At 30.2% G+C, this 57,671-nt stretch carries 64 protein-coding genes, 1 pseudogene and 1 other annotated feature (2 of these 66 cut by a window edge); of the genes and pseudogenes, 57 read left to right on the forward strand and 8 right to left on the reverse strand.

Features of this window, described 5'->3' with window-relative positions; all coding sequences use genetic code 11:
• The 16 genes from FAY47_RS03210 to FAY47_RS03285 all read left to right on the forward strand — a co-directional run.
• A protein-coding gene (locus tag FAY47_RS03210; RefSeq protein WP_143314975.1) for a phage head-tail connector protein crosses the window boundary here: on the forward strand, positions 1 to 322 show its 3' portion. It extends 2 nt beyond the left edge of the window; only the last 322 of its 324 coding nucleotides appear in the window; the start codon is cut by the window's left edge — 1 of its three bases falls inside, at position 1; its stop codon occupies positions 320 to 322.
• Positions 306 to 626 (forward strand): hypothetical protein, encoded by a 321-nt coding sequence (locus tag FAY47_RS03215; protein ID WP_207706211.1) that lies wholly within the window; start codon positions 306 to 308, stop codon positions 624 to 626. Before FAY47_RS03210 ends, FAY47_RS03215 begins: the two co-directional genes overlap by 17 nt.
• A complete protein-coding gene (locus FAY47_RS03220) occupies positions 623 to 1,108 on the forward strand; it encodes an HK97-gp10 family putative phage morphogenesis protein (RefSeq protein ID WP_143314976.1) in 486 nt (161 codons plus the stop codon). Before FAY47_RS03215 ends, FAY47_RS03220 begins: the two co-directional genes overlap by 4 nt.
• The gene (locus FAY47_RS03225) at positions 1,108 to 1,464 is read left to right on the forward strand and encodes a hypothetical protein (RefSeq protein WP_143314977.1); all 357 of its coding nucleotides are present in this window, start codon (positions 1,108 to 1,110) and stop codon (positions 1,462 to 1,464) included. Before FAY47_RS03220 ends, FAY47_RS03225 begins: the two co-directional genes overlap by 1 nt.
• A 17-nt stretch (positions 1,465 to 1,481) precedes the next feature.
• Positions 1,482 to 1,907 (forward strand): phage tail tube protein, encoded by a 426-nt coding sequence (locus tag FAY47_RS03230; RefSeq protein WP_143314978.1) that lies wholly within the window; start codon positions 1,482 to 1,484, stop codon positions 1,905 to 1,907.
• A 37-nt stretch (positions 1,908 to 1,944) separates the two neighbouring features.
• Positions 1,945 to 2,313, forward strand: a complete 369-nt coding sequence (locus FAY47_RS03235) for a DUF6096 family protein (RefSeq protein ID WP_143314979.1) — start codon at positions 1,945 to 1,947, stop codon at positions 2,311 to 2,313.
• A 50-nt stretch (positions 2,314 to 2,363) separates the two neighbouring features.
• Positions 2,364 to 2,678, forward strand: coding sequence for a hypothetical protein (locus FAY47_RS03240; RefSeq protein ID WP_143314980.1), 315 nt, complete (start codon positions 2,364 to 2,366; stop codon positions 2,676 to 2,678).
• The gene (locus tag FAY47_RS03245; RefSeq protein ID WP_143314981.1) at positions 2,679 to 5,387 is read left to right on the forward strand and encodes a hypothetical protein; all 2,709 of its coding nucleotides are present in this window, start codon (positions 2,679 to 2,681) and stop codon (positions 5,385 to 5,387) included.
• Between the two features lie 17 nt (positions 5,388 to 5,404).
• Complete coding sequence (locus tag FAY47_RS03250; RefSeq protein ID WP_143314982.1) at positions 5,405 to 5,752, forward strand: DUF6711 family protein; 348 nt, start codon at positions 5,405 to 5,407, stop codon at positions 5,750 to 5,752.
• 11 nt (positions 5,753 to 5,763) lie between these two features.
• The gene (locus FAY47_RS03255; RefSeq protein ID WP_143314983.1) at positions 5,764 to 6,138 is read left to right on the forward strand and encodes a hypothetical protein; all 375 of its coding nucleotides are present in this window, start codon (positions 5,764 to 5,766) and stop codon (positions 6,136 to 6,138) included.
• A gap of 23 nt (positions 6,139 to 6,161) precedes the next feature.
• Entirely contained in the window at positions 6,162 to 10,721 is a 4,560-nt protein-coding gene (locus FAY47_RS03260) for a hypothetical protein (RefSeq protein WP_143314984.1), read from the forward strand.
• On the forward strand, positions 10,718 to 10,927 hold the full coding sequence (locus tag FAY47_RS03265; protein WP_143314985.1) for a peptide chain release factor 2: 210 nt from the start codon (positions 10,718 to 10,720) through the stop codon (positions 10,925 to 10,927). Before FAY47_RS03260 ends, FAY47_RS03265 begins: the two co-directional genes overlap by 4 nt.
• Before the next feature lie 82 nt (positions 10,928 to 11,009).
• The gene (locus tag FAY47_RS03270) at positions 11,010 to 11,426 is read left to right on the forward strand and encodes a phage holin family protein (RefSeq protein WP_143314986.1); all 417 of its coding nucleotides are present in this window, start codon (positions 11,010 to 11,012) and stop codon (positions 11,424 to 11,426) included.
• 48 nt (positions 11,427 to 11,474) lie between these two features.
• Positions 11,475 to 11,897 (forward strand): hypothetical protein, encoded by a 423-nt coding sequence (locus tag FAY47_RS03275; RefSeq protein WP_143314987.1) that lies wholly within the window; start codon positions 11,475 to 11,477, stop codon positions 11,895 to 11,897.
• Between the two features lie 43 nt (positions 11,898 to 11,940).
• Positions 11,941 to 12,795: a GH25 family lysozyme gene (locus FAY47_RS03280; protein ID WP_185966702.1), complete on the forward strand. Its 855-nt coding sequence runs from the start codon at positions 11,941 to 11,943 to the stop codon at positions 12,793 to 12,795.
• Between the two features lie 154 nt (positions 12,796 to 12,949).
• Positions 12,950 to 13,273, forward strand: a complete 324-nt coding sequence (locus tag FAY47_RS03285) for a hypothetical protein (RefSeq protein WP_143314988.1) — start codon at positions 12,950 to 12,952, stop codon at positions 13,271 to 13,273.
• A 412-nt stretch (positions 13,274 to 13,685) separates the two neighbouring features.
• Here FAY47_RS03285 and FAY47_RS03290 read toward each other — a convergent pair.
• The 3 genes and pseudogenes from FAY47_RS03290 to FAY47_RS21285 form a co-directional block, all read right to left on the reverse strand.
• Positions 13,686 to 13,877: pseudogene (locus FAY47_RS03290) on the reverse strand (manganese catalase family protein); the annotation flags it as partial.
• A gap of 2 nt (positions 13,878 to 13,879) precedes the next feature.
• Positions 13,880 to 14,140 carry a spore coat protein CotJB gene (locus FAY47_RS03295; protein WP_143314990.1) on the reverse strand — a complete coding sequence of 87 codons (261 nt, stop codon included), beginning with the start codon at positions 14,138 to 14,140 and terminating at the stop codon, positions 13,880 to 13,882.
• Between the two features lie 2 nt (positions 14,141 to 14,142).
• Entirely contained in the window at positions 14,143 to 14,421 is a 279-nt protein-coding gene (locus tag FAY47_RS21285; RefSeq protein ID WP_347562781.1) for a spore coat associated protein CotJA, read from the reverse strand.
• A 319-nt stretch (positions 14,422 to 14,740) separates the two neighbouring features.
• On the opposite strand from FAY47_RS21285, the gene FAY47_RS03305 reads away from it, so the two are divergent.
• The 15 genes from FAY47_RS03305 (at position 14,741) to FAY47_RS03375 (ending at position 30,064) form a co-directional block, all read left to right on the forward strand.
• On the forward strand, positions 14,741 to 15,406 hold the full coding sequence (locus FAY47_RS03305) for a DNA-3-methyladenine glycosylase (protein WP_143314992.1): 666 nt from the start codon (positions 14,741 to 14,743) through the stop codon (positions 15,404 to 15,406).
• Positions 15,407 to 15,580: 174 nt separating this feature from the next.
• Entirely contained in the window at positions 15,581 to 16,522 is a 942-nt protein-coding gene (locus FAY47_RS03310) for a hypothetical protein (protein ID WP_143314993.1), read from the forward strand.
• Between the two features lie 92 nt (positions 16,523 to 16,614).
• Positions 16,615 to 16,779 (forward strand) — a binding site (T-box leader).
• Between the two features lie 51 nt (positions 16,780 to 16,830).
• A complete protein-coding gene (locus FAY47_RS03315) occupies positions 16,831 to 17,100 on the forward strand; it encodes an ACT domain-containing protein (protein WP_143314994.1) in 270 nt (89 codons plus the stop codon).
• Between the two features lie 19 nt (positions 17,101 to 17,119).
• A complete protein-coding gene (locus tag FAY47_RS03320; RefSeq protein WP_143314995.1) occupies positions 17,120 to 18,487 on the forward strand; it encodes a PFL family protein in 1,368 nt (455 codons plus the stop codon).
• 577 nt (positions 18,488 to 19,064) lie between these two features.
• Positions 19,065 to 19,649: a hypothetical protein gene (locus FAY47_RS03325; RefSeq protein ID WP_143314996.1), complete on the forward strand. Its 585-nt coding sequence runs from the start codon at positions 19,065 to 19,067 to the stop codon at positions 19,647 to 19,649.
• A 16-nt stretch (positions 19,650 to 19,665) separates the two neighbouring features.
• Complete coding sequence (locus FAY47_RS03330; RefSeq protein ID WP_143314997.1) at positions 19,666 to 19,863, forward strand: hypothetical protein; 198 nt, start codon at positions 19,666 to 19,668, stop codon at positions 19,861 to 19,863.
• 300 nt (positions 19,864 to 20,163) lie between these two features.
• Complete coding sequence (locus FAY47_RS03335; protein WP_143314998.1) at positions 20,164 to 20,919, forward strand: exodeoxyribonuclease III; 756 nt, start codon at positions 20,164 to 20,166, stop codon at positions 20,917 to 20,919.
• Positions 20,920 to 20,992: 73 nt separating this feature from the next.
• Positions 20,993 to 21,253, forward strand: a complete 261-nt coding sequence (locus FAY47_RS03340) for a hypothetical protein (protein ID WP_143314999.1) — start codon at positions 20,993 to 20,995, stop codon at positions 21,251 to 21,253.
• A gap of 78 nt (positions 21,254 to 21,331) precedes the next feature.
• Complete coding sequence (locus FAY47_RS03345) at positions 21,332 to 21,739, forward strand: hypothetical protein (RefSeq protein ID WP_143315000.1); 408 nt, start codon at positions 21,332 to 21,334, stop codon at positions 21,737 to 21,739.
• A 37-nt stretch (positions 21,740 to 21,776) separates the two neighbouring features.
• Positions 21,777 to 22,508 carry a tetratricopeptide repeat protein gene (locus tag FAY47_RS03350; RefSeq protein ID WP_143315001.1) on the forward strand — a complete coding sequence of 244 codons (732 nt, stop codon included), beginning with the start codon at positions 21,777 to 21,779 and terminating at the stop codon, positions 22,506 to 22,508.
• Positions 22,509 to 22,558: 50 nt separating this feature from the next.
• Positions 22,559 to 24,472, forward strand: a complete 1,914-nt coding sequence (locus tag FAY47_RS03355; protein WP_143315002.1) for an ABC-F family ATP-binding cassette domain-containing protein — start codon at positions 22,559 to 22,561, stop codon at positions 24,470 to 24,472.
• Between the two features lie 14 nt (positions 24,473 to 24,486).
• Positions 24,487 to 24,675: a hypothetical protein gene (locus FAY47_RS03360; protein ID WP_143315003.1), complete on the forward strand. Its 189-nt coding sequence runs from the start codon at positions 24,487 to 24,489 to the stop codon at positions 24,673 to 24,675.
• Positions 24,676 to 24,836: 161 nt separating this feature from the next.
• Entirely contained in the window at positions 24,837 to 26,369 is a 1,533-nt protein-coding gene (locus FAY47_RS03365; protein ID WP_143315004.1) for a DUF2828 family protein, read from the forward strand.
• A 163-nt stretch (positions 26,370 to 26,532) separates the two neighbouring features.
• The gene (locus FAY47_RS03370) at positions 26,533 to 27,738 is read left to right on the forward strand and encodes an iron-containing alcohol dehydrogenase (protein ID WP_243129527.1); all 1,206 of its coding nucleotides are present in this window, start codon (positions 26,533 to 26,535) and stop codon (positions 27,736 to 27,738) included.
• Between the two features lie 142 nt (positions 27,739 to 27,880).
• Positions 27,881 to 30,064 carry a DNA topoisomerase III gene (locus tag FAY47_RS03375; protein WP_143315005.1) on the forward strand — a complete coding sequence of 728 codons (2,184 nt, stop codon included), beginning with the start codon at positions 27,881 to 27,883 and terminating at the stop codon, positions 30,062 to 30,064.
• Between the two features lie 172 nt (positions 30,065 to 30,236).
• On the opposite strand, the gene FAY47_RS03380 is transcribed toward FAY47_RS03375, so the two are convergent.
• Positions 30,237 to 30,812, reverse strand: a complete 576-nt coding sequence (locus FAY47_RS03380; protein WP_143315006.1) for a TetR/AcrR family transcriptional regulator — start codon at positions 30,810 to 30,812, stop codon at positions 30,237 to 30,239.
• Positions 30,813 to 31,042: 230 nt separating this feature from the next.
• Between FAY47_RS03380 and FAY47_RS03385 the strand changes: the two genes are divergently transcribed.
• The 3 genes from FAY47_RS03385 to FAY47_RS03395 all read left to right on the forward strand — a co-directional run bounded on the left by FAY47_RS03385 (position 31,043) and on the right by FAY47_RS03395 (position 35,094).
• Positions 31,043 to 32,365 carry a glycosyltransferase gene (locus FAY47_RS03385; RefSeq protein ID WP_143315007.1) on the forward strand — a complete coding sequence of 441 codons (1,323 nt, stop codon included), beginning with the start codon at positions 31,043 to 31,045 and terminating at the stop codon, positions 32,363 to 32,365.
• A 43-nt stretch (positions 32,366 to 32,408) separates the two neighbouring features.
• Positions 32,409 to 33,269 carry a UTP--glucose-1-phosphate uridylyltransferase GalU gene (gene galU, locus FAY47_RS03390; RefSeq protein ID WP_143315008.1) on the forward strand — a complete coding sequence of 287 codons (861 nt, stop codon included), beginning with the start codon at positions 32,409 to 32,411 and terminating at the stop codon, positions 33,267 to 33,269.
• Between the two features lie 433 nt (positions 33,270 to 33,702).
• Positions 33,703 to 35,094, forward strand: coding sequence for an amino acid permease (locus tag FAY47_RS03395; RefSeq protein WP_143315009.1), 1,392 nt, complete (start codon positions 33,703 to 33,705; stop codon positions 35,092 to 35,094).
• Between the two features lie 123 nt (positions 35,095 to 35,217).
• Here FAY47_RS03395 and FAY47_RS03400 read toward each other — a convergent pair whose 3' ends face one another.
• On the reverse strand, positions 35,218 to 36,120 hold the full coding sequence (locus tag FAY47_RS03400; protein ID WP_143315010.1) for an aldo/keto reductase: 903 nt from the start codon (positions 36,118 to 36,120) through the stop codon (positions 35,218 to 35,220).
• Between the two features lie 318 nt (positions 36,121 to 36,438).
• On the opposite strand from FAY47_RS03400, the gene FAY47_RS03405 reads away from it, so the two are divergent.
• From FAY47_RS03405 to FAY47_RS03450, 10 genes are all read left to right on the forward strand, one after another.
• The gene (locus FAY47_RS03405) at positions 36,439 to 36,939 is read left to right on the forward strand and encodes a GNAT family N-acetyltransferase (RefSeq protein WP_143315011.1); all 501 of its coding nucleotides are present in this window, start codon (positions 36,439 to 36,441) and stop codon (positions 36,937 to 36,939) included.
• A gap of 48 nt (positions 36,940 to 36,987) precedes the next feature.
• On the forward strand, positions 36,988 to 37,344 hold the full coding sequence (locus FAY47_RS03410) for a cupin domain-containing protein (RefSeq protein WP_243129528.1): 357 nt from the start codon (positions 36,988 to 36,990) through the stop codon (positions 37,342 to 37,344).
• 59 nt (positions 37,345 to 37,403) lie between these two features.
• On the forward strand, positions 37,404 to 38,555 hold the full coding sequence (locus FAY47_RS03415; RefSeq protein WP_143315012.1) for a sensor histidine kinase: 1,152 nt from the start codon (positions 37,404 to 37,406) through the stop codon (positions 38,553 to 38,555).
• A gap of 4 nt (positions 38,556 to 38,559) precedes the next feature.
• A complete protein-coding gene (locus FAY47_RS03420) occupies positions 38,560 to 39,201 on the forward strand; it encodes a response regulator transcription factor (RefSeq protein WP_143315013.1) in 642 nt (213 codons plus the stop codon).
• Between the two features lie 83 nt (positions 39,202 to 39,284).
• Positions 39,285 to 40,220 (forward strand): ABC transporter ATP-binding protein, encoded by a 936-nt coding sequence (locus FAY47_RS03425; protein WP_143315014.1) that lies wholly within the window; start codon positions 39,285 to 39,287, stop codon positions 40,218 to 40,220.
• Positions 40,221 to 40,228: 8 nt separating this feature from the next.
• Positions 40,229 to 41,317 carry an ABC transporter permease gene (locus FAY47_RS03430; RefSeq protein WP_143315015.1) on the forward strand — a complete coding sequence of 363 codons (1,089 nt, stop codon included), beginning with the start codon at positions 40,229 to 40,231 and terminating at the stop codon, positions 41,315 to 41,317.
• A 20-nt stretch (positions 41,318 to 41,337) separates the two neighbouring features.
• The gene (locus FAY47_RS03435) at positions 41,338 to 42,369 is read left to right on the forward strand and encodes an ABC transporter permease (protein WP_143315016.1); all 1,032 of its coding nucleotides are present in this window, start codon (positions 41,338 to 41,340) and stop codon (positions 42,367 to 42,369) included.
• Positions 42,370 to 42,475: 106 nt separating this feature from the next.
• Positions 42,476 to 43,078: a zinc dependent phospholipase C family protein gene (locus FAY47_RS03440; protein WP_143315017.1), complete on the forward strand. Its 603-nt coding sequence runs from the start codon at positions 42,476 to 42,478 to the stop codon at positions 43,076 to 43,078.
• Between the two features lie 57 nt (positions 43,079 to 43,135).
• On the forward strand, positions 43,136 to 44,575 hold the full coding sequence (locus FAY47_RS03445; RefSeq protein WP_143315018.1) for a DEAD/DEAH box helicase: 1,440 nt from the start codon (positions 43,136 to 43,138) through the stop codon (positions 44,573 to 44,575).
• Between the two features lie 18 nt (positions 44,576 to 44,593).
• Positions 44,594 to 45,079, forward strand: a complete 486-nt coding sequence (locus tag FAY47_RS03450; RefSeq protein WP_185966704.1) for a nucleoside deaminase — start codon at positions 44,594 to 44,596, stop codon at positions 45,077 to 45,079.
• Between the two features lie 42 nt (positions 45,080 to 45,121).
• On the opposite strand, the gene FAY47_RS03455 is transcribed toward FAY47_RS03450, so the two are convergent.
• The 3 genes from FAY47_RS03455 to FAY47_RS03465 form a co-directional block, all read right to left on the reverse strand.
• Positions 45,122 to 45,739 (reverse strand): hypothetical protein, encoded by a 618-nt coding sequence (locus tag FAY47_RS03455; RefSeq protein ID WP_143315019.1) that lies wholly within the window; start codon positions 45,737 to 45,739, stop codon positions 45,122 to 45,124.
• A gap of 73 nt (positions 45,740 to 45,812) precedes the next feature.
• Positions 45,813 to 46,793, reverse strand: a complete 981-nt coding sequence (locus tag FAY47_RS03460; RefSeq protein ID WP_143315020.1) for an alpha/beta hydrolase — start codon at positions 46,791 to 46,793, stop codon at positions 45,813 to 45,815.
• 125 nt (positions 46,794 to 46,918) lie between these two features.
• Positions 46,919 to 47,326, reverse strand: coding sequence for a thioesterase domain-containing protein (locus tag FAY47_RS03465; RefSeq protein WP_143315021.1), 408 nt, complete (start codon positions 47,324 to 47,326; stop codon positions 46,919 to 46,921).
• Between the two features lie 391 nt (positions 47,327 to 47,717).
• Between FAY47_RS03465 and FAY47_RS03470 the strand changes: the two genes are divergently transcribed.
• From FAY47_RS03470 to FAY47_RS03530, 13 genes are all read left to right on the forward strand, one after another.
• The gene (locus FAY47_RS03470; protein ID WP_143315022.1) at positions 47,718 to 48,179 is read left to right on the forward strand and encodes a MarR family transcriptional regulator; all 462 of its coding nucleotides are present in this window, start codon (positions 47,718 to 47,720) and stop codon (positions 48,177 to 48,179) included.
• Positions 48,179 to 49,159: a beta-ketoacyl-ACP synthase III gene (locus FAY47_RS03475; RefSeq protein WP_143315023.1), complete on the forward strand. Its 981-nt coding sequence runs from the start codon at positions 48,179 to 48,181 to the stop codon at positions 49,157 to 49,159. Before FAY47_RS03470 ends, FAY47_RS03475 begins: the two co-directional genes overlap by 1 nt.
• A gap of 49 nt (positions 49,160 to 49,208) precedes the next feature.
• Positions 49,209 to 49,433, forward strand: a complete 225-nt coding sequence (gene acpP / locus FAY47_RS03480; protein ID WP_143315024.1) for an acyl carrier protein — start codon at positions 49,209 to 49,211, stop codon at positions 49,431 to 49,433.
• 106 nt (positions 49,434 to 49,539) lie between these two features.
• Complete coding sequence (fabK, locus tag FAY47_RS03485) at positions 49,540 to 50,481, forward strand: enoyl-[acyl-carrier-protein] reductase FabK (protein WP_143315025.1); 942 nt, start codon at positions 49,540 to 49,542, stop codon at positions 50,479 to 50,481.
• Positions 50,474 to 51,409 (forward strand): ACP S-malonyltransferase, encoded by a 936-nt coding sequence (gene fabD, locus FAY47_RS03490; protein ID WP_143315026.1) that lies wholly within the window; start codon positions 50,474 to 50,476, stop codon positions 51,407 to 51,409. The genes fabK and fabD overlap by 8 nt, the downstream gene beginning before the upstream one ends.
• Positions 51,410 to 51,425: 16 nt before the next feature.
• Entirely contained in the window at positions 51,426 to 52,166 is a 741-nt protein-coding gene (gene fabG, locus FAY47_RS03495; protein WP_143315027.1) for a 3-oxoacyl-[acyl-carrier-protein] reductase, read from the forward strand.
• Positions 52,167 to 52,175: 9 nt separating this feature from the next.
• A complete protein-coding gene (fabF, locus tag FAY47_RS03500) occupies positions 52,176 to 53,414 on the forward strand; it encodes a beta-ketoacyl-ACP synthase II (protein ID WP_143315028.1) in 1,239 nt (412 codons plus the stop codon).
• 14 nt (positions 53,415 to 53,428) lie between these two features.
• The gene (accB, locus tag FAY47_RS03505; RefSeq protein WP_143315029.1) at positions 53,429 to 53,929 is read left to right on the forward strand and encodes an acetyl-CoA carboxylase biotin carboxyl carrier protein; all 501 of its coding nucleotides are present in this window, start codon (positions 53,429 to 53,431) and stop codon (positions 53,927 to 53,929) included.
• 2 nt (positions 53,930 to 53,931) lie between these two features.
• On the forward strand, positions 53,932 to 54,354 hold the full coding sequence (gene fabZ / locus FAY47_RS03510) for a 3-hydroxyacyl-ACP dehydratase FabZ (RefSeq protein WP_143315030.1): 423 nt from the start codon (positions 53,932 to 53,934) through the stop codon (positions 54,352 to 54,354).
• A gap of 9 nt (positions 54,355 to 54,363) precedes the next feature.
• Positions 54,364 to 55,716 carry an acetyl-CoA carboxylase biotin carboxylase subunit gene (locus tag FAY47_RS03515; protein WP_143315031.1) on the forward strand — a complete coding sequence of 451 codons (1,353 nt, stop codon included), beginning with the start codon at positions 54,364 to 54,366 and terminating at the stop codon, positions 55,714 to 55,716.
• Positions 55,709 to 56,575: an acetyl-CoA carboxylase, carboxyltransferase subunit beta gene (accD, locus tag FAY47_RS03520; protein WP_143315110.1), complete on the forward strand. Its 867-nt coding sequence runs from the start codon at positions 55,709 to 55,711 to the stop codon at positions 56,573 to 56,575. The genes FAY47_RS03515 and accD overlap by 8 nt, the downstream gene beginning before the upstream one ends.
• Positions 56,568 to 57,383 carry an acetyl-CoA carboxylase carboxyltransferase subunit alpha gene (locus FAY47_RS03525; RefSeq protein WP_143315032.1) on the forward strand — a complete coding sequence of 272 codons (816 nt, stop codon included), beginning with the start codon at positions 56,568 to 56,570 and terminating at the stop codon, positions 57,381 to 57,383. The genes accD and FAY47_RS03525 overlap by 8 nt, the downstream gene beginning before the upstream one ends.
• A 217-nt stretch (positions 57,384 to 57,600) precedes the next feature.
• A protein-coding gene (locus FAY47_RS03530; RefSeq protein ID WP_143315033.1) for a DUF4003 family protein crosses the window boundary here: on the forward strand, positions 57,601 to 57,671 show its 5' end (the start). Its footprint extends 862 nt past the window's final position; only the first 71 of its 933 coding nucleotides appear in the window; the start codon lies at positions 57,601 to 57,603; the stop codon falls past the right edge of the window.

Consider the following 57,671-nt stretch of genomic DNA (forward strand, 5'->3'; position numbering starts at 1 on the left):
GAGTCAGTTAGAAAAGTTAAAGATAAGATTAGGCATTAAAGATAATAGTCAAGATGATCTGTTAAATACACTTTTAGGAGATGCTGAGAATGAAATATTAGATCATACAAATAGGGATTCACTTATAACTAAGCTAGAAGGCTTACAAAGAGAATTAGTCGTTGCTTACTATAATCGTATAGGAAGTGAGGGCGAAAGTTCTAGAAGTGAAGGAGGAATATCTGTTTCTTATTCTACTGAAATTCCAGAAGCCATAAAAGCAAGATTAACCGCTTACAGACTTTTAAAGGTGGTGAGAATAGCTAATGCGAGTAAAGAATAAAAAAATATATTGTCTTAAAAGAAAAGTAACAACTCAAGATGGTGAAGGTGGAAAGTATGAAGATTTTGAAGATTCTTCAATAATTATTGAAGCTAATATATGGCCAGCTTCAGGAAAAGTTCAAGCTGAAATATATGGAGAGAAACTAAAGTATATAAATAATATGCTTTATGATGGACCAGTTAAGCTTAATGAAGGTGATGGAATTTGTGTTTATGTCCCTAAGGAAAGTAAGCCAGATTATAAAATAATATCAATTAAAACTTTTTCACATCTTAAAATTGAATTGGAGAAGATATTATGAATTTAAATAGTTCAAGTATTCAGGGATTTGATAAGTTGATAAAGAAACTGGAATCTTTAGGAGTTGATGCTGAAAATACGCTTTATGAATCTACGAAAAAGAATACTAAGATGGTTAAGAATGAAGCTATAACCTTATGTTCAGTGGATACAGAAGATTTAAGAAAAAGCATTGTTGATGAAGTAAAAAGAACAGAAGAAGGAATTAGTGGAATCATAAGTACAAACTCAGATCATGGCCCATATGTAGAGTTTGGGACTGGAAAAGTTGGTGAAGATACACCAGCTTCAGATAAGTATCCAGGACCAATAAGTTATAAACAGGATAAGTGGCTTGGAGTTATTCCAGATGTAGGACCAAGATATATAGAAGGACAACCAGCCAAACCATTTTTATATCCGGCATTAAAAAATAATGAGGATAAAGTTATAGCTGGAATTAAGAAAGATTTAGAAGAAACAATAAGGAAGGTAGTAAAGTAATGATAAATATTAAACCTATTATTTACAAGGCTCTTGAGCCATTAAGTAATAATGTAAATGACACCTATCCTTCTGATTGGGCTATATTTCCTATAATACAGTATATTGAAGAAGATAATAAGACAAAGACTAAAACAGATGATAAAGAACAGGAAACTTATATCAGGTATAAAATTGATATATGGAATAATAAGAGTACTTCTGATATTGCAATTGCAGTTGATGGAGTACTTTCATCTTTAGGACTAAAAAGAACACAATGTATTGATGTTCCTGATACAAGTAAGTTAAAACATAAAGTTATGAGATTTGAAGGAATTATTGATGTAAATAATATGAGAGTTTATAACTCTTAAAGGAAAGGATGATGTAAATGTTAGCTAATGGAATTATGCTAGGATATAAAGCAAGTGGTGCTACAGATTATACTGACTTAAAAGGGCTTAAAAAAGTTCCTGACATGGGAAATGAGCCTGAAAAAGTTGAAAATACAACTCTTGCGGATAAAACAAAGCAATATGAATTTGGAATAGGGGATTATGGAGATTTAGAGTATACATTTAAATATGCAAATTCTAGTTCAGATAGCTCATATAGAGTTTTAAGAAAATTGTCAGATGACAAAACCGTGGTAGAGTTTCAACAAAGTTATCCTGATGGAACTAAATTTATATTTAAAGCTCAATGTAGTGTCAAACTTGGGGGTGGAGAAGTTAATGGGGTAATAGATTTTACTTTAAAACTTGCCTTGCAATCAGATATTGCTGTTACTGATCCAACAGAAAAAACTGCAGGATAATAAATATATATATATATAGAAGGGATGATATAAAAATATGTTATATAAAGAATTAAGAATTGGAGATAAGGAACTAAAATTAAGATTAAGAGCTAGAGATTGCGTAGCTTTAGAAAGTAATATAGGAGAATCACCTTTAAATAAGTTAATGGAATGTCAAGAGGGGAAAGTTCCAGAGGTGGGATTTTTAATATCAGTTTTACACAGTTCATTGCAAGCATTTGAACATGGATATACATTGGATAAGACATATGATTTATACGATGAATATGTAGAGGGTGGAGGTACAGTTGTAGACTTGCTAACTGAGCTAATAAATGTTTTTGAGGTTAGTGGTTTTTTCAAACAGGAGGAAATAAAGGAGGAGACAAAGAAGAAATCCAATTCGGAAAAGATACAAGTTTAATTAAATTATTCGATGAATTATTACCAATAGCACTGGAATGTGAAATTTCGGTGCTTTCTTTTTGGGAATTAACATTAAAAGAAATAAATCTTAGTATTGAAGTCTATCAAAAAAGAAAAACAAGAGATATAAAAGATAGAGCATACATGGATTATAAACTGGCGGAGTGTATAGGTGTTAATATATCAACTTTAATATCTAAAGAAAACGAGCCAATTCCATTTGTTGAAATTTATAAAGAGTTATTTGAAGAGGAACAGGAAGATCTAGAGGAGCAGAAAAAGCAACAACAAATGGTAATAAATAAGCAGAGAATGATTGATTTTGCTAACTTTCACAATTCAAAGAGAAAGGAGGTTAGGTAAATGGATCTTGAGGAATTAAGAGTAATTATTTCCGTAAAAACGAAAGATGTAGCAGCCAAATTAAATAACATAAAAGATAAGTTTAAAGGCCTAGGACAAGAGGCTGTTAAGGCTACGGACAAAATTAATAAGTCTACTAGTAATATTAATCCTAAAATGAATACAGAGGTTTTAAAAGCTCAAATAAGTAATGTGGCTAGAACTTTAGATAATGTAAATGCAAGGATAGAGCAGCAACAAGCTAAACTTGCGAAATTAAAAGAATCTTACAATACAGCTTTTGGAGATAGAAAAAATAAACTTGGAGAACAGATTTTAAAGACAGAAGGTAATATAAATAGTTTAGTAGGAAAATCTGATAAACTTGGATTTAAGCTTGGAAATTTAGACGATAAGTTCGCGAGTGTAACAAATGCAGGTAAGAAAACATCTAATGGGATGAATGAATTAAAAAATGAATTAAAAAGGGTTGGAGACAGTACAGCAAATCTACAAGAGAAAGCTAAAAAAAGTACAGCTCATTTGAAAAGTATGGGTAATGCAAGTAAGAGTGCAAGTCGGAATTTTGGAGAAATGCAAAATAATTTTGGCTATATGATGGGGCAAATGTTTAAATGGATGATACTATTTCCTGCGATAGTACAAGGCTTAGCTGCTATTGGAAGCTATGTTATGAGTACTTTAATGGTAAATAATCAATTTGCAAATAGTTTAAATCAAATAAAGAGTAATTTAATGACAGCATTTATGCCAATATATCAAGCAGCACTTCCAGCTATAAATGCTCTTATGAGTACTTTGTCAACAGCTACAGCATATATAGCAAGTTTTATAAGTCAACTTTTTGGGAGTACCTATGATGCTAGTTTCAATTCAGCTAAAAACCTTCAATCTAGTATAGGAGCTTATAACCAACAGGAAAAGGCAGCTAAAAAAGCAGCTAACGCATTAGGTGGAGCAGGAAGCGCAGCTAAAAAGGCTGGGAAAGAAGCAAAAGGAAGTTTAGCAGCTTTTGATGAAATAAATCAATTGCAAAAAAGTAAAGAACCTGATGAAGCTGGTAGCGGAGTTGTTTCATCAATAACACCTATGGCTAATATGGCACCTATAGAAGCTGTTACTAGTAAATGGGTAAATAAGTTTAAAAAGCTTATGTCTCAAATCTTCCAACCATTCCGAGAAGCGTGGGCTAAAGAAGGACAACAAACTATTGAATCTATGAAATATGCATGGAATAGCATAGGTGAGTTAGTAACATCTATAGGAAAAAGCTTTTTAGAAGTTTGGACTAATGGAACAGGGACTACTATGTTAAGTACTATACTAGAAATATTACAAGATGTATTTAATTTAATAGGAGATATAGCCAGTACGTTTGCTAATGCATGGAATAGCGGAGATATTGGTACTCAAATAATACAGGGGATAGGAAGTTCTATAAATAATGTTCTTTCCTTAATTAAAAAGATAGGAGATGCTTTAAGAGAATCTTGGGGAAATGTAGGAACAGATGTGGCTAACACTTTTATGAGTATACTTAAGTCTACTGGTGGTGTATTAGAAAATCTAAGTCAAAAATTAGTATGGGTTTGGGATAATGGTGGAGAACATCTATTCCAAGGTTTTGTTAATTTGGGAGCTAAAATATTTGAATTGGCTGGCACAATATACAATGAATTTGTAGCACCTTTTGCAAATTGGTTCATAGATACAATTTCACCTGCAATAGCTGAGGTTACGGATGTATTAGGCAGTTTGTTTGACAAAGTTAGTGAAGTTATTGATTGGTTAACAAGTGATGGAAATCCTGTGCTTGAAGGAATTGTAATAGTATTAGGTAGTGTAGCTACGGCAATAGGAATAGTAAAGTTAGCAATTGAAGCATGGAATATAGCTTGTGCAGCAGCAAGCTTAGTAACAGGTGGATTCAGTGCAGCAATAACTTTTTTAACATCTCCAATTGGAATTGCAATAATAGCAATTAGTGCCATTATTGCAGCTGGTGTTTTATTGTATCAAAATTGGGATTGGCTTAAAGAAAAAGCAGCTGAAACATGGGCGTGGATAAAAGAAAAATTTCAATCTTTTGCTGATTGGCTTGGTAGTGTTTTTGAAACAGATTGGTCTCAAAAGTTTGGCTTTTTTGGTGATATACTAAATGGATTTCTAGCTAATGTAGGAAACATTTGGAATGCTATAAAGCAAGTGTTTGGTGGAGTGATAGATTTTGTAGCAGGAGTATTTACAGGAAACTGGGCTAGAGCTTGGCAAGGAGTCAAAGAAATATTTGGGGGCATTTTTGATGGGCTATCTAGCATGGTAAAATGGCCATTGAACAACATAATAGGTTTAGTAAATGGAGCTATAAGTGGGATAAATAGAATGATAAGAGTTATTAATAGAGTGCCAGGGGTATATATACCTAGTGTACCTAAAATACCATACCTTGCTAAAGGCGGTATTATAAACAGTCCGACTCTAGCGATGGTGGGTGAAGCAGGAAAAGAAGCAGTAGTTCCCTTGGAAAATAACACTAAAGGGATTGATTTGTTAGCTTCAAAAATATTAGAGAGAATTCCATCAAGACAAGATAATGAGGGAGATGGCGATGTAATATTTCAGATAGATGGTAGCATTATAGGGAAAGTTGCAATTAAAGAGTTAAGGAAAGCACAAAGACAAGGAGGAATATCTGTTATTCCAGTATAAGTTAAAGGAGTGTTGATATGATTAAAATTAATGGAGTAGCAATTGCTACTCCTAAGTCATTTGAAGCCACAGTTAATGATTTAGATGGTGAAAGTAATAGAAATGCTAATGGAGAACTTGTTAGAGATAGAATTGCAGTCAAAAGAAAACTTAATTGTGAATGGGGAGCATTAACTAATGAAGAGTGTTCTAAGTTATTGAAAGCAGTACAAGATGTATTTTTTAGTGTAGATTTTCCTGATCCAATGGAGGGGGAGATCATTAGTAAAGTTATGTATGTTGGTGATAGGACAGCACCAATGTATAGTGATATAGATGGAATCCCAAAATGGCAAGGATTAAAAATGAATTTTATAGAGAAATAGGAGTGATAAACTTGAAAATTAAAAATGAAGTATTAGTAAATAGCGTGCAAGTACTAAGAAAACTGAATAATGCAGAGTTACCTGTGAGAGTATCATTTAAGGTAGCAAAAAATATTAAAGAAATCGAGAAAGAATTGAAAATATACGAAGAAGAGAAGTCTAAGTTAATTGATAAATATGGAGAAAAAGATAAGGAAGGAAAAATAAAAACAAGTGAAAATGGAACTGTGAATATATTTGATGTTGAAAATTGGAATAGAGATATAAAAGAACTATTAAGTATTGAAATAGATTTAAATATAGAAAAAATAGATATAAGCGAATTATCTAGCGATTTAAAAATAACTCCAGGAGAACTTGGATTAATAGAATATCTAATTAAATAGTAACCTTACCTTTATGGAAAGAGGTGATAAAAATATATACAACAAGTGAAGAATATAAAAGAAAAATAAAAGAATCATCCAGAACTTTTCAAGCTAAGGTTACTATTGGTAATAAAATATTTACTAATGATGATATAGTAGAAATAAAGCTAGATGGAAATATACAGCCACAAGACAGTTTTATGATAGGAACTACAACATCACAGACATTAGATTTAACGCTTTTGAATAAGGGTGATACAATTTATAGTGCTAATCAAATAAAACTTGAAATAGGCTTAAATATAGGAAGTACAATAGAATATATATTAATGGGATATTACAACATAGATGATGTTGAAAAGACAGATTATACAATTAAATTTACTTCGTATGATAATATGATAAAATTTGAAACTCCTTATTTTGGAAATTTAGGAGATGCTACATTGCAACAGATTGTTGATGAACTTTCTAAAATTACAGGAGTTCAATTTACTGGAGTGTTGCCAAAGAATTATACGGTTAAAAAATTAGAGGGATTAACTTGTAGAGAAATATTAGGGTATGTAGCTAGTTTATGTGGTGGAAGTGCTAGCATTACAAGAGAGGGTAAATTTACTATAGTTTATCCAACTGAGTGCGGAATTAAATTAACTGGAGACAATTATTTTGATTATAAAAGGGAAGAAGTTAATTATAAAATAGGTAAAATAACCTGTGAAAATGGTCAAAAATCAACTGTTTCGGTAGGAGCATTAGGGACAGATTCTATGGAGTTAACATTTCAAAATCCTTGGGTAACTGAAAGTATACTTAATGATATATATACAAAACTCAATGGATTTGAATACCTTGGATATACAATGAAATGGCAAGGTGATATATCTTTAGATTTAGGAGATATAATAATTGTTACTGATGTTAAGGGAGTAGTTAGAAAGTTACCTATTTTAAGTCAAAAGTTTACTTATGTTGGAGGATTGACCTGTGAATTAGCAGCTAAAGGAGAAAATAAAAATAAGAATAGTTTTTCTAGTAATGGAAACATAAATAAAAAAATAAATAGAGTTGTATATGAACAGGCTTTAATTAATGAAGCTTTAATTAATAAGGCAAATATTTCTGATTTAGTAGCGAAGAATATTAAAGTTGATCTTGTAGAAGGTAAAACTGCAATATTACAAAATATACTTACAAATTTCATTACTGGTGATTCAGGACAATTTTTACATTTAACTGGACAAAATGTAGTTATAGAAGAGGCAACAATTAAATCTGCAATGATAAAGAGTGTGACAGTAGATCAAATTGAAGCAGGGGAGATATCAACTAATAGGTTTAGGATAGTATCTGATAGTGGGAAAATGCTTATTGCAGATAATACTATACAAATTAAAGATGCCAACAGGGTTAGAGTGCAGATAGGTAAAGATGCATCAAGCGATTATAACATGTATGTTTGGGATGCAACTGGTAAATTAATGTTTGATGCTACAGGGTTAAAAGCAGATGGTATAAAAGCTAAAATTATTAGGGATGATATGGTTTCTGATACTGCTAATATTGATGGAAAGAAAATTAATATTAGTAGCTTAATAACTGAAATGAATAAAGATACTAATACTCAACTTATTAAGGCTAGTAAAGTGGCACTGGATACAGAAGGACAAAGCCTAGAAATATCATTTAAAAACCTTAAGTCAAATGTTGAAAATATACAAGTTGGTGGAAGAAATTTAATAATGAATTCTGCTCCGAATAATTTGGCGAACTGGGGAAGTGCTGGAGCTACTCACACTAAAGAAATTATTGTTGAGACAACAGCTCCTAACCAGAATGTTATAAAAGTTACTTATTCTGTAGCTGGAATTGGAGGTATATATAAAACAAGTATTCAAAAGCCAACAGTAGGAAATCAGTATTCATGGAGCGTATGGGTAAAAGCTAGTAGGGATTTAAATGTTAATATAGGTTCAGAAATGGGAGGAGTTAAAGAATGTAGTGTAACAACTATATGGCAAAGATTCACTTATACATTTACAGCTAGAGAAGTTAATCAATATTATGCATTTGTTATATATGTTCAAAACGCAGCTGTAGGAGATATATTGTACTTACATTCTCTAAAATTAGAAGAAGGAAATAAAGCTACCTCATGGTCACCAGCTCCTGAAGATATAGATTACAAAATAGAGGCTAATACAACATCTATTAATACAATAAATGGGAAAATAGACACACTAATTAAAAACACCACTATAGTAAAAGATGGAGCAACTATACAATTAAAAGATGCATATAGTACGCTTATACAGGATGTAAATGGAATAAGTACAAAAGTATCTAAAATAAAAACAGATATAGTAGATCCTGCACTATTAAGTCAAAATTTAATCTTGCAGTTTAATGATATAGTTAATGGAACGTTTAATGGCAATACATTTACTAAAAACACTGGCGGTATTGCCTGGAATGGTGGGTTTGCAAGTGTTAACACATTAAGCAATGGTGAATATGTAGAATTTACAGTTAGTAAATTAAACACACATATAATGTTTGGGCTTAGTGCGAAAAACACAGATGCAGATTATAAAACTATTGATTTTGCGATATATCAAACTTATAATACTACCAATAATGTAACTACCCAGGTTTTGCAAGTTTATGAAAAAGGTTTAAATAAGGGAAGTTTCGGAAATATTACGATAGGAGATAAATTAAGAGTTTCTATTGAAAGTAATAAAGTTCTCTATTATAAAAATGGAGAGTTAGTTTATACAAGTTTAGTAGAACCAACATTACCAATGGTTATCGATGCTTCATTCTATGAACAAAGTTCAGAAGCGAGGGACATAAAAATCGGAACGACTCTAAGTGGAATATCAACAAGATTAAGTTCGGCAGAAACAAAACTTACAGATAGTGCATTTACTATTCAAATAAATAGAAATTTTAATAGAGTTTATAAAGTTAGATATATTAGAGATTGGTGCGGAGAGGGATGGGATTCTTCAAATACACGCATATATCCACGTTGGCGTGAAATTGAGGTGATTAATAATAAAGGTATTAATATAGTAAGAGGTAAAGTTGTTACTGGTGGGGGGGCAACAGTACCAGGGCTAACTTATACAGTGCAGAATGGTGTAGCTGTTACTGATGGGATATATGAATATAATAAGGATGGATACGCTGAAATTTATGAGAATTATAATGGTAATTCAGGGCCAGGATACGGAACCTATTATATACAAATTGATTTAAATCAGGTTCATGAAGATATAGATTTAATTAAGGTATGGCATGAGCAAAACATGAAATTTGGGGGAACCAAAACGGAAATAAGTGAAGATGGCGTGAATTGGACTGCTATATTTGATAGTAGTGTCAGTGGAAATTATGTAGAAACCCAATATGGACATACTATAAAACTTAATATTAATAACATAAATACAATGATGGGGAGTTTCAATGAGAATGGTTTAACACTTAAAAATGGAGCTATAAGAATTTTAAATAATGTAGGTGCGGAGGTTTTAAAAGGGGATGAGCAAGGAAATTTAGCAATATCAGGGGAGTTTTCAAGTGTAAGTAAGAATGTAAAAACTTCGTTGAAAGATGGTAAATTAGTAGTAGAGAAAGATGGAGTTAGAACACTTTATATTAGTTCTACAGGCTTGTACACTGAAAATTTTGGATCGCAAATTATATTTAGTAAGGAGTTTTTAAATATATATGGGGATAATCCAGAACTTAGGAGAGTAGCAGTTGAAAAGGAAGTACCTGCAGGTAAGTCTTCAGCTGGATTACAAATGTATGATTCAGCAGGAATTGAAATAAAAGATGAGAGATTAACTATTAGACATCCGTCAGCTATAACTATAAAAACAGATACAGTAAACTCAATTGCAATGAATAGTGATTTCGGAATGAAATTATACAATTATAATGAGATGAGTTTATATGGAAATGACATTAATATATCTTTGGGTAGGTTAACTATTTCACAAAGCAATGATTTTTGGATGCTAAGCAAACAGAGCATTAACTCAACAACTATTGGAGAAGATAGAGGTTCTTCTTGGTCAGGTTTCGCAAGATTTAGGTCTGATGGATTATATGTATGGGGGAATATAGCTTGTAGTGGAAGTAAAACAAGAGCAGTAGACACAAAAAAATATGGAGTTGCAACATTAAATGCATATGAAACTGCAGAGTGTATATTTGGAGATCTAGGAGAAGGAGTTTTAGATGAGACAGGAGTTTGTTATGTTTTTATAGATCCAGTGCTATTAGAAACTATAAATACTAAATGCAACTATCAAGTTTGGATTACAGACTATGGGGAAAAAGAGGATTGGGTGAAGTGTGTACAAAAGGAAGAAAACTATTTTATAGTAAAAGGTACACCAGGATTAACTTTTGGGTGGGAGTTTAAAGCAAAGCAAAGAGATTATGAAACTAGTAGATTAGAAATAATTGAAACAAATTATGATAAAGATGATTATTTAACTGGTTTAGATGTTCCTAAAGATGATGGACTAGGTAAGATAGGGCAAGATTATTATGAAAAATATGAAAAGGAGTTAATTGCAGAATGAGTAATAAAAAAGTAATAACAAGTTATACAAGCCATACTACAGCAGAGGGAGAAAGACTAAGTTATACCTATAGTGAGATAGATGAGCAGGGTAATTTAGTTAAATCTAATGTAAGAGCAACATGTATAGTTGTTGATAATGAAGTGTTAGGAAAAATAAAAGAAATAAATGATTTCCTATTAAGAAGAGAGAGTACTACAGTGTAGTGCTTTTTTATTTCCAAGCGATTGGATATTAGAGAAATATAGTTTCTTTTTATATTAAAAATTCAAGAAAGAAGGTTAAAAGGTGGAAGATGTATCTAAACATTTAAAAACAGTAATAACGGTTATAGGTACTATGTTAACATGGCTGTTTGGTGCGTGGGATAAGCCACTAATAGTCTTAGTAACATTTATAGCTGTAGATTATGTGACAGGAGTATTAAGGGGATTTATAAATGGTAAACTTAGTTCCAATGTAGGACTAAAAGGTATAGCAAGAAAAGCAATAATATTTTCGGTTTTAATAGTTGCGGTATCGTTAGATAGACTTTTAAATACTGGTACTTGGTTATTCAGGACAATGGTCTGTTATTTTTATATAGCAAATGAGGGATTAAGTATATTAGAAAATGCAATAAGTTTAGGTATACCAGTACCTAAAAAAATAAAAGAAGCTTTAGAACAATTAAAGGATGGAGAGAAAAAAGAAATTAAAGGGTAACTAAAGAAGTTACTCTTTTTTATATTAACAAAGAAAGAAGGATGTAAAGTGTTAAAAACAATTTTAGGATTATTGGCAAAGGTATTAGAAAGTAAATTAGTTAGATCAGGACTAGAGGAAAAGATACTTAAAAATAAAAATTACATTACAGCAGCTAAAGAAATATGGAACATAGTGGAGGAAAACTTTAGAATTGCAGAAAAAGTTGAAGAAAAATTAAAAAATAAAGCAGATGAATTTGACGAGTTATTACTTGCTAAGTTTCCAGAACTTACACAAGAAGATGTTAAAAATTTAAGACAAAGCATTGCTGGAGAAGTAAATCAATCAAAAGATGCAGTTTTAGATAATTCAACTTTATTGAAGAAATTGCAAGAAGATAATGAAAAACTAAAAGGAGAAAATGCAGAGCTTAATAATAAAATAGCTCAAATGCAAAATATAGTTACTGTAAATACTGTACAAGCTTAAGAGTAGTCGAAAGACTACTCTATTTTATTTAGGAGGTTTTAAAATGAAAGGGATAGATGTATCAAATCATAATGGAACAATTGATTTTGAATCAGTAAAAAATAGTGGGGTTGAGGTTGTCATAATAAAGGCAACAGAGGGCGTAGACTTTGTAGATGATTTATTGGAACAACATTACAATGGAGCTAATGGAGTTATACCACATATAGGATTCTATCACTTCATGAGTGAAAAAACAGATCCTAGTCAGCAGGCAGAAGATTTTTATAATGCAATTAAAGGCAAAGCTTATGATGTTAAGCCATGTTTAGATATTGAGGTTAATAATTATGGTCGTTCAGCAGCTGAAATAACAGACAGGTGCTTAGAATTTATTAAAAGATTTAAAGAATTAAGTGGGCAAGACATTATTATATACACAGGGGGATATTTTGGTAGAGATAATTTAGACAGTAGAATAAAATGTTATGGTGGATGGATAGCACATTATGGAGTTGATTCTCCAATGGAAACTGGATTCCCTTTAATTGGCCACCAATATTCAGAAAGTGAGAGTGTTTCCGGTATTGACGGTAACGTGGATATGAATAATTTTTATGAAGGAATTTTTATGAATGGAAATATGGCAACACCGCGACCAGTAGTACAAGACAATTACGAATATGACGAGAGTGGAACTGCAAGTGTATGTGTAGATAAATTAAACGTTAGAACTTCTCCAAGCTTAAATGGGGAGATAGTAGCAACATATAACTATGGAGAAGAGTTTACTTATAACCATGTTGTTATAGCGGAAAATTACACTTGGGTCAGATATGTGGGATCAGCGAGTGGGCAATACAGATATGTTGCAGTTAAAAATCTCGCTGAAGATAAGAGGTATGCTAATTGCTATTAAATTAAATGATTAATATTTAGAGTAGGGAGTAAAAATATTTACTTTCTACTCCTATTTTATTTTAAGTTTTGCTTCAAGGAGTATTTTGAAGAAAATAAAGTATAATACTTTATTGGATGTTTATGTTATTATGTAGAAGAAGGGAGTGGTTAGAGTGAAAAGGAAAAATAAGATTATATTCTTTGGAATAATATCGGTGGGTATACTTTCCTTTATTATATATGGGTATGTAGATAATTATAGAATAGTAAAGTATTTTAATAGCAGATTTAATGAGTTTACTGTAGAGTCTGTAAGTGGTCTTGGAGAAAATAAGAAAATTAAAGTGAAAATAAATGGTGATAGAGGTTATCAAGAAGCTATGCTATTTACAAGTTTAGAAAATTATAATTTGAAGGAAAAAGGTATAAAAGAAATAATGTTTATAAAGGACACAGAAATATATGAAGTTGATGTAGATAATTTTAATAATGAATAGAAAATAATTAGTTAAGTATATTCAAATGATGTAAAAAATTAGTACAAGCATATAGCTCTTCAAATATAATTTTGGTGTGAACAAGATTAATTTTTACAGTTTCTTGAAGTGTGAACAACGTGAACATAATTTTTGACTTTGTTCACATACTTTGTTCACAGTCTAAATTAAGTCATATCAATGTTTTTCATAATGATGTGAACAATGTGAACAAAATAATACTATAAAGTAGTATTAGTATAAATAGGCATATACATATATACGCCCGTATGCCTAATACACGTATTATATTATATAAAGAAAATTCGTTCACATTGTACACACTATAGAATTGAAAATGATAAGGACTATGTTCTTTTCTTTCTTTTTGCTATATTTATAGAAATTGTTTTTACCTTTATGTGAATGTCGCTTCAGTACCAATGTCTGTCAATAATCCTTTTGATCTGTTTGTTGGCATTGTATATCTTTGATTCAAATATCTAAGCGCAGCACTTAATTCACCATCAGGTCCACCATACTGTGTAACTAAAAGTTTAGCCATGTTAAGGTCTGAACTTTTAAGATTTACTGGATGTTGTAGAGTTTTAACGTAATACCACATTATTATTTTCCTCCTTTACGACTTTCCCAAGGCCATGGGGTATTGATCCAAGCTTCGGGATTTTCAATATATGCTGAGCCAAAGTTTGATAATGGTCCATATTGTTGCTCATATTCACAAATAAGTTTCTCTAACTTGGAGGAAACAAACTTATAGTCTTCGGTAGCTTTTCTGTTTTCTGGAAAGTTGTCTAGATATAAATTTAAATCTACTGCAAAAAATAGTAATTTTCTAATTTTGCTTAAATATTCGTGAGGATTCATTATTATTTACACCCCCCAATATATTTAACTTCGCAATAAGGGCTGTAAAGGCTCTTAAATATTGTTCCGGCAGTAAACGCATCATTTATATTAAATAAGTCTTCATAAGGCTGGATACAGATGTTTGCTTTAGCATACATTTCAGGTTCAAATACTTTATAAGGTTCACAACAATTTTTTTTCATGCTAGGGCAAGCTATATTGCAAGAAATGTTGGAAGGATCGTCAATACAATCCTGACAGTTAATAGATTTGTCGTCTCTTTGATAGTACATAATCATATTTCCTTTCGTTTCATTCTTATACCTATAGAATCATATTATGTATAAATAAAAAGAAATGTGAAAAAAATTTGCTAATTATGGGAGAAAAGCAGGATTAATATTATAGAAGGAGGGTTTGTTACATAGATAGAAGGATACTCAGGGTTAACGGATAAGTATGATAAAATATAATATAAGATAATATTAATTAAATATAATATTAAAGATTTCATAATTTATGAGTTTTGAAATTTTTATTTTTTATTAGTAAAAGTAATTGATAATGTTAAAAATAATATTTAAGATGAAGTAACTCTTTTAAAATAAGGAGGATTTTATGAATATACTTACAAAAGAATTTTACGAAAGAGATACACTGACAGTAGCTAAAGAATTATTGGGGAAAATTTTAATCCATGAAGTTGATGGGAAAATAATTGCAGGAAAGATTGTTGAAACAGAAGGATATGTTGGAGCGTTAGATAAAGCAGCACATGTTTATGGAAATAAGCGTACAGCTAGAGTAATGCCGATGTATGGTCCAGGCGGAACTGTATATATATTCAATATTTATGGTATGTATTTATGTCTTAATGCAATTACAAAAGAAGAAGGAGAACCACAGGGAGTTCTTATCCGTGCTCTTGAACCCTTAATAGGGCTTGACTTTATAGCAAATCAAAGATGTAAAAAAAATTATAGTGAATTAACTAAAAAGGAAAAGCTTAATTTAACATCAGGCCCATCTAAGCTATGTATTGCTTTGGATATTACAAAAGAATTAAATAATACAACTTTCACTTCGGGAGAAATGTATATAGCTGAATTAGATGGGGAAGTTAAGAAGTTACTTGAAGCTCAGGAAGAGGAGTGCAAAGAAATAATAAAGAGCAAACGAATTGGAGTTGATTATGCGGAAGAAGCAAAGGATTTTTTATATAGATATTACTTTAAAGACAATCCATATGTTTCAAAGAAAGACAAAATAGAGATAAAAGTATAAGATGAAAAATTAAGGATTCCTAAGAGGGAATCTTTTTTAATTCTCTTTATATGATTTTAGATTTATCCTTCCAATGAAATCTTTTTCAACTTTATTTTAATTCTTAGGTAATAGGAATAAAACTTTAAAAATATAGTAGATTATTATGAAACTACAAATTTAGGACGTGGATTTATGGATGAAGATCTTTTAGGCCTTTTTATGTATTTAGATGAAGGTCTGGTTAAAAATTTATCATCTCTATTTTTAAGTGGATATATTGAGGTAAGAACAACAAGGCTAATTCAAGATAAGACTATAACTGGAAGAGCTGGCACAGATAGTCGTGAGCGAATTTTTGGTGAAGATAGATTTACTAAGGATGAGAAAGAGGGATATAAAACTAATAATTGTGTAAATGTTGAACAGACTGATAATGGGAATAGTACTTCGGCTGGAGTAGAGAATAGAAATTTTGTAAGAATGGAGGAAGAACTAAAAAAAATTTACACAACATTCTCATTTCACAGACAAATAATTAGTAGTTTAAATGATTCTAATGCTATAAAAAATTTTGATAATAAAACAATAAATGAAGGAGATTTATCAGAAGGAGATTACGTTCAGATAAGAGGAAAGTTAACTACAGAATCAGTTAACTCTTATTTAGATTCACTTCTTACAGTATTTAATTGCTTTGGTTGCGATTCATTAAATAAAATTATTAGCAATAAAAATAGTCAGATTATGAATTTTACTGCGATCAATTCGATTATTGGACATTTAAATGATATTTTAAATAAAAATTCTACAAAAGATATGATTTTAAATTGTGGAGATACGCCTGTAGTCATTAATGTTAATGAAAATTTTTTTATGAATAATAATGCATATATTTATGACAGAGTGGATTGTCCATGCACTGTATTTGGTAAAGTTATAAGTATAGCACCTAATGGGAAATGTATAAGCCTCCTTAGAAAGACAGCACAACATGAGTATTATGAAAACATTTTGAAGGGGTGTAGTCCATATTGTGACATGCTTGATTCAAATGGAATTATAATGCCTAAAATGCCAAGGCTTAAATGTGAGGGAGTTTCAGTTGTTGTGGTACCAATAAGTATTCGTATGTGAGTTTTAGTGACAGATTTATTTAAGAAACTGTCACTAAAACTAAAAAATTATTTGACAAATCTTAATTATTTATATAAAATTGATTTAAATTAATAAATGTAATGAAGAGGAAGAGTAATAATAGGAACTTTTTAGAGAGACTGCGTGTAGCTGAGAGTAGTTAGGTGATTATTATGAATGGAGCCTTGGAGCATAGTGTGAGTAAAGTAGGGCTAGTGCCAAGAAGGGTGGAACCGCGGAATTTTTTCGTCCCTTTGTTTGGTATGGCTTTTTTATTTTATAAAAATTTATTTATAGGAGTTGTTGTTATGAAATCTATTTTAACAGTAATTGGTAAAGATCAAGTTGGTATTATTGCAGGTATAAGTTGTGAGTTGCAAAAGTTTAATATTAATATATTAAATGTTACACAAACTATAATGGATGAATATTTTACAATGATTATGCTTTTAGATCAAACAAATGCAAATGCTAATATTGATCAAGTGAAAAACGCCTTAATAGAAAAGGGAAAAGAATTAAAAGTTGATGTAAAGATACAAAGAGAAGAAATATTTAATTCAATGCATTCACTATAAGAAGAAAAGGGGGCAAACAATGAATACAAATTTTACACCACAAAATGTATTAGAAACAATAAAGATGATTGAAGAAGAAAATTTAGATATTAGAACCATAACAATGGGAATATCTTTACTAGATTGTATAGATTCAGATGGGGATAAGGCAAGAGAGAAAATATATAATAAGATTATGACTTCAGCCAAAGATTTAGTTAAGGTTGGAAGAGAAATAGAAAATGAATTTGGAATTCCTATAGTAAATAAAAGAGTTTCTGTAACACCGATTTCTATTATTGGTGGAGCAACAAATGAAGAAAATTATGTAGAGTTTGCTAAAACTTTAGATAAGGCAGCAAATGAACTTGGAATAGATTTTATTGGTGGTTTTTCAGCACTCGTACATAAAGGATGCACAAAGGGAGACAAAATACTTATTAAGTCGATTCCTGAGGCATTGAAGGTTACTGAAAAAGTATGTTCTTCAGTAAATGTTGGATCTTCTAAATGTGGAATTAACATGAATGCTGTAAGAGATATGGGAGAAATAATAAAAGAAACAGCTGAGCTTACTAAAGATAAAAAGGGATTTGGTTGTGCAAAACTAGTGGTATTTGCTAATGCTGTTGAAGATAATCCATTTATGGCAGGCGCTTTTCATGGAGTAGGAGAAGCTGATATAGTAATAAATGTTGGAGTTAGTGGACCTGGAGTAGTTCAAAGAGCACTTGAAAAGGTTAAAGGAGAATCTTTTGATGTAGTTGCAGACACTATAAAAAATACTGCATTTAAGATAACTAGAATGGGTCAACTAGTAGCTAAGGAAGCTTCAAAAAGATTAGGGGTTCCATTTGGAATAGTGGATCTTTCTTTAGCACCAACTCCAGCTGTTGGAGATTCTGTAGCACATATATTGGAAGAAATTGGGCTTGAATGTGTAGGAACTCATGGAACAACTGCTGCATTAGCTTTATTAAATGATGCTGTTAAAAAGGGTGGAGTTATGGCATGTAGTCATGTTGGAGGATTAAGTGGTGCTTTTATTCCAGTATCTGAGGATGCAGGAATGATAGACGCTGTTATTAATGGGTCATTAAATTTAGAAAAGCTTGAAGCAATGACTGCAGTTTGTTCTGTTGGACTTGATATGATAGCTATTCCTGGAGATACAAAAGCTTCAACAATCTCAGCTATGATAGCTGATGAAGCAGCAATTGGGGTTATTAATAATAAGACAACAGCTGTTAGAATAATACCAGCACCAGGTTGTAAAGTTGGTGATATGGTGGAATTTGGAGGCCTTCTAGGAAGAGCACCAGTTATGAAAGTTAATGAAAATTCTTCTGAATTGTTTGCAGCAAGAGGTGGAAGGATTCCAGCACCAATACATTCATTTAAAAATTAAAAAAATAGGGAATGAGATTTCATTCCCTTTATTTTTTGAACTAAATGTATTATTTAAACATAAATAGTAAATAATGTTGGTAATGAGGTAGATATGGAGTATAATAATTGTGGGGTTCTAAAATGAGGGGGAGATTACAATTATAAGAAAATATTTAAGACCATTTATAGAGAAAAATAAAATAAAGTGTGTAACATATTGTTTATCATTAGTAATATCATTCATTTTAGGGTTTTGCGCATCGAAACTTAGTGAGGAAGGCTGGGTTATTAAAGGGGGAGTAAATTTAGTAACATTATTTGCATTACTATCAATTACAGTATCTATATTTTATTCTTTTACTTATGATTATATAGATAATTTAAATGTTAATCTGAAAAAATACAAATATTTATTCATTAACATAGATTTCTTCATATTTATTTATTATTATAGAATAAACTACGAAAATATTATAAATTCTATAGATAATACTCCAAAATGGATTTCTAAAACAGCGTTTGTGTTTTTACTTTATTTTTCCATATACTTAGTTATTAATTTTATAGTTATTGGAACAGTATCAAAAAGTATAAAGATGTTAAAGATAAGTGCAAACTCCTTTGAAGTGGAATTTCAAGATAAGATTAAAATTATAGAAGGACTTAATGATATTTCGTCATTAACAAGTAGCATTACCATTAGTAATGCAAAGTTAATAGATGCTATGGAAAATATCGTAAGAACTAGGTTTTATGATATTGATCTAAGTAAGGAATATGATTTAGATATATTTTTTGACTTCTATTCTGAAATTGTTACAACATTATTTTCAGAAACTATGGAAAATGTTAATGCAAGAGTGGTATCAAAAAGGGATGAAAATGAATTGAAATCTATTGTAGATGAGGTTGATTGTAGTATAATAGTAAAAGCTAATACTTTTGATAAAATTATTTCAGATCATATTGTAAGATTGAGTAATTATTTATTTGTTCCAGTTTCAATTGATTTAATTGAGACGAATGCTATAGTTATTATATCCTTTGATAAGGAGGAAAATTGTATTACTTATTTTGGGAACATAATTTATGCATTAATAAAATATACTGATACAGTAATCACAAATGTGCTAAGTGATAAAGCCTTGCAAGAACTAGATGAATACATGAGCAATTTATAGGAAAGGAGATAGTTAGATGAGTTCTAAAGTTACGTTGGGTAGAAAATATAAGAACATTTCTAAAATTCTTAGAAATGAGAATCAAAAGGAAGTAATTGATGTTCCTCAAATATCTATCACTGAAATTTTAAAGGATACTTCTAGAAAAGAAGCGATTAGCAATAATGATAGATTTGATAGAATAAAAAAAGAAATACTTACAGGTACTAAGTAACTTTTTTAGAGATTTATAATATTATAAATGAGAAATAGTTATTTAGGAGTAGGTCTTGGTTAAAATAAAGATAAAGAATAGATATAATAAAAAATTTGAACCTCTTAAGGTTAAATTGGCAGAACTAAACTTATATAAAGAGGTTTGTAGGCATATACAAATAAAGAATAAAAATAAATAACTACATATATTATAGAACCTCTAAGATTAAATTAATTTATACTTAGAGGTTTAATACTTTTTTTATACTTTTGCATATGTTATACTTTCATTAATCTTAATTAATAGGAGGAAAAGCATATGACAAAGATGATTTCTTGGAATGTAAATGGACTTAGAGCTGCTGTTACAAAGGGTTTTGTAGAGATTTTTAATTCTATAGATGCAGATATATTTTGTTTGCAAGAAACAAAATTACAAGAAGGTCAGATAGAATTGGATTTACCTGGGTATTATAAGTACTGGAACTATGCTGAAAAAAAAGGGTACTCAGGAACAGCTATTTTTACTAAAAATGAACCTATAGGTGTAACTTTAGGCATTGGAATAGAAGAGCATGATAAAGAAGGAAGAGTAATAACATTAGAGTTTAAGGATTACTATGTAGTTACAGTATATACTCCAAATTCGCAAAATGAACTAGCAAGACTTTCTTATAGAATGACTTGGGAAGATGATTTTTGTAATTATCTAAAAAAGCTAGAAAAAAATAAGCCTGTTATAGTATGTGGAGACTTGAATGTTGCACATAAAGAAATAGATTTAAAAAATCCTAAAAATAATAGAAAAAATGCGGGCTTTACTGATGAAGAACGACAGAAGTTTACGGAACTTATTAATAAAGGATTTATTGATACCTTTAGATATTTCTATCCTGATAAAGAGGGCATTTATTCTTGGTGGTCATATAGATTTAATGCTAGAAAGAATAATGCAGGGTGGAGAATTGATTATTTTCTTGCTTCGAGTGCATTAAAAGATAGATTAGTAGATGCAAAAATACATACTGATATTTTAGGTTCTGATCATTGCCCAGTCGAATTAATAATTAAATAGACTTTTAATACTAGATAATGATATAATTTAATGCGTGAATTCATTTAGATAGGAGTGGAGAACAATTAGTATATTGATTTGTTTATTCATATTTGGCTTTTTTATATTTGAAGCATCCTTATTAATTAGAGCAATAAATAAGAAAATTAAGAAGAGAGTACCTCTTCATTTAATAGGAACAATAGCCACATTGTTGTTATTTGTATTTATAATTCAAGTTACTTTGGGAGTTGAATTGAATTCAAATAAATTTATAACATTTACAACAGCAGTTTCGGTAATGTTTTATATTATTTATGGAATTGATTCATTATTTGTAGTAAAAAGTAAATAAGTTTAAATAAAGTGTACTCCTTTTAATAATGTTAAAATGGGTACATTTTATTATTTTACTGAAATTAGAGGTGACGTAATGATTAAGATTAAATTAGAGAAAAACAAAAGAGATGAATTTATAGCAAAATTAAGAGTAGAAAATGAACTTATAGATAAGTATAAAATATTAAAAAGAGTAGTGTTAGAAAGCAGAGAGATATCTGGAAAATATAATTACAAGGTACCAGTTAGGTTCTTGCCAATAATATTAAATAATATTCCAGTTGAAATTATAAATTTAGATTTAGATTCTATATGTAGCTATCTAGAATTTTCTGACGATTATGATGATAAATATTACTATGCTACAGAAGCTAATGCGAAATATATGAGAAAATGGAGAGAAGAAGGATGTCCTACAATATATAAGGTAAATATAGATAAGGATACAGTAAAAATAACAAAAGAGGTTGCTTTTAAGAGGATTACAAAAGTTATTGAATAATAAAATTTTTTGTAAATAAGTGCAATGGGGTGGGATTATGGAGAAAACTACTTACAAAATTGGTTATCAACATATTAAAGGGGGATGGGTAATTTACTTAGGCATAGTTGGAATTATAAGTTTTTTTATAAATAAATATTTTGCTATAATTTTGTTAATGCTCTCCTTACTATTTTTTTTGATTTATAAGAAAAGTTCTTATAATAAATCAGCAATTTGCTTTAATAAGGCAATAAGGCTTGTGAAAAATGGAGATATTAAAAATTCAAAACATCTATTAATTAATGCTATTAAATTTAATAAGTATAATAGAGAGGCATATTTTTTCTTAGGATGTCTATTTTTTGATGAGGAAGATTATACAAATGCTCTAGAGTACCTAAAAAGAGGAGGCGCTGATGAAGTTAATGATTCCAGTCTAGCCTTTGTTCTTGGAAGATGTTATTATCATATAGAAAACTACAATAAGTCAGTAGAGTATTTAGAGAGTGTAACTTATGATACTAATTCTAGACTTGAAAGAGAGAGAATATATACTTTAGGTAAGGCTTACTTAGAGTTAGAGAAATATTATGAAGCATATGAGCTTTTTGAGGGATTAGAAAAACCTAAAGGAGAACTTAGAGGTGAAACATTAGAATATTATTATTTCCTAGGCGTAGCATGTTATCATTTAGATAAAATTGCAGAGGCAAAAAAGTATATACTTATGGTAAGCAAGGTTAACAGAGATTACAAAAATGTTGATCTTTATGCAAAGAACTTGTAGTTTGAAATTAAATAAAAATAGAGGTTTTATATATTAGAAGGAGTATTAATATGAATTTAATTACATTAGAGAATATAAGTAAGAGTTACAGTGAAAAAATATTATTAAAAAATATTTCTCTTGGAATAAATGATGGAGACAAGATTGGAATTATAGGAATAAATGGGGCAGGAAAATCAACTTTATTAAAGATAGTTGCTGGAAAAGATGAATTTTATGAAGGTGATTTAATTAAAAATAAAAATGCTAGAATTGAATATTTATCACAAAATCCAGATTTTAAAGAAGATGCAACGGTAATAGAGCAGATTTTTAGAGGGGATACTAAAGAACTTAAGCTATTAATGGAATATGAAAAAATTATAGAAAAACTCCACAATACTAATTCTGATGCATTAAATGATAGATTGCTAAAACTTCAGGTAGAAATAGATAGTCTTAACCTTTGGGATTTAGAAAGTGAAGCTAAAAGTATATTAAATAAGTTAGGAATTACAAACTATGAGGAAAGGATGAAAAACTTATCTGGTGGACAAAAAAAGAGAGTTGCATTAGCATCGGCACTTATAACTCCATGCGATCTACTTATTTTAGACGAGCCAACTAACCATTTAGATTCAGACTCAATTGAATGGCTTGAAGAATATTTAAATTCAAGAAAAGGTGCTCTTTTAATGATTACTCATGACAGATATTTTTTAGATAGAGTAGCAAATAGAATAATTGAGCTTGATAGAGGAAATTTATATAGTTATGAGGGAAATTATACAAGTTTCTTGGAAAAGAAAATGGAAAGAGTAGAGAGAGAAGAATCAGAAGAACAAAAAAGGCAATCATTAATTAGGAAAGAATTAAAGTGGGTTAAAAGGGGAGCAAAAGCAAGATCCACAAAACAAAGAGCTAGATTGCAGAGGTTTGACGAATTAGTTAGTAGAGAGTATATTAAACAAGCAACTGATGTTGAGATGTCTTTTGTGGGAACAAGATTAGGAAAAAAGATTATTGAGATAAATGGATTAAATAAATCTTTTGACGATAGACTACTAATTAAAGATTTTAATTATATTTTTACAAAAGAAGATAGAATAGGTGTTGTTGGTCCTAATGGTGCAGGAAAATCTACACTTATCAATTTAATAAGAGGTAACATTAAGAGCGATAGCGGTGAAATAGTAATAGGTGAAACAGTAAAGATAGGATGTTTTGCTCAAGATGATAGAGAAATGGATATGAATATGAGAGTCATAGATTATGTCCGAGAAGGTGGAGAGTATATACCTGTTGCTGATGGTAGTAAGATAACAGCCTCTACCATGTGTGAGAGGTTTTTGTTTGATGGTACGATGCAATATACAAAGATAGAAAAATTATCTGGTGGAGAAAGAAGAAGACTTTATTTGCTAAGAGTATTGATGGAAGCACCAAACGTACTATTACTTGATGAACCTACTAACGATTTAGATATAAACACTCTAAATATTTTAGAAGACTTTTTAGATAAATTCATTGGAGTTGTAGTTGTAGTTTCTCATGATAGATACTTTTTAGATAGGGTATGTAATAAGATTTTTGCTTATAGAGACAAAGGAAGTATAAAGGTATATAATGGTAACTATAGTGATTATCAAATTACAATTGAAATAGAAAAAGGCAGAATTGAACCTGAAGATAAGAAAGATAAAAAAGCAGTAACTAGCAGAACTAAAGAAAGAGATAATAGACCTAAATTTTCATTTAAAGAAACAAAGGAATATGAAGAAATTCCGGAAGTTATTGAAAAACTTGAAAACAGAATTTCTAATATAGAAGAAGAAATGGTTAAAAATTCTTCATCTTATGGAAAGCTACAAGAGCTAATGGAAGAAAAGGAAAAGTTAGAGGAAGAATTAATGGGAAAATATGAGAGATATGATTATTTAGAAGATCTAGCAAAGCAAATAGAAGCTTATAAGAATAACAAGTAGAAAAAGGTGATGAAGTGGAAGTGCATATAACCATAAAAGGGAAAAAGGAACCTTTATTATTTAAAGGAGATAGAATAGACGTATTAGATTTTGAAATGCAAGGCTTAAAATATAAACAAATAAGATTTTTTAGAAAAGGATTTTCAAAATCCGAATATATACAAGAAAACTTAATAACCAAAATAAAAGAGATAAATAAGTAATTAACATAATTTATATGTACTATTACGTATAATTTTACATATACATATAATAAAAAGATACAAACAGCGTATTTATGAAATAAAGTATCTTGAAAAAGACACCTACAGCTTTGCTTATGTAAGGTGTCTTGTTTATTTTCTAGGACAAAGGAGGGAATACCTTGAGTTTTGAATTTTTTAATTCTTTAAAAAAAGATATATTTTATTCAGAAGAAGAGTTGTATGAAGATCTTGAAGAATATTCACTTGTTGAAGATGTCCAAAATGATAGCTTGCTAAATTTTTATGCAAAGGCAGGTTTTCTAAGAGGAGAAAAAGAGGAAAAAATAATTAATTTATTTATGGATGCATATGATGAAGATCCTATATCCTCCATGAAATTACTGTTTTACGTTAGAGATAAAGAGAAAGGTTTGGGAGAAAGAAGAGTCTTTAGAATTATTTTAAACCATCTTGGGAGAATTAATAGTTCATACTTAGCTGCCAATATAAATCTTATTCCGATTTATGGTAGATGGGATGATTTATATAGCTTGTTTGATACCAATCTTCAAGGGAGGGCTATTAGCTTAATCCGTAAACAAATAGGTATTGATTTAAAATCAGAAAATCCATCTACACTGAGTAAATGGTTAAAATCAGAAAATTCTTCATCTGAGGAATCAAAGGAATTAGCGAAGAAAACAAGATTAGCTTTAGATTTGACTTCAAAGGAATATAGAGTATTACTTTCTCATCTTAGAAAAAGAATTAAACCAGTAGAAACTATTATAAGTAGAGGGAACTGGAATAAAGTTAAATATGGCGAATTAAGTTCAGGTGCTATGCATAAGTATAGCAAAGCTTTTTTTAAACACGATAAAGAAAGATATATGGATTATTTAGATATATTAAAAAGTCAAAAGATAAAAAAAGATGAAGTTTTAAGTTTCGGACATATATATCCATATAATATAGTTAAAAGTATAATTGAAGATTCAAGCAATGAGGAAAATTATTATCGGGAGATGTGGGAAAAAGTATTAAGCAACTTTAATTGCAAATACGGAGATACTATAGTATGTTTAGGAATGTCAGAAAAAAGTATTAATAAACTTTACAAGCCATCAATCTTCTATGGGGGGATTGGAACTGCATTATATTTATTAGATAAAAATAGAGGTAAATATAAAGATTACATTATTACTATGAATCCAAAGCCAAATTTGGTGAAAATAAGAACAGAAGTTTTGGGAGAGAGAATTGAAGAAATTACTAAAAAGTCAGTGACTGATGAGGTGAATGTAGAATCAGTTTTAGATATAGTTTTATTTGCGGCTATAAAAAATAGTATTAATCAAAATTCAATACCAAATAGAATTCTATTTATTCTAGAAGATAAGTGCAAAATTTCTTTTAGCGAAGAAAGACATTCTAATCACAAAGATTATTTTTTTGATGATAAAGATTATAATAGAATTAAGGAAAAGTGGGATAAAAGTGGATATCGAATACCAGACCTTTGTTTTTGGAGAATTGATGGTTATAAGGAAAATAGTAAAGTAATAGTTGATAGTAATGGCTTCCAGTATGCATTTGGTTATTCTAATGAGATATTTAAGTTTATTATAAAAGGAGAGAACTTATCTTCTACTAGTCTAGTTGATGAAGTGTTATCAAATATTAGATATAGTAAGATATGTAGTGATATATAAAAAATGCTGAAATAACTTCAGCATTTTTTTATATATTATCTTTAGTTGTGAAAATATTTATCTTGATTTTATGGACATAAATGGTAATAAGATGTATTCTGTTTTAGAGAAATAAATTTTAAATGAACAGATATGATAAATAAATTAGAGAGGAGAATATGGTGTGATTTGGACAATAAAAAAAGGATATTATAGGTTAAATCAAGCTGTTTTTAGAGCTGTTCTAAAAAGAATAAAATATAAGGAACAAAAGATAGTTTCAGGAGAAGGAAGTATTAATAAGCTGCCAGAGTTAATTAAAGAAACTGGAATAAACAATGTTTTAATTGTAACTGGTAAGATAATAATGAGTCTTGGATTAGTAGATGAGTTAATTGAGGGCTTAAAGAAAAATGACATAAAATATACTGTTTTTAATAATGTTCAAGCAAATCCAACTGTAGAAAATATCGAAGAAGGATTAAAATATTATGAAGAAAATAGTTGCCAAGCTATAATTGCCTTTGGAGGAGGGTCTCCAATGGATTGTGCTAAAATTATAGGGGTAAGAGCTACAAATAAGAATTTACAAGTTAAGGAACTTAAAGGACTTTTAAAGATTAAAAATTCTATGCCACCATTTTTTGCAGTACCAACTACAGCAGGAACTGGATCTGAAAGTACAGTTGCAGCAGTAGTTACAGATTCAGTTGATCATGAAAAGTACGCTATAGGAGATCCAAAACTTATGCCAGAATGTGCAGTTCTAGATCCTAAATTAACTATTGCATTGCCAAAGCATGTTACTGCAGCAACAGGGGTAGATGCATTAACCCATGCAATAGAAGCTTTTGTAGGAAATGATGGCACACCATTTACAGATGAACATGCCTTAAAGGCTATTAAAATGATTTTTGAAAATTTAGAACTTGTATATAATGATGGCAGTAACATAGATGGACGTAATAGCATGCTTTTAGCATCAAATTATGCAGGTTTAGCATTTACAAGAGCATATGTAGGTTATGTTCATGCAATAGCACATGCCTTGGGAGGATTATATGGTGTATCTCATGGATTAGCTAATGCAATTGTACTTCCATATGTATTAGAATTTTATGATGAATCAGTTTATAGCAAGTTAGCGAAGATTGCTACATATGTAGGTATAGAAGGAAAATCAGAAAAAGATTTGGCTGTAAAGGTAGTTGAAAGAATTAAGGAAATGAATAGAAATATGGATATACCTACAAAGGTAAAGAAATTACAAAAAAAGGATTTTCATATTATTGCAAAGAGAGTTATGAAGGAAGCTAATCCAGCATATCCTGTCCCTAAAATTATGAATGAAGATGAGTGTAAAGATATATTAAGAAAACTTATGGCTTAGAATAAAAACGCAGGAAAGACTAAAAAACTTTCCTGCGTTTTTTACATTAGACTATTTATAAAATATATATGATTTATTAGGCTTATTTTAAAAGTTAGGTTATAATGATTATTAGAATAAACAGAGAAATAGGAGATAAGAAATGAGTAAAATATTAGTACTAGCTGAAAAACCTTCAGTTGGGAGAGATTTAGCAAAGGTTTTGAAATGTAATAATAATAAAGGAAGTTATATAGAAGGAAGCAAGTATATAGTAACTTGGGCATTAGGGCATTTAGTTGGTCTTATGGATCCAGAAGGTTATGGAGATAAATATAAAACTTGGAGTATTGAGACACTTCCAATGCTACCTAAGTATATGAAGCTTAGCATATTAAAAAAAACAGGAAAGCAGTTTGCTTCAGTTAAAAAACAACTTTTAAGAGATGATGTAAGTGAAATAGTTATAGCTACAGATGCAGGGCGTGAGGGAGAACTTGTAGCAAGATGGATAATTGAAAAGGCAGGAGTTAAAAAGCCCCTTAAAAGACTTTGGATATCATCACAAACAAACAAAGCTATTTTAGATGGATTTAATAATTTAAAAGACGCAAAAGCATATGAAAATCTTTATAGAGCAGCAGTATGTAGAGCAGAAGCTGACTGGCTTGTTGGATTAAATGTAACAAGAGCCTTGACTTGCAAATATAATGCTCAATTATCAGCTGGACGTGTACAGTCACCAACTTTAGCTATGATAGTTAATAGAGAAGAAGAGATTAAAAACTTTAAGCCAGTAGATTATTATACAATTAATGCAAAAGGAAATGGATTTACTTTAAATTGGATAAATGATAAGGGAAATTCATCTATATTTAAAGAAGACTTTGCAAATTCAGTTGTAGCTAAGACAAAAGGAGGAGTAGGAGAAGTAATAGATGTAAATAAAACAACTAAGAAAAAGTATTCTCCAGCTCTTTATGATTTAACAGAACTACAAAGGGATGCTAATAAAATATGGGGATATTCTGCAAAACAAACATTAAACATAATGCAAAGACTATATGAAAATCATAAGGTATTAACTTATCCAAGAACTGATTCAAGATATGTTACTACAGATATAGTAGCTACTATTCCTGATAGATTAAAAGCTGTTGGAACTGGGGAATATAGAGCTATTACAGAAGGCTTATTGAAATCAGGAGTAAAGGCTAATAAGAGTTTTGTTGATAACAGTAAGGTAAGTGATCACCACGCTATTATTCCAACAGAAGAAAAGGGAAGTTTAGCAAATTTAAGTAGCGAAGAAAAACATATTTATAATCTTGTAATTAAGAGATTTTTAAGCGTATTACTACCACCTTATGAATATGAACAAACTACTATAAAGGTATCTATTAATGGAGAAAACTTTATAGCTAAAGGAAACATTACTAAGAGTAAGGGCTGGAAGAAGCTTTATGAAAAAGATTCTTTTGATGAGGAAGAACAAAATCAAGAGCTACCTGAGATTAAAAAGGGAGATAAGATTCAAATAGCTGGAGTAAATCTAGTTAAAAAGCAAACTACACCACCAGCAAGATTTAATGAAGCTACACTTTTATCAGCTATGGAAAATCCTCATAAATATATGCAGGTTGAAAAGGAAGCGGCTAAAACTTTAGGAGAAACAGGGGGCCTTGGAACAGTTGCAACACGTGCCGATATTATAGAAAAACTGTTTAATTCCTTTGTTATAGAGAAGAGAGGTAAGGAAATAGTTCCAACTTCAAAGGGAAAACAACTTATAGATCTTGTACCAACAGATTTAAAATCGCCTCTTTTAACTGCTAAGTGGGAAAAAGAACTTGATGATATAGCTAAGGGAAAAGCAAATTCAAAAGCATTTGTTGATAATATGAAGGGATATGCTACTAAACTTGTTACTGATGTTAAAGGAGGAACTTCTAAGTTCCATCATGACAATCAAACAGGTAGAAAGTGTCCTAACTGTGGTAAGTACTTACTTGAAGTAAAGGGTAAGAATGGAACAATGTATGTATGCCAAGATAGAGAATGTGGATATAGAGAAAATGTTGCAAGACTTACTAACGCTAGATGTCCTGAGTGTAAGAAGAAATTAGAGCTTAGAGGACAAGGGGAAGGTAAAATCTACGTTTGTCCAGGAACTAACTGTAACTTTAGAGAAAAGGCTAGCCAATTCGAAAAGAGATTTGATAAGACTGGTAAGGTAGATAAGAGGCAAGTTAATAATTATATGAAGAAACTTAAGAAGGAAGCAGAACAAGCGGAAGAAAGTCCATTTGCTGCACTTCTTGGTGGATTAAAATTTGATGATAAATAGTAGTAATAAGTAAATTATGATTTAATTAAATTGTTAAACAAAAGAAAGACAAAAATATAACTGGAAATGAAATTTCCAGTTATATTTTTATCTAATATTCAATTTACAATAGTTATTCTATATTCTCAAGAAATATCATAACTGCTGATTGTTGCTGAATTCTAGTAGTAAATTAAAAAAACAAGTTTGAATTATTTGTGATAATTTTACTTAGCTCAATTGAAAGTTCATTAAGTGAACTTTCAATTTCACCACGGCACCATACTTGAAATATATTAATTATACCACCAGTAAAGAAATGCGCTTGTATAAGAAATTCAGGCGTTTTCTTTATGTGCTTTTGGATGTCACTATCATTTTCCATATAATTTACAAATATATTCTTGAGTTTTACAAGGAATTGTTCAGAACCATTTGAATTGATCAGAATTTTATAGAAATCTAAATCATCTTCTAGCCACTTTGAAATCTTTAAAAGAAGTGGCAGAGGATTTTGAAAAAAATTCTTATAGTGTGATTCGCCCAAGAATTCCAACAATTTTTCTATAATATCATTTTCAATTTGCTCAATAACTGCTCGTGTATCTTGATAGTGGGCATAAAAAGTTCCACGATTAATATAAGCACGGGTAACAATATCTGTAACTGTAATCTTTTCTAAATTTTTTTCTTGCATCAAATCAACAAATGCTTGACGAATTAATCGCCGTGATCTTATGGCACTTTTATATTCTGCTTTTCCACCCATATGTATGCTCCTCAAAAAAAGTTTCTAAAATCCAACAGATTAAATCAGATATGTCCAATTTTGAATATATCTAGAGAATCTGATGGTTGTTTCATATATTTAAGCCCATTATAATATAATTACAAACAAAGTTCAACATGTGTTTTATTTTGATAAAGTATATAATATTAAAAGAATGTTAAAATAGGAAATTATAAATATTTAAAATATGTTAAGAAAGGAAGGATACAATGTCTAAAATCATATTTTTTGCTCAACCAACTATGGGACATACAAATGCAATGTTAAGTATTGCGGTAAGATTAAAAGAACTTGGACATGATGTTTCGTTTGTGGTTCCTACTGTAGAGAGAGTTTCTAAAAAAGTAATTGATAGGTTCCCAGAGTTTGTTAAAACTGCCTTGTCAGTACCTGAAAAGGTGAAAGTAAACGAAATTAACTACATTAGTATAGATATGCCTAATAAATTATGTTTTAAATATATGCTATTGCCTTTGGCTAAAGGCTTTACAGAAACTCAATATGCTATGAATGTATTTTCAGATTGTTTATATAAATATTCTAAACTAATTGAAGATATTGTCTTAAAGGAAAAACCGGATGTGATAGTGAATGATTTTTTCTTTTTGCCTCCATATATTGTTGCAGAAAAATACACTATTCCCTGTATAACTATATATCATAGTGGATTACCCTTTAGCGGAGATGGCATACCACCATTTGGAAGTGGATTAGATATAAATGGACAATGGGGATGGAAAGGAAAACTATATCATAATCTTTCAAGAAATACTAATAAATTAGTAACAAAAAGATATGTCAAAGCTTGTAAAAGAATGGGCATTTCAGATATTAGAGAAGTTGATTGGAGTAAACCATATTCAAAATGGCTAAATTTATTACTTACAGTAAAAGAAGTTGAAGCACCAAGAGAATTAAATAATAGTACAATTTTTGTAGGGCCATGCGTTTCGTGTAAACGAGTAGATCTAATAGAAAAATTTCCTTTTGAAGTTTTGAGAGATGATGTTTCAAAAATATATGTATCTCTGGGAACGGTATTTAATAATAAACCTGAAGTTTTCAAAAAAATCTTGAATGGAATTGAAAAAGAGAATTTTCAAGTTATAGTTAGTGCTGGAGGATCTTATGACAAACTAATGAAATGTGGATTTGGTGATAATATATTGATATTTAAAAGAGTGCCTCAACTTGAAATTTTAAAAAAGGTTGATCTTGTTATTAGTCATGGTGGAAATAATACAATAAATGAAACTTTGGCAGCTGGAAAACCAATTGTTGTGATACCTATAGGTGGTGAACAGGGAGACAATGCTAGTAAAATTGAGTATTTAAAGGTTGCTAAGAAAATAAATATTTCAAATTTTAGTAGTAATGAAGTATTAGAAAAAGTGAAAAGTATCCTTGATGATCCTATATATAAGGAAAATGCTGATAGGATTAGAGAAATCATAAGTAAAACGGATGGAGTTAATACTTCTGTTGAATTAATAAATTGGGTAGCTGAAAACGGAAAGACTATACTTATTTAAAAGGTTACTTAATTAATTAATATAAGAAAGGGTTGAAATAAATATGAAAGTGAAAAAAGCAGTAATTCCTGCAGCTGGACTAGGTACAAGATTTTTATCAGCTACAAAAGCACAGCCAAAGGAAATGTTACCTATAGTAGATAAACCAACAATTCAATATATAGTAGAGGAAGCTGTTGCTTCTGGTATAGAAGAAATATTGATAATTACAGGAAGGAATAAAAGAGCCATAGAAGATCATTTTGATAAATCAGTAGAATTGGAAGATGAACTTGAAAGTAAGGATAAAGAAGAATTACTTGAATTAGTACAAAATATAAGTAATTTAGTTAACATATATTATATACGCCAAAAAGAACCTAAGGGATTAGGTCATGCAGTAAGCCTTGCAAAAACCTTTGTTGGTGATGAAACTTTTGCAGTAATGCTTGGTGATGATATAGTGGATAGTGAGGTTCCTTGTCTTAAGCAGCTAATAAATTGTTATGATGAATATAAAACTACAATATTAGGAGTACAACCAGTTTTTGAATCCGAGGTGGAAAAGTACGGTATAATAGACGGTGTTGAAGTTGAAAAGGATGTTTATAAGGTTAAAGATATGATAGAAAAGCCTAGGATTGAAGAAGCACCAACTAATATAGCTGTTTTAGGAAGATATATAATAACACCTAATATATTTGATGTACTTGAAAAAGTTGAGCCTGGAAGGGGTGGGGAAATACAATTAACTGACGCAGTAAAAGAAATTGCAAGAAAAGAAGCTGTATATGCCCACTCTTTTGAGGGGATAAGATATGATGTTGGAGACAAGTTTGGATTTTTACAAGCTAATATAGATTATGCATTAAAGAGAGCAGATTTAAGAGAAAAACTTATACCATACATTTCAAGTATTCAATAAATTGCAAGGCATTCCTAGAGCGTAATCATTAATTGAGTACGCTCTTTTAAATTGTATATCAGTATGGTACTTGCTTTTACATAGGGAAATCTAAAGGATATGTACCTAAAGATGCTATAACAAAGTCAAAAAGAAATATAAACTAAAAACGCAGATAATCTAGTATATAATACAATAAATACATATATTTGATTTTATTTTTTAATATAAAAATTTAAACAGAAAACTATTTGTTAATTTTTTGGGGAGAAAATGAGTGAAAATTATCAAAATATTAATTACTCACCTTAAATAATCTGAAAATGAAAAAAAATATGTCATTTTGTTGTATTTTTATAATTTTTAGTGCAATATATAATATGTTGTTAATTATAATAGTGTATAAAGAAATTTTCTTGGGGTATGGAAGTTATAACGTTTTTAGGAGGGCATTATGAATATTTTTAAGAAAAAATCCGTAGATCAAGTTTTGAAAGATGCCAATAAGACAGCTTTAAAGAAAAATCTTAAAGCTAAAGATATAGCTGCTTTTGGTATAGGTGCAGTGGTAGGAGTGGGAATTTTTGTTGCAACGGGAGAAGGTGCACACTTAGCAGGGCCTGCAGTAATTATTTCATTTATCATAGCTGGTATAGTTGCTTGCCTTTGTGCATTAAATTATTGTGAACTTTCAACTATGTTTCCAGTAGCAGGAAGTACATATTCTTATTCCTATATTGTGTTTGGAGAAATAATTGCAATGATAATTGGATGGTGTCTCACTGCAGAATATTTAGTTGCTTGTAGTGCTGTAGCATCTGGATGGTCAGGGACATTTGTTGGTATATTAAAATCAATGGGAATAACATTACCTGCAACTTTTATTGCATCACCAAGTAAAGGTGGAATAGTTGATTTGCCTGCTGTTTTAATTATTGCAGTAATAACTTATATTTTATTTTATGGCATGAAGGAAAGTGCAAGGGTAAATAACCTAATAGTAGGTATAAAAATAGCTATTATTATTATATTTGTAGCCCTTGGGGTAGGACATATAGATACAGCTAATTATCAACCTTTTGCTCCATTTGGATTTGGTGGAATCTTTGCAGCAACAGCTACTATTTTCTTTTCTTTTATAGGTTTTGATGCGATATCAACAGCAGCAGAAGAAGCTGAAAATCCTAAAAGAGATATTCCTTTAGGGCTTATTATTTGTCTAATAGCTGTTACGATACTTTATGTTGCTGTTGCTTTTGTACTTACAGGAATGGTACCATTCAAAGAAATAATTTCTGAAAATGCTGTACCAGGGGCTTTAGCAAGTGTAGGTATTAATTGGGGTGCAGCATTAGTTGGAACAGGAGCTATACTTGGAATGATCTCTACTATGATGGTAGTACTTTATGGTCAAGTTAGAGTGTTTATGGTTATGTCAAGAGATGGACTTTTGCCAAAAATATTTTCAAAGGTACATCCTACACATAAAACGCCATATGTTTCAACAATTATAACTGGTAGTATAGCAGCAGTAATAGCTGGATTTTTGCCATTAGATTTCATTGTGCAATTTTTAAGCATAGGAACATTAATAAGCTTTATAGTTGTATCATTAGCTGTTATAGTACTTAGAATTACTATGCCAAATTTCAAAAGAATGTTTAAAGCTCCTGGAGTTCCATTTACTCCAGCAATAGCAATAATATGTTGTTTAGTATTATTGAGTAGATTACATATAAAAACTTGGATAGGATTTCTAGTTTGGCTTTTCATAGGACTTTTAATGTATTATTTTTATGGAAGAAAGCATAGCTTGCTACAACATGAAGAAAACAGAGAAGAGTAATGGAAATTTTAGTAATAAGTAAAAGCAAATCTTAAAATGAAAAGTATATCTTGTTATGATGAGTAACAAAATATACTTTTTTATTATATAAATGGTCTTTTATATAGATTAAATTATTTAGGTCTATGGAATATCATGACCTAATGAAGCAACATAAATTTCAAACCATTGTTCTTTTGTTAATTTGATTTTTGTAGCATTAACGGCAGAATGTATACGGTTTAAATTGCTGGAGCCAACAATTGGAATCATCTTGGCAGGATGATTTAGAAGCCAGGCATATGCAATTTCATCAATTGAACTCGCAGAAGTCTCCCATTTTACCTTTTCTAATACTTTTCTAATATTTAATGTTTTAGTATCTTCATTAGTAAATAATGTGCCGCCAGCAAGTGGAGACCATACCATTGGAGAAATTCTTTTTTCTAGCATTAAGTCAATAGTGCCGTTTTTAAATTGTTCTAAGTTTAAGATTGAAGCTTCAATTTGGTTGGTGACCAAAGGAAAATCTAAATAGGAACTTAGTAAGTTGAATTGTGATGGGAGAAAGTTAGAAACACCAAAATTTAAGACTTTCCCATCTTTTTTTAACTTGGTAAATGCCTCAGAAACTTCTGAAGGATCCATTAACGGATCAGGCCTATGTATTAATAATAAATCAATATAGTCTGTATTAAAGTTTTTAAGAGAATTGTTAACAGAATTAATTATATGACTGCTGCTAGTGTTATAAATATGTGCCTTGTAATTTGGTCTTTTTTCACATGGAAAGACTATGCCACATTTGGTTACTAATTGAATTTCTTTTCTAAGTGATGGTTTTAGTGAAAGGGCTTCTCCAAACTTTTCTTCACAGGTAAAAGCGCCATATATATCAGCATGATCCATAGTAGTAATACCTAGAGAAACTACCTCTTCTATTAATTTTAAAAGTTCTTCTTTTGATAAATTCCATTGATCCAATCTCCAGTATCCATGTACGATTTTGGACATAGATAGAGATTCGTTTAATTTAACGTTCATCATAAACAATCATCTCCTACTAAAAGTCATAAATATAATTATAGTTTAAGCTATTATATCATTTACAAAACTTATTTGTAATGATTTATCTACTTGGTATTGAAATTATTTTGGTAATATTTTAAATAGCAAAGTTAAGTATATTCTTGTATGGTAGTATTCTTAAGAATATGCTGATTTAATGCTGGTTTGCATAGAATTTATTTAAAAATGGTTGTAAATTAAAACCTATTATTATATGCTAAAAAGTAGGGAAGTTTTTGATAAATTATAGAATATTGGCAGAAGTAATTATATTTACAAATGATTGGGGGAGTTAATATGAAGATTGAGATAATTAAAATGGAAAAATATCATTGGGAAAATGTAAAAGATATATATTTTCAAGGGATTAGCACTAATATAGCCACTTTTCAAAGAAGCGTTCCAACATTTCAGGAATGGGATAGTAGTCATATAAAGGAATGTAGGTTAGTTGCTAGCTTTGGAGAAAAAGTTTTAGGATGGACTGCTTTAAGTAAAGTTTCTAGCAGATGTGTTTATAATGGTGTGGCAGAAGTAAGTATTTATATAGGAGAAGAGTTCAGAGGAAAAGGGGTTGGGAAGGCTTTATTGAATGCTCTTATAAAAGAATCAGAAGAAAATGGATTTTGGACACTGCAATCAGGAATAATTAGAGAAAATGTAAAAAGTATAGAATTACATAAAATGTGTGGGTTTAGAGAACTAGGAATAAGAGAAAAGGTTGCAAGAATGAGTAACGGTGTATGGCATGATGTAGTTTTAATGGAGCGTAGAAGTGCTGTTACAGGAATAAATTAGATTTTGAGAGGAATGATTAAAATGGACCAGTTAAATATATATAATAAAATGGATTCAATTTTTGCTAAGAAAGCTAATGGTACAGAAGTAAATTATTTCATATTTGATGAATATGAAATTCATTTAAATAACATGCCTCCAAATTCAATACAAGAATGGCATAAACATTTAACAATTGAAGAATCACTTTTAGTTACAAAAGGTGAAGTAAGTGTTAAATGGAGAGATGATAAGAGGGAGTATAGTAAAAAGGTAACTAAAGATATGATAGTTAGAGTGAAAGATTCTATTCATACTATTGAAAATATAACAAATGAATGGGCGAAATTTGTTGTTTTTAGAATGGTTCCATCTGGTGAGAGTAAACGAGATATTATTAAAAATGATAAAATAAATATTTTATAGTCAATATGCTTTTAAGGAACATAGTTATAAAAATATAATGCTAGACAGGATTGTTGCTAATGTATAAAAGTAAGGAATTATTAGCTGTAAGATATATAAGTTTTTTTATATTGTTTGTACAGATATTTATAGAAAATAATAATGATAAATTTTTAAGTACCATTTTTATATTGAGTATTATAATAAATAATCAATTAAGGATTAATTTTATTGAAGATAGTAAAAAGTTATGTTTATCCGTTTTTATTGAAGTGATTATAGTATCATTTAGTGAGTGTTATTTTGGAGGATGTATTGTATTTTACCTGCTTGGAGCATTAATAGATGTATTTGTAATTAAAAATAAAGCTAGTAAGAATTTGTTGATAATTATGATTAATTTAATTTCAGTAATAATATCTATAACAAATTGGAGTGAGGAATGGTTTGTTACAATGTTTTTATTACCGATAATTACATTTTTGTTAGCTTATGTTGAAAAACTTTATAATAGTAAACTAGATGCTCAAAGTCTTTATGATAAATTAAGAATATCTGAAATAAAGCTTAAAGAAGTAAATAAAAATCTTGAAAACTATGCTGATTCTATTGAAGAATTAACAAGATTAAAAGAACGGAATAGAATCTCAAGGGAAATTCATGACAGTGTTGGACATGCATTATCTACATCAATGATTCAACTAGCTGCTATGGAAAGTATTTCACAAAAAGAAAATCCAAAGATTGGAGAAATGGCAAGAGAATTAAGGAAGTTTATAAATGATAGCCTAATAGATGTAAGAAGTGCTGTTAGGGAATTAAAGTCTGATGAATACGATAGTTATCAAGGGGTTTTTAGACTGGAGGAGATTTGCAAAAATTTCGAAAAACTTTCGGGAGTGAAGATTAAAACACAAATAGCAAAAAGTAATTGGCGTTTGACGCAAAAACAATTTCATCATTTAGAAAAGATAACAAAAGAATCTTTATCTAATTCATTAAAGCATGGTAAAGCTACTTTAATAAATGTAGTAATAAATTCTACTCTAGATGAGTTTGTAATTTCATTCAAGGACAATGGAGTAGGAACTAAAAAAATACTAGAAAGTGGAATTGGCTTAACGGGAATAAGGGAAAGAGTTCAGGAGATGGATGGGATATTGGAAATGAAGTCACAGGAAGGTAAAGGGTTTTTTATTAAAATAATAATACCAAAAGAGATGGAGGGTTAAGACATTGGACAGAATAAAACTTTTAATAGTAGATGATGAAAAACTCATAAGAGAAGGCATAAAAATAATGATGTCAACCTTTGAAGATATTGAAGTTATAGGTACAGCTGAGAATGGATATGAAGCTTTAGAAGTGTGCAAGAGAGAAAATGTGGATATAGTGTTAATGGATATTAGAATGAAAACTTGTGATGGTGTTATGGGAACAAGACTTATTAAAGAACAATTTGAAAAGATTAAAGTTTTAATACTTACTACCTTTAAGGATAAGATGTATATTGAGGAAGCCTTGAATTATGGTGCTTTTGGGTATCTTTTAAAAGACAGTTCTTATGAGGTGATTTATGAAGGAGTCAAAAGTGCACATAAAGGTAATATGGCATTAAATCCACAGGTTGCTAAGGAAATATTCAATTTAAGCAATGGAACGAAAAAGATTAATATAGAAAAGCTTAATCTTTCTGAAAAAGAGGTTAAAATAATTGAAGGAATAGCAAGTGGACTTACCAATAAAGAAATATCAGATAAATTATTTTTATCTGAAGGTACAATAAAAAATAATATAACAAATATACTAGCTAAACTTAAGCTAAGGGATAGAACACAAATTGCAATTTTTGCTTTTAAAAATAGAATAGTGACTTAAGTCATTTAAGTAGTGACTATAAGGTATGGTTAACACTCCTAGGTTATCGTATTATAAATTTAAGATAATCTAGGAGGTTTTTTATGAAGGTTATAGAGATAAATAATATATCTAAACGATTTAGTGATAAGCTTGTTCTTGATAATATAAGCTTTCAGGTAGATAAGGGAGAAATATTTGGGCTACTTGGACCAAACGGTGCTGGAAAGTCTACATTAATAAATATAATTGTTAATATATTGATACCTGATAGTGGGAAAATAGTTATATGTGGCAATGATGTTGTAAAAGACTCAATAGAATCAAAGAAGCACATAGGTTATGTTCCACAAGATATAGCTTTAATGGAGAACTTAAATGCTTATGATAATTTGGAGTTTTTTGGAGTATTATATGGATTAAAAGGAACATTGCTTAAGCATAGAATAAATGAAGTGTTAGATATTGTAGGATTAAGGGATAAGAAAAAGGAAAAGGTTAAAAAATTTTCAGGTGGGATGAAGAGAAGATTAAACATAGCAGCTGCAATTATGCATCATCCGGAGGTTCTAATTTTAGATGAACCAACAGTAGGGGTAGATCCACAATCAAGACAGCATATATTTAATTTTATTAAGAAGATAGGAAAGGAATGGGGGACAACAGTTCTTTATACATCACATTATATGGAAGAGGTTGAAGAGTTATGTGAGAGAGTTATGATTATGGATCTAGGTGTAGAAATTGCTTATGGTAATAAGGAAGATATTAAATATTCAGTATTTCCCAATAATAAAGTAGTTATTGATACAAATGGGATAAAAGGGCAAACTATTTTAAGTATTAGAGAAATTAATGGAGTAATAAAGGTTACAGAGAATGAAAAATCTATAAGCTTAACTGTAAATGATAAGTTTAAGCTTGGGGAGTGTTTGAGAATATTTGAAGAAGAAGATATAAGTGTAAATAAGATCAGCTATGAAGAAGCAAAACTTGAAGATGTTTTCTTAACTCTTACAGGGAAAAATCTTAGGGATTAGGAGAGAAAATGAAACTTTTAGTTTACTTGAAAACAACATTTAAAGGGGTAATTGCAACTTTGGTACCGACTTTAGCTATGTTTATACTATTACCTGTTGTTATAGCAGGAGTCATGGGCTTTGTAAAGAGTGATGAAGGTGAAAATTCATTAAAGTTGAAACAGCTTAAGGTTAGCATTATAGATGAGGATAACTCTAAAGCATCTAATTCATTAATAGAATTTTTAAAAACCGATGATATAAATAAGCTTATAGAAGTAACTAATTATGGTGATGCTTATATTAAGATTCCCAAAGGGTATGAAGAAAGTTTATTATTACAAAAAGATAGCAATATTATATTAGAGGAAAGTGGTAAAGGACATTCTGTATTGAGTACATTAAAGGTTGTAATTGATAAATATCATGAAAATTTAAATTTAGTTCGGCATGGAGAAAATGCTCGGGAATTATCTAAAATATTAAATGAAAGCTTTATAGAGAATGAGATAATTGATTATAAAAAAGATTTGACTTCTTATGAGTTAATGGCATCTACTTTAAGTGAATTTGTAATTAGTATGATGATTCTTAATTTGATTAGAGCTAGTTATGTTGAGGTTTCAAGAAATATAAATATGAGAATTTTAGTCACACCGATAACTAGACAAAGAGTACTAGTATATGAGTCCATTGGAATCTTTTTTTATTCATTCATAATTTTACTTTGCTACACATTATTCTTTAAAGCATTTGGGATAGCCTTTAAGGGAAGTTTATTAGTAATTTTAGAAATAATAATTCCAGCAGCATTATTGATAACAACTATGAGTAAATTTATAACTTGTTGTATTGGTAAAAAATATGGGCAAGTTGTTGGAATTATGATATTTGCTTTGCCAATTTTAGGAATGGAGATGTTTACTGGAAAAGGAAACTTATTAGCTAAATTTGCACCAACACATTATATTACAAAGGCATTTGAGTCGTTCAGTTTAAATGGAAGTATAACAGGGAGTGAGAAAGAATTATTATGGATAATTGGAATTTCAATATTGCTATTTATAATAGTTTTTATAAAAGAAGGGATAAGTAAGGGGGGAAGAAGGTGCGCTTAATAAGGATAACTCTAATCAATATGAAAAGATATTTAAAAAATCCTCTAATTATTATTATGTCATTTGTTTTCCCAGTTGCTATGGCTATTGGAATAATGGGAGATAGTAACGATAATAGTAAAGTTATTGGCATAATTGATAGTGATAAATCTGAGTATTCAGAGAACATTATCGGTAATCTTTCAGATAATTATAAAGTTATAACATATACTGGTATAGCAGAAGAAAATTTTGATGCATTGAGAAATAACCAGGTTGGAGCTTTATATGTAATAGATAATGGCTTTCAGAAAAATATTCAAAACAAAGTAGCACCTCAAATTAAAGCATACAAAAAACAAGATGAAAGTGGTGCTATTATAGCTGAGAATACAATTGATAAGTATATAAAAGAAAAATTACAGGATAATTTCAATGTAAGTAAAAATTTAATATCAACTAGCATTGAAAAAGATGAAAGTAAAGATAATACCGATTTTATCATTGCAACTTTGATGATTTGTTATTTTATGATGATAGGATCATCAATAATTACTGAAGATATTATAAAGTTAAAGGCCTGCAAAGTTTTAAAAAGAACCATAGTTACACCTAATTCTGATAGACAAATATTAGGTGGAATGTTTCTCGGAACTTTTATAATACAGGCAATATTAAGCTCAGTAGCATTTATAGTAGTTAGTGAGGTAATAACCTTAAGTAATATGAACATTTTATTAGGAATACTAGTGATAACTTTATGTAGCTTGGTTTCAACATCAATAATTGTAGCTACAAATAGGTGGATAAAGATACCATCAATGGCGAATTTAACTGTTGTCATGGTTTCTTTAATTAGTTTTATTTTAGGTATTATGAATATGAGTTTACTTGAATTTTCTAATGTGCCAAATATATTTATTAGATTATCATTAATTTCTCCGTTTTATTGGTTTATAGAAATATTAAATAATGTATCTTTAATTAAGGCAATATTCGTTTTGATACTGACTTCTCTAGTATTTTTCACATGTGGTAGCTTTAAACTTAGAGGGTTTATTGAAGAAGACTAAAACATATAAGGTAGGTTAATAAATATTTATTTTATATTAACTTACCTATAATTTGCTCTTAACTTTTTTAAGGTAGAATAAAGAAAAATGTTAGGAGTGATTATATATGGATACATTACTTCATGGAAAACTTGGAAAGATTTTAGGAGAAGATCTAAATAGAAGAGGATACAATATTAATGTAGGTTATTTTATTTATGGGAGTATGTTGCCAGATATAAGTCCATTTTATAGATTTTCAATGCATACTAAAGAAACTAATTATACTGATGTAATTAAACTTATGAAGGATTTAGTGATTGGAAATGACAAGTTAACAGTAAGAAGCATATCTATTAAGTTAGGAATGTTAAATCACTATTTATGTGACTTCTTTACTTTTCCTCATAATAGAGGATTTAAGGAGTCAATAATTCAACATGAGCTTTATGAACAGGTACAAAGAATAGTTCTATGGAGCAAACTTCAGAAAATATGGAATAAGTATTCTGAAGAGGCAAAAATTAAACTAAGAACTTTTGAAGAAATAATAATGTATATTGAAGATATGCATTTGATTTATAATAATAACTTAAGTAATAGAGAAAGAGACATATATTTCATGAGCATATTATCTAGAGCTGTATCTTCTTCGTTATTAGATTTAAGAAGAAAATGTTCTTCTGATATTGAAACAAAAGTTGAGAATATTAAAGTAAGTTGTTTATAAGAATATATGATGTATAATAATAGTTATACATTATATATTTTACATGAGGAGAAAAATATGAATAACGAATTTAATAGATTTAAATTGAGCGAGGATATCTTAAAATCCTTAAAAGCTTTAGATTATAAAAAACCAACAGAGGTTCAAGAAAGTGTTATAAATGAAGCGCTATATAATAAGGACTTAATAGTAAAAGCACAAACAGGAACGGGAAAAACAGCATCTTTTGTTATTCCACTTTGTGAAAAAGTGATATGGGAAGAAAATTTGCCACAGGTTTTAATTCTTAGTCCTACAAGGGAACTTGCAATTCAAATAGCTGAAGATGTAAGAAATATTGGAAGATTTAAAAGGATTAAGGGAATAGCAGTTTATGGAAAGTCGCCTTTTAAGGATCAAGCAAGAGAATTAAAGGGAAAAACTCATATGGTTATTGGGACTCCAGGAAGAGTTTTAGATCATATAGACAGAGGTAGTTTTAATACTAAAGGTATAAGGTATTTAGTTATTGATGAAGCAGATGAAATGCTCAACATGGGCTTTATAAAGCAAGTTGAAGGAATTCTTCGAAGGATACCAAAAAAAAGAGTAACTATGCTTTTTTCAGCTACTTTACCAGAGGAAATAAAAATTCTATGCGAAAAGTATATGAATAAGCCTAAAGATATAGAGGTTAAGAGTGATGGGGTAATTACGGATAAAATAGATCACTATATTTATAGGGCTCTAGAAGAAGAAAAGTTAGATAATTTAATTAGGCTTTTAATTAAAGAGAGACCTGAAACAGCAGTGATTTTTTGCAAGACAAAAGAGAGAGTTGATTTAGTTTATGAAAAGTTAAGAAAAAAAAGATTTTCTATAGATAAAATTCACGGTGGAATGCTTCAAAAAGAAAGAATAGAAGCAATGGAAAGATATAAGAAAGGTGCTTTTAGAATATTAGTAGCTACAGATGTTGCTTCAAGAGGAATTGATGTGGAAGGAATAACTCATGTAGTTAATTTTGATGTGCCAGTTGAAAAGGAAGCCTATGTCCATAGAATAGGAAGGACAGGGAGAGCTGGGAGGAAAGGGAAGGCAATAACTTTTGTTACTTCATATGAAGAGAAACTTTTTGAAGAAATTCAACAATACATAGATTTTAAAGTGCCAGAAAGAAACTTGAAGGAATTAGAATTAAGTAAGGATGAAGAAATAATAGGAAATGAATTTCTTAGGAAGACTGGTACCCAAAAAGCATTAAAAGCAAAAGAGGTTAATAAAGGGATAACAAAGTTATATTTAAACGGAGGAAAAAAGAAAAAGATTAGAGCATTAGATTTAGTTGGAACTATTTCAAACATTAATGGTATTACATCAGAAGATATTGGTATAATTGATATACAAGATATGGGATCTTATGTGGAAATATTAAATGGTAAAGGGAAAATAGTACTTGAAGCTTTACAAAATATGACTGTAAAAGGCAAAAAATTAAGAGTTGAAAAGGCAAGATAAAGTTTGGGGGAGTTTTTGGTGAATGATGAAGAGATAATGAGAAAATGTATAGAGGAAGCTATTAAAGGAGTAAAGAATGGTGAAGGTGGTCCATTTGGAGCGGCTATTGTTAAAGATCATGAAATAATAGCTTTAGGGCATAATACTGTGATTAAGGACAATGATCCAACAGCTCATGGCGAAGTTAATGTAATAAGAGCAGCTTGTGAAAAACTTGGAACATTCCAATTAGATGATTGTATTATTTATACTTCAGCAGAACCATGTCCAATGTGTTTATCAGCTATAATGTGGGCTGGAATAAAAAAAGTATATTTTGGGTGCAGCGCTGAAGACACTGAAAAAATAGGGTTTGCAGATAAATTTATATATGATTTTCTTAGAAATGAAAAACCTATAAATGGATTGGAAGTTATACCTCTATTAAGAGAGGAATCTTTAAAAGCCTTCAATGTTTGGTCAGGAAAAACTGATAAAATTGATTATGATCCAAGAGGAATATAAAAAATAATGGCAGTTGATTGCAATCAGCTGCCATTATTTTTATTACCTAAGTTTTATAGTATTTTCTAAAGTAGGAACATGTTGAAATTGAATTTTTTTGTTATTGTATAAGAAGTCAACTGAATTAATCCATTCACCAGCATATGATGATTGTTTAAAAGTTTCAGTTAATATCTTAGTAGTCACTGCTCCTCCTGTAGTACCTTCAAAATAAGTATTGCCCCATTTTATAGATGTATTATTAGCTAAATCTTTTAAATTTATGGTAGCTTTGTTTATTCCATTTATATTTTCTACCTTAAGAACTTCAATAGGTAGTCCTTTAAATTCTTTTATTGAAAGCTCTTTAGCAAGTTTAGAGAGTTTTTCCTTAAGTGATAAACTATCATCAATTTGAATTGTGCTATCAATTTGTGCTTTCAAGTTATTAATATCAACAGTATAAATTGATAAAGTAACTAATTTAGGAGTAGAAGTATTGGAATTTTTAGTGTCCTTTGATGTTGTATCTGTACTATTTTGTGAATCTTGTTCTTTTTTTTGATTATTAGAATTTTCAGTTAAAGTCTTTGTGTCATTGTCAGGCTTTTCGTTTGAAGAGCAAGATATAAGAGTTAGACCCAAAGTTAGACATAATATAAAGGAAAATAACTTTTTCATAATATACACCTCCTACTATTATTTAATATAATTATATAATAAATAGATAAATATAACAATATCTTATATTATTCTACAAAGGAGAGTTATTAATCATGAAGGTTAAAACTTTGAAAATTAAATTTTTCAAATCTTCATCTCCCAAGTTTGATAAATCATGGTCAGTATTATTAAGTGTAACAAGACTGACTTTATTACCAAAAGCTTTACTAGAATCATACAAATTAGAAGAATTAGTATATGGAACCATAGTGTCAGCCTTGCTATGAACAATAAGGGTCTTAGGAAGCCCTTCTTTTACATAGTTAATGGAGCTAAATTTTTTTATATATTCATCTTTATTTTTTATTGATGAAATGAACGGAATTGATTCTTTAATTGCAAGATTTTCATCTAAACTTGATAGATCAGTAGGACCAAAAAAGTCTATAAGATACTTTATTTTGTAAGGATATTCTTTAAGAGAACCATCATCTACAAATTCTTCATTATCAGAGTAAGTAGCTAAAAGAGAAAGATGTGCTCCGGCAGAGATGCCAATAACACCAATTTCATTTACATTAAAATTATAAGTGGTTTTATTTTTATATATCCATCTTATAGAATCTTTTACATCTGAGACTTGCTTAGAAAAATTCACATTCTTATTTAATAGTTCATAGGAAACGCTTATGATTGTATATCCCTGGTTAAGGAAAGATTTTAAAATTGGTGATAATACCTTGGGGAATTCGCTGTTTCCATAAGCCCAACTTCCGCCATGAACGTAAAGAATTACGGGGGATCCCTTTGATGGTATATTTTCTGGCCTGTAAATATCTAAATATACAGGAGTATTCTTTGTATTTTTGTATTGAATAGTTTCCTTCTTTAAATCATCAGTATTAGCACCAACAAGTAGTGAGGATGAGTCAAGAGAACTAAATTCATTTTTATATAAATCATATTGTCTATATATGTCATAATAAAGTGATAGTCTTTGTCTAAATATTATAGTAATAAAAATGATAGAAATGAGAGAAACTAATAAAAAGTATTTTAAAAATTTTTTCAATTACAATATAACCTCCATTTTATTATTCTTGTAACTTTATCATTTTATTATATACTATTTTTAATAAGTTTTATGAAAAGAATATTATTTTAGTATTTCTAATTTGAATATGTATTGAAAAATTGCTATTCCAATTTGGGGATAAGAGTGTTGTTGATTATATTTACAATCTCCCAAGTATTGTTATCTATAAAGAAATGCCCACCAGAAAACTTTAAAAAAGTACATTTGTTATTAGTATGCTCTTTCCACTTTTCTAGGTTATTGATCGTCAGATAGTCCTTTTCACCATATAAAATTGTGAGATCACAGTTGAGTTTATTAGCTTTAATAGTATATGTGTATTCTTCTACAACTTTAAAATCTGCTCTTAAAACTGGGAGAAAAATTTTAGCCCAATCGTCGTTTTCTAACACTTCTATAGGAGTTTCTCCTAGCCTTAAAAGTTCTTTTTTGAACTCGACGTCGTTTAAATTATGAATGGATCTATAATCACTCTTTATAAAAGAAAATTTATATAACAAAAGGAGCAAAAGAAAAGTTTTGTTTTATGGATGAGAGTGGTGAGTTTCAGTATATGGACAACTATTCTTAAACTTAGTTTTCTTTATATTACTTATAGAAAATAGCATTAATATAGTATTGCTTATTTCAAAATTAGGAGGGGTTTATAGTAATAAAAGTAAAAAAGATGAGGAATAATAACAAAGATTACTAAAAAAAATTTAGAATATGCAAAACCTTCATGTACAAAGAAATGAAATATTAATAGTTTTTACCATGTAAACTTCAAAGTTGTTGACAAAGTATTTTGATTGTAGTATATTTTGAGTATCAAAGTATTTTTGCTGCTTTGGCTATTTCCGGTTCCCATGGGAGAAATTCTTTTGTGGGGCTAGATACTATTAGAAGTGGAGGATTTTAATGGAAGTGGGAAATAGAGTGATGAACAAATTATTCGTTCAGCTTTTTAATGATATTTTGGAAATTGAAGAAAAGACTTTAAAAAATGGGCCACTTCAAGATATTTCTATAACAGAGATGCATACAATTGAAGGAATAGGCATGTATAAAGAAAGAACTATGACAGAAGTTGCTCAAGATTTAAGAATAACTGTTGGAACTTTAACTACAGCTATTAATAAGTTAATTAAAAAGGGCTATGTTGAACGAAAAAGAATAGAAGAAGATAGAAGAGTAGTGCTAATTCGTTTAACAAAGAAAGGAAAACTTGCTTATAGATTACATGAAAAATTCCATAACGATATGGTTAGTCAAACTATCGAGGGATTAAATGAAGAAGAAGAAAAAATATTGATTTCATCCTTAGATAAGATAAATGTATTCTTTAAAGGAAAAATAGTAAGTATTGGTAAGGAGAAATAATGGAAGTGATTAATATTAAAGGGTATGGAGCGTATGCGCCACCCCTTGTAGTATCAAATGAAGATCTTAGTAAAATCGTAGATACTAGCAATGAATGGATTGTAACTAGAACTGGAATTGAGGAAAGAAGAATTTCTCAGGGAGAAGATACATCTATGTTAGCTACAAAAGCGGCTCAAATAGCGTTAAGTAGAGCAGATGTGTTGGCAGAAGAGATTGATTTGATAGTAGTTGCAACAATAACTCCGGATATGGCTACGCCATCTGTTGCGTGTATGGTCCAGAAAGCTACAGGAGCTAAAAATGCTATGGCCTTTGATGTTAGTGCAGCATGCTCTGGGTTTATTTATGGATTAGAAATTGCCTTTTCCATGATGAATAATAATAGTAAGTTTAAAAAAGCTATTGTTATTGGGGCAGAAGTGCTTTCGAAAATATTAGATTGGGAAGACAGAAGTACTTGTGTATTATTTGGAGATGGTGCAGGGGCAGTAGTTTTATCAAAAGAAGAATCAGATGAAAATAAGGTTGTAAGCTTTTATTCATTATCTGAGGGGGAAAAAGGCGATGCTCTTTGTTCAGGATCTTTTGATGTGCTTAATCCGTTTGTTGAAAACCCTATAGTTAAAAATAAAAAGGTAGCAATGGATGGAAAAGAAGTATTTAAGTTTGCTTCAACTGCAATGGTTAATTCTATCAAAGAATTACTAAAGGTAAATAATCTTTCTTTAGATGAAATTGATTATTTAGTACCTCATCAAGCTAATATAAGAATAATAGAATATGCAGCTAAGAAGCTTGGAGTAGGTATAGAAAAATTTTATATAAACTTACAAAAGTATGGAAATACTTCGTCGGCAACTATTCCACTTGCATTAAATGAGATGTATGAAGCTGGAATGCTGACAAAAGGAAAGAAACTGATAATGGTTGGTTTCGGTGGTGGCTTAACATTTGGTTCAACATTGATTGAATTATAAATATAAATTTTTAGTTAGGAATTATTTGATTTTTTAGGAGGATTTTAAAATGATATTTGAAGAAATTAGAGAAGTAATATGTGAACAATTAGAGGTATCAAAGGAGGAAGTTTTATTAGATACTACTTTTGAAGATTTAGGAGCAGATTCGTTAGATTTATTCCAAGTAGTTATTGAAATAGAAGAGAAGTATGGAATACAACTTGAAGATGCAGAAAAGATTAAAAGTGTTAGAGACGCAGTTAATTACGTAGAAGCACAAGTTAAGGCATAATAAAATATTTTACTTAATAAATCGGGGGTTAAAAGTTAGTTTCCCGATTTATTATTTATTTGAAATTAGATTGTTTAATATAGTAGGGATTTAGGAGGATATTTTAATGAAGAGTAGTAGGATTTGTGAATTGTTTAATATACAATATCCAATAATTCAAGGAGGAATGGCTTGGATTGCAGATTCATCCTTGGCTGCAGCAGTTAGTGAAGCTGGAGGGCTTGGTATAATAACTGGAACAGCACCTATTGAATGGATTAGAAGTGAAATAAGAAAAACAAAAGAGCTTACTGACAAACCTTTTGGAGTAAATATAATGTTAATGATGCCAAATGCTGATGATGTGGCAAAATTAGTATGTGAAGAAAAAGTACCTGTAGTTACAACTGGTGCAGGAAGTCCAGCGAAATATATGGATATGTGGAAAGAACATGGAATTAAAGTTGTTCCAGTAGTTGCTTCTGTTGCACTAGCAAAGAGGATGGAGAAAGCTGGAGCTGATGCCATAATAGCTGAAGGAACTGAATCAGGTGGACATATAGGTCAATTAACAACAATGGCTTTAGTGCCGCAAGTGGTTGATGCTGTTGAAATACCAGTTTTAGCAGCAGGAGGAATTGGCGATGGAAGAGGAATGGCAGCAAGTTTTATGCTTGGAGCTGAAGGGGTACAGATTGGTACAAGATTCTTAGTAGCTAATGAATGTACAGTTCATGAAAATTATAAAGCTAAAGTTATTAAAGCAAAAGATATTGATACAGATGTGACTGGTAAATCTACAGGACATCCAGTTAGAGTTATAAAAAATAAAATGTCAAAGCAGTATTTAAAATTAGAGATGAAGGATGTAACGCCAGAAGAACTAGAAGCTTTAGGAGCTGGAGCATTAAGAAAAGCTGCAGTAGAGGGCGATGTAGATAATGGATCAGTTATGGCTGGTCAAATATCAGGACTTATAAAAGAAGAGCAAAGTGCAAAAGAAATTATTGAAGAAATTATAAATGAAACAAATGAAAGATTAAGATATTTTGGAGGACAAAATGAATAATAAAGTAGCTTTTTTGTTTGCAGGGCAGGGAGCACAATATGTTGGAATGGCTAAAGAGTTATATGACAATATTCCAGAGTGCAAAGAGATTTTCGATAAAGGAGAAGAAATTCTAAAGATGCCTATTAAAGATTTAATATTTAATGGGCCAGAAGAAGAACTAATGCTTACTGAAAATGCTCAACCGGCTATCGTATTAACAGAGCTGGCTATATTAAAAGCATTGAAAGATAGAGGAGTAGAATGTAATTCTTCTGCAGGACTTTCTCTTGGAGAATATGTATCATTAATAAATGATGGTGTATTGAGTTTTGAAGATGGATTATTACTTGTAAAAGAAAGAGGAAGAATTATGGGGTGTGCCCTCCCAAAAGGACTTGGGAAAATGGCAGCTATAATGAGACTAGATGATGAAAAAGTTGAAAAACTAATAAGTCAAGCTAAAACTTTTGGAGTATGCGAAGGAGCAAACTATAATTGTCCAGGGCAAGTTGTAATTGCAGGGGAGAATGAGGCGATAGAAAAAGCTGTTGAAATAGCGAAAGATTTTGGTGGAAAAGGAATAGAGCTTAAAGTAAGTGGACCATTTCATAGTTCATTATTGAAAGATGCAAGTGATAAATTCTATGAAACTATTGAAGGTGTTAATGTAAATAAACTACAAGGTAAGGTATATTCAAATATTAAGGGTGAATTATATAGAGAAGATGATGATATAAGGTTATTATTAAAAAACCATATAATGTCACCAGTTTATTTTGAGAAAATTATCAGAAATATGATTAATGATGGTGTTGATACTTTTGTAGAAATTGGACCAGGAAAAGCTTTAAGAGGTTTTGTGAAAAAAATTGACAGGAGTGCCAATGTATTGAATGTTGAAGATTTACAATCATTAAATAATACATTAGATATGTTAATAAAATAGATTAGGAGGTTTTTCTATGTTAACTGGAAAATGTGCAATTGTAACAGGTGGAGCCAAAGGAATAGGAAGAGCTATAGCTATAAAACTTGCATCATTAGGTGCAAACATAGTTCTTAATTACAGAAGTAGTGAAGAAAAAGCTATAGAAGTGGAAAATGAAATTAAGGAATTAGGTGTTGAAGTATTAAGAGTTAAGGGTGATATCAGCAATATTGAGGATGTCGAAAACCTAATTAACAAAGCAAAAGAGAAATTTGGTAAAATAGATATAATGATAAATAATGCAGGGATAACTAAAGATACTTTAATCTTAAGAATGAGTAAAGATGATTTTGATTCAGTAATTGATGTTAATCTAAAGGGAGTATTTAATTGCCTAAAAGTTATAACTCCAGTTATGGTTAAGCAAAGAAGTGGAAGAATAATAAATATGTCTTCTGTGGTTGGATTAGTTGGTAATGCAGGGCAAGTAAATTATGCAGCTTCTAAAGCAGGGGTTATAGGAATGACTAAATCACTTGCAAAAGAAATTGGAGCAAGAGGGATAACAGTAAATGCTGTTGCACCAGGATTTATAGAAACAGATATGACTGAAGTTTTAGGCGACAAATTTAAAGAAGAAGCTAAGAAAGAAATTCCACTAAAGAGATTAGGTAAACCAGAAGATGTAGCAGAGGTTGTTGCTTTCCTTACAAGTGATGGCGCTAGTTATGTAACAGGGCAAGTTATTAATGTAGACGGCGGAATGGTTATGTAGGAGGATATTATGAGTAGAAAAGTTGTAATCACAGGAATGGGAGCTGTAACACCAATAGGAAATAATGTAGAAACTTATTGGAACAGTGTAAAAGAAGGTAAACTTGGAATAGACTATATTAAAAATTTAGACAGCGAAAATCTTGATGTAAAAATAGCAGGGGAAGTAAAAGATTTTAGTCCAGAAGAACTTATAGGAAAAAAGGAAGCTAGAAGACTTGATAGATTTACTCAATTTGCATTAGTAGCAGCAGATGAAGCTATAAAGAATTCAGGATTAGATTTAGAAAAAGTAGATAAAAAGAGATTTGGAGTTTATGTAGGTTCTGGTATAGGTGGTCTTATGACTATAGACGCAGATATAAGAAAGCATGAAAATAGCACTAATAAGAGAGTTTCTCCATTTTTTATAACAATGGCTATAGTAAATTTAGTAGCAGGAAATATAGCAATAAGATATGGAGCAAAGGGACCATGTACTTCTATGGTTACAGCTTGCGCTACTGGGAATAATAATATAGGTGAAGCTTTTAGATTAATTAAAAACGGATATGCAGATGTTATGATAGCAGGAGGAAGTGAAGCTTCTATCACACCTATAGGTCTTGGTGGATTCTATAGCATGAAAGCTTTAAGTCCAACTGAAGATCCAATTAGAGCATCAATTCCATTCGATAAAGATAGAAATGGATTTGTAATGGGTGAAGGTGGAGCTGTCCTTGTACTTGAAACTGAGGAATCAGCAGTAAAGAGAGGTGCTACAATACTTGCAGAGATAGTTGGGTATGGAAGTACTTGTGACGCTTATCATATAACAAGTCCAGATCCAGAAGGTGAAGGTGCAGCTGATGCTATGTTAGATGCTATTGCTGAAGCAGGAATAGCTAAAGAAGAAGTATCATATATTAATGCACATGGAACATCTACGCCATTAAATGATAAATATGAAACAATTGCAATAAAGAAAGCATTAGGTGAACATGCTTATAAAGTACCAGTTTCTTCAACTAAATCTATGACAGGACATTTATTAGGTGGAGCTGGAGCTATTGAAGCAGTTGTTTGTGTAAAATCTCTTATGGATGGTTTTGTTCCAGCAACTATAGGATTAAAGAATGTAGATGAAGGATTAGATTTAGATTATGTACCAAATATTGGTAGAAAGCAAGAATTAAAATATGTTTTATCTAATTCGTTAGGATTTGGAGGACATAATGCTACATTACTTTTCAAAAAGTGGGAAAAGTAGTAGGAGGTAATAAAATGAATTTTAAAGAAGTTAAAGAGTTAATAGATACAATTAATTCATCAGATATAGCACTATTTGAAATAAAGACAGAAAATATTGAAATAAAAATGGATAAATCTTTTAGTAGAGGTAATAGTGTAGAAAAAAAGACAGTTACAGATGAAAATTTAGTTGTTAAATCAAAAGAAACAAATAAAGAAACAAATGTTGAAAAGGAACTTAAACCTGATACTTCGCTAAAGGTCTCAGAAGAAACAATTGAAAATGATGAGGAGTTAACTGTAATTAAATCTCCTATGGTGGGAACGTACTATAGTGCTTCATCACCAGATAGTGATGCTTTTGCAAAGGTTGGCGATAACATTAATGTAGGAGATACATTATGTATAATTGAAGCTATGAAACTAATGAACGAGATTGAAGCTGAAGTTAAAGGTACTATTAAAAAAGTCTTAGTGAAAGATGGAGAAATGGTAGAATACGGTCAACCTATCTTCATGGTTAAGGAGGATTAATTATGATGGGTATAAAAGAAATACAAGAAATATTGCCTCATAGATATCCATTTCTATTAGTTGATAGAGTTACAGAAGTTATTGAAGGAAAAAGCGTTAAGGGATATAAAAATGTTACTATGAATGAACCTTTTTTCCAAGGACATTTTCCAGGTGAGCCAATAATGCCAGGAGTACTTGTATTAGAAGCATTAGCTCAAGTTGGAGGCATAGCTATATTGCAAATGGATCAATATAAAGGAAAGATTCCTTTATTTGCTGGAGCAGATAAAGTTAGATGGAGAAAGCAAGTTGTGCCAGGAGATAAATTAGAATTAAGTTGCGAAATAATAAAGTTGAGAGGCCCTATTGGAATTGGAAAAGGTATAGCTACTGTTGAAGGCAAGATAGCCTGTGAAGCAGAGATAATGTTTGCAATAGGATAGGTGGATAAAATGTTTAAGAAAATACTTATTGCCAATAGAGGAGAAATAGCCGTTAGAATAATTAGAGCTTGTAGAGAAATGGGAATTTTAACAGTAGCTGTTTATTCTGATATTGATAAAGAAGCTCTTCATACTCAACTTGCAGATGAAGCAGTATGTATTGGACCTGCAGCAGCTAAAGATAGTTATTTAAATGAAGCAAATATAATTAGTGCTTGTGTTTTAACAGGTGCTGAGGCTATACATCCAGGTTTTGGTTTCTTATCAGAAAACTCAAAGTTTGCTAAGATGTGTCAAGAGTGTAATATCACATTTATAGGACCGGATTACACTTCAATCGAACTTATGGGAAATAAGGCTGCAGCAAGAAGACTTATGAAAGAAGCTGGAGTTCCTGTTGTTCCAGGATTTGAAGGTGTAATCGATAATGAAGACCATGGTGTTAGCATTGCAAAAGAAATTGGATATCCTGTAATGATAAAAGCATCAGCTGGCGGTGGTGGAAAGGGAATCAGAATTGCCTTTAATGAAGAAGAGTTTAGAAAAGGCTTTAATACAGCAAAAGCAGAGGCAAAAGCATGTTTTGGTGATGATACTCTTTATATTGAAAAGTTTGTTGAAAAACCAAGGCATATTGAGTTTCAAGTTTTAGCAGATGAACATGGGAATGTAATTCATTTAGGAGAAAGAGAATGTTCCCTTCAAAGAAAAAATCAAAAAGTATTAGAAGAAGCACCATCAACATTTCTATCTGAAGAATTAAGAAATGAAATGGGTGAAATAGCTAAAAGAGCTGCAAAAGCAGCTAATTATAAGAATGCAGGAACCATTGAATTTTTAGTAGATAAACATTGTAATTATTATTTTATGGAAATGAATACAAGAATTCAAGTTGAGCATCCTATTACAGAAATGATTACTCGTGTTGATATAGTAAAGGAACAGTTGAAAATAGCAGCTGGACTTCCACTTGAATTAGCACAAGAAGACATTAAGCTTAGAGGACATGCAATTGAATGTAGAATAAATGCTGAAGATCCAAGTAAAAATTTTATGCCATGTCCAGGAAAAATAGAAGAATTATATGTTCCTGGTGGTATGGGAATAAGATTGGATTCAGCTGCATATTGTGGATATAAAATACCACATTGTTATGATTCTATGATTGCTAAGCTTATAGCATTTGGCCAAGATAGGGATGAAGCTATTATAAAGATGAAAAGAGCTCTAGGTGAATTCGGTGTTGGTGGAGTAAAAACAAATATTGATTTTCAATATTCGCTTTTAGAACAAGAAGAATTTTTAAAAGGAGAATATGATACTTCTTTTATCGGAGAAAAGATGGTGATTGGAAATGCTTAAGGATTTATTTAAAAAGAGTCAGTATGCTACTGTAAAGAACATTAGTAGAGATAGCGAAGATAAACCCAATATTCCTTCTGGGCTATGGGCAAAATGTGATAAGTGCGGAAGTATTATCTATAAAGAAGATTTAATCAGTAATTATTATGTTTGCACTAGTTGTAAAAATCATCTTAGAATAAAAGCTAGCACGAGGATTGAGTTGTTCTTTGATAAAGGTTCATTTAGAGCTTATGGAGAAGAGATAAAAACATCAAATCCATTGAAGTTTAAAGGATATGAAGAAAAAGTTGTTAAAGGAAAAAAGAGTACTGATAGTAGTGAGGCGGTAGTTACAGGAATTGCTAAGGTAAATGGAATTGAAGTAGCTACAGCAGTTATGGATAGCTTTTTTATGATGGGAAGCATGGGATCTGTAGTTGGTGAAAGAATTACATCTATAGTTGAATATGCAACTGAAAACAGATTGCCATTAATTATATTTACTACTTCAGGTGGAGCAAGAATGCAAGAAGGAATTATTTCACTTATGCAAATGGCAAAGGTAAGTGCAGCTATTGCAAAACATGATGATGCAGGACTATTGTATATCACTGTTTTGACTGATCCAACAACTGGAGGTGTCACTGCTAGTTTTGCTATGGAAGGCGATATTATAATTAGTGAACCTAATGCTTTAGTCGGATTTGCAGGAAGAAGAGTAATTGAAGATACAATAAAGGAAGTTTTACCTGATGATTTCCAAAAGGCTGAATTTTTATTAAAAAAAGGATTTATAGATACTATTATAGATAGAAGAAACTTAAGAAAAGAAATTTATAATATTTTGTCTATACATGAGGTGAAGAATTATGGGTAGAGATATTATGAAAGCAACAGCTTGGGATAAGGTAAATATTGCTAGACATAAAGAAAGACCTACTGGAGCATTTTATATAGAAAATATATTTAATAATTTTTTAGAATTGCATGGAGATAGATTGTTTGGAGATGATGGAGCAGTAATAGGTGGAATAGCTACTATTGAAGGTAGACCTGTTACAGTTATATCTATATCAAAGGGAGCTAATACTAAAGAAAATATACAGAGAAATTTTGGTATGCCAAAGCCGGAAGGGTATAGAAAAGCTTTAAGACTTATGAAAAATGCAGAAAAATTTAAGAGACCAGTAATCTGTTTTATCGATACTCCAGGAGCTTTCTGTGGAGTTGATGCTGAAGAAAGAGGGCAGGGTGAAGCAATTGCAAGAAATTTGCTTGAAATGAGTAGGCTTAAAACTCCAATAATATCAGTTTTAATGGGAGAAGGAGGAAGTGGTGGTGCACTTGCATTAGGTGTTGCTGATAGAGTCTTAATGCTTGAAAACTCTATATATTCAATACTTTCACCAGAAGGGTTTGCTTCTATACTGTGGAAAGATGGAAGTAAAGCTAAGGAAGCTGCTGAAGTTATGAAAATAACTGCAGAGAACTTAAAGCAATATAACATAATTGATAAAGTTATATCTGAGCCAAGAGGCGGAGCTCATAAGAATCCTATAAAAATGGTTGAGATACTAAAAAGTGTTATAGTAGAAGAATTAAAATATTTGAGCAAATCATCAATAGATGAAATTGTATCAGAAAGATACAAGAAATTTAGACATATGGGAAATTTTAATTCCTAGAAATTAACCTTTCAAATTTAAGAGCATAACTTAAATTTGAAAGGTTTTTGCCTTCTAAATACATAAAATGAAAGATTAAAGGAAAGTTGTCCAGAGTTTAGAAAATGATTAGGAAGTTTTAAAAAATACAAGATTTTCTTTAATAAAAAATATCCAAGATAAATTATTTTTATGGTATTATATAAGAAGAGAATAACATATAAAAAAGGATGATGATATGGATATTGAGCTGAGAAGTAAGGTTGATTTACTTTCTGAGAATTATAGAGAGGTAAAAAAAGTTTTAAG

It is taken from the genome of Clostridium sp. HBUAS56017 (genome assembly GCF_007115085.1).
Taxonomy (GTDB): domain Bacteria; phylum Bacillota; class Clostridia; order Clostridiales; family Clostridiaceae; genus Clostridium; species Clostridium cibarium.

Bases quoted from the DNA above. Each gene is read 5' to 3' on its own strand.
- FAY47_RS03315 (WP_143314994.1), top strand. From the start codon at position 16,831: ATGAAATCTATTTTAACAGTAATTGGTAAAGATCAAGTTGGTATTATT.
- accB (WP_143315029.1), top strand. From the start codon at position 53,429: ATGAATTTTAAAGAAGTTAAAGAGTTAATAGATACAATTAATTCATCA.
- acpP (WP_143315024.1), top strand. From the start codon at position 49,209: ATGATATTTGAAGAAATTAGAGAAGTAATATGTGAACAATTAGAGGTA.
- galU (WP_143315008.1), top strand. From the start codon at position 32,409: ATGAAAGTGAAAAAAGCAGTAATTCCTGCAGCTGGACTAGGTACAAGA.
- FAY47_RS03265 (WP_143314985.1), top strand. From the start codon at position 10,718: ATGAGTAATAAAAAAGTAATAACAAGTTATACAAGCCATACTACAGCA.
- FAY47_RS03355 (WP_143315002.1), top strand. From the start codon at position 22,559: ATGAATTTAATTACATTAGAGAATATAAGTAAGAGTTACAGTGAAAAA.
- FAY47_RS03345 (WP_143315000.1), top strand. From the start codon at position 21,332: ATGATTAAGATTAAATTAGAGAAAAACAAAAGAGATGAATTTATAGCA.
- FAY47_RS03380 (WP_143315006.1), bottom strand. From the start codon at position 30,812: ATGGGTGGAAAAGCAGAATATAAAAGTGCCATAAGATCACGGCGATTA.
- FAY47_RS03455 (WP_143315019.1), bottom strand. From the start codon at position 45,739: ATGAAAAAGTTATTTTCCTTTATATTATGTCTAACTTTGGGTCTAACT.
- FAY47_RS03245 (WP_143314981.1), top strand. From the start codon at position 2,679: ATGGATCTTGAGGAATTAAGAGTAATTATTTCCGTAAAAACGAAAGAT.
- FAY47_RS03320 (WP_143314995.1), top strand. From the start codon at position 17,120: ATGAATACAAATTTTACACCACAAAATGTATTAGAAACAATAAAGATG.
- FAY47_RS03515 (WP_143315031.1), top strand. From the start codon at position 54,364: ATGTTTAAGAAAATACTTATTGCCAATAGAGGAGAAATAGCCGTTAGA.
- FAY47_RS03295 (WP_143314990.1), bottom strand. From the start codon at position 14,140: ATGAATCCTCACGAATATTTAAGCAAAATTAGAAAATTACTATTTTTT.
- FAY47_RS03310 (WP_143314993.1), top strand. From the start codon at position 15,581: ATGGATGAAGATCTTTTAGGCCTTTTTATGTATTTAGATGAAGGTCTG.
- FAY47_RS03400 (WP_143315010.1), bottom strand. From the start codon at position 36,120: ATGATGAACGTTAAATTAAACGAATCTCTATCTATGTCCAAAATCGTA.
- fabG (WP_143315027.1), top strand. From the start codon at position 51,426: ATGTTAACTGGAAAATGTGCAATTGTAACAGGTGGAGCCAAAGGAATA.
- FAY47_RS03330 (WP_143314997.1), top strand. From the start codon at position 19,666: ATGAGTTCTAAAGTTACGTTGGGTAGAAAATATAAGAACATTTCTAAA.
- accD (WP_143315110.1), top strand. From the start codon at position 55,709: ATGCTTAAGGATTTATTTAAAAAGAGTCAGTATGCTACTGTAAAGAAC.
- FAY47_RS03525 (WP_143315032.1), top strand. From the start codon at position 56,568: ATGGGTAGAGATATTATGAAAGCAACAGCTTGGGATAAGGTAAATATT.
- FAY47_RS03440 (WP_143315017.1), top strand. From the start codon at position 42,476: ATGGATACATTACTTCATGGAAAACTTGGAAAGATTTTAGGAGAAGAT.
- FAY47_RS03250 (WP_143314982.1), top strand. From the start codon at position 5,405: ATGATTAAAATTAATGGAGTAGCAATTGCTACTCCTAAGTCATTTGAA.
- FAY47_RS03410 (WP_243129528.1), top strand. From the start codon at position 36,988: ATGGATTCAATTTTTGCTAAGAAAGCTAATGGTACAGAAGTAAATTAT.
- FAY47_RS03230 (WP_143314978.1), top strand. From the start codon at position 1,482: ATGTTAGCTAATGGAATTATGCTAGGATATAAAGCAAGTGGTGCTACA.
- FAY47_RS03445 (WP_143315018.1), top strand. From the start codon at position 43,136: ATGAATAACGAATTTAATAGATTTAAATTGAGCGAGGATATCTTAAAA.
- FAY47_RS03430 (WP_143315015.1), top strand. From the start codon at position 40,229: ATGAAACTTTTAGTTTACTTGAAAACAACATTTAAAGGGGTAATTGCA.
- FAY47_RS03435 (WP_143315016.1), top strand. From the start codon at position 41,338: ATGAAAAGATATTTAAAAAATCCTCTAATTATTATTATGTCATTTGTT.
- FAY47_RS03425 (WP_143315014.1), top strand. From the start codon at position 39,285: ATGAAGGTTATAGAGATAAATAATATATCTAAACGATTTAGTGATAAG.
- fabF (WP_143315028.1), top strand. From the start codon at position 52,176: ATGAGTAGAAAAGTTGTAATCACAGGAATGGGAGCTGTAACACCAATA.
- FAY47_RS03470 (WP_143315022.1), top strand. From the start codon at position 47,718: ATGGAAGTGGGAAATAGAGTGATGAACAAATTATTCGTTCAGCTTTTT.
- FAY47_RS03350 (WP_143315001.1), top strand. From the start codon at position 21,777: ATGGAGAAAACTACTTACAAAATTGGTTATCAACATATTAAAGGGGGA.
- FAY47_RS21285 (WP_347562781.1), bottom strand. From the start codon at position 14,421: ATGATTATGTACTATCAAAGAGACGACAAATCTATTAACTGTCAGGAT.
- FAY47_RS03215 (WP_207706211.1), top strand. From the start codon at position 306: ATGCGAGTAAAGAATAAAAAAATATATTGTCTTAAAAGAAAAGTAACA.
- fabZ (WP_143315030.1), top strand. From the start codon at position 53,932: ATGATGGGTATAAAAGAAATACAAGAAATATTGCCTCATAGATATCCA.
- FAY47_RS03235 (WP_143314979.1), top strand. From the start codon at position 1,945: ATGTTATATAAAGAATTAAGAATTGGAGATAAGGAACTAAAATTAAGA.
- FAY47_RS03335 (WP_143314998.1), top strand. From the start codon at position 20,164: ATGACAAAGATGATTTCTTGGAATGTAAATGGACTTAGAGCTGCTGTT.
- FAY47_RS03280 (WP_185966702.1), top strand. From the start codon at position 11,941: ATGAAAGGGATAGATGTATCAAATCATAATGGAACAATTGATTTTGAA.
- fabD (WP_143315026.1), top strand. From the start codon at position 50,474: ATGAATAATAAAGTAGCTTTTTTGTTTGCAGGGCAGGGAGCACAATAT.
- FAY47_RS03375 (WP_143315005.1), top strand. From the start codon at position 27,881: ATGAGTAAAATATTAGTACTAGCTGAAAAACCTTCAGTTGGGAGAGAT.
- FAY47_RS03415 (WP_143315012.1), top strand. From the start codon at position 37,404: ATGTATAAAAGTAAGGAATTATTAGCTGTAAGATATATAAGTTTTTTT.
- FAY47_RS03305 (WP_143314992.1), top strand. From the start codon at position 14,741: ATGAATATACTTACAAAAGAATTTTACGAAAGAGATACACTGACAGTA.
- FAY47_RS03405 (WP_143315011.1), top strand. From the start codon at position 36,439: ATGAAGATTGAGATAATTAAAATGGAAAAATATCATTGGGAAAATGTA.
- FAY47_RS03225 (WP_143314977.1), top strand. From the start codon at position 1,108: ATGATAAATATTAAACCTATTATTTACAAGGCTCTTGAGCCATTAAGT.
- FAY47_RS03385 (WP_143315007.1), top strand. From the start codon at position 31,043: ATGTCTAAAATCATATTTTTTGCTCAACCAACTATGGGACATACAAAT.
- FAY47_RS03220 (WP_143314976.1), top strand. From the start codon at position 623: ATGAATTTAAATAGTTCAAGTATTCAGGGATTTGATAAGTTGATAAAG.
- fabK (WP_143315025.1), top strand. From the start codon at position 49,540: ATGAAGAGTAGTAGGATTTGTGAATTGTTTAATATACAATATCCAATA.
- FAY47_RS03325 (WP_143314996.1), top strand. From the start codon at position 19,065: ATGTTAAAGATAAGTGCAAACTCCTTTGAAGTGGAATTTCAAGATAAG.
- FAY47_RS03475 (WP_143315023.1), top strand. From the start codon at position 48,179: ATGGAAGTGATTAATATTAAAGGGTATGGAGCGTATGCGCCACCCCTT.
- FAY47_RS03395 (WP_143315009.1), top strand. From the start codon at position 33,703: ATGAATATTTTTAAGAAAAAATCCGTAGATCAAGTTTTGAAAGATGCC.